Origin of the sequence: Deinococcus aerius (assembly GCF_002897375.1) — a bacterium.
GTDB classification, from domain to species: domain Bacteria; phylum Deinococcota; class Deinococci; order Deinococcales; family Deinococcaceae; genus Deinococcus; species Deinococcus aerius.
The window spans coordinates 1-57,420 of sequence record NZ_BFAG01000021.1; the positions used below are offsets into that span (position 1 = coordinate 1).

The window sequence follows — 57,420 nt, forward strand, 5'->3', positions numbered from 1 at the left end:
CTCCCAGTCGATCTCGAAGGCGGACACGTCATACCCGCCCGTCCGCGCCTGCCAACTTGGGTTGCGCCGCGTCGGCCCAATGACTTCCACCCCATGCCGAGCTTTGGCCCGGATCATCAGGTCCCCGCTCACGTATCCGCCGTCCATCAGATGCTCGCCCGGCAGCACTTCCCGCGCTGCCAGGGCATGGTGGATATCATCAATGGCCTCGTAGTCGGTTAAAGCTGCCTCGGTCGTCGTGACGTTCGTGATGATATGGGGTGCATCCACATCGCACACCTCGGTCAGATGCACCCGGTAGCCGTACCAGCCCATCCCGCCTTTCGCCGCATATAGCGCCTCCGGGTCGTAGGGGGAGTTGAAGCGGTCCCGCACGTTCTCCGTCCGTCCGGCCTGCAAGCGCACCCCGGACTCGTCCCGCACGAACTGCAACGTCCACATGCGCCGCAACACCTCCACGGCAGGCAAGCTCCGGACCTCCTCGGGTCCGGCGGTGTCCAGGCGCTCCAGCAGCAGAAAGCCGTCCTGTCCCACCTCGCTCGCATAGGCACGTCCCTCCTCCTGCCCCTTGGGCATCCGTGCCATTTCCACGCGCGGTCCGTACCGGGAAAACCACCCTTCTGGACACCACGACAACCACTCAGGTGCCACGGTGGCGATGGCGTTCAGGGCGGCCCGCAACGTTTCCCCGACGGACTCCAGACGGCTGAGTTTGCGCGCACAGGACAGCACGTGCGTACTGTCCGTGCGCTGACGACCTCGCAACTTGAGCAGCCCCTGCTCGCGGAAGCAGGTCAACAAGCGGTCGAGCAACAGTTGTTCCTGGCCTCCGGCGATGAGGCGGGCACGAAACTCACACAGCACGCTGAAATTGAAGCCGGGATCGTCCAGCTCCAGGCTCAGCGCGTACTTCCAGTCGATCCGTCCCCGGACCTGCTCGGCCGCCTGGCGGTCGCTGAGGTGTTCCAGAAATTGAAAGACGGTGACAAGCGCCAGGCGCCACGGGGGCACCCCGGGGTGCCCCGTGTTCGGGTACAGGCCCGCGAAGTCCTCGTCACGGTACAGCGCGTCAAACGTATCCCGAAGGCGCATGCAAAGGGTGCCCTTGGGAAAGGCCGCCCGCGCGACGCGGGCGGTGGCATCAGGAATAACCGGGATGGGCATGGGGCGCAGCATGGTTTAGCGCACTGCGCCTGGGGATGGGTTGGATGATGGGCGGTCAGTCCCCCACGAGACGCAGCATCTGTTGGGAGTCAGCCCTGGAGGTTGCGCCATGCCGTCCATTGGGTCAGGCTTGCCCAACGATGAGCCTTCCCGTTCGCTGTGGGCGGGCAAGTGGTGTCTACCCTGTTTCAACGTGCTTCATGGAGCGTGCCGTCCAAGCCACGGCCATACATGCCACGTCGCCTGGTCACCTCCAGCGTTCCGAACCATCCACTCCAGCCCCACCCATCCCCAGAACTTAGACGAGTACATACTTGTACTCATCTAAGTTCTGAGGTAGAGTCGCTCCGTGGAAGGGAAACCCACCAGCGGGCGACGTGAGCGCAAGAAGCTCGACACCTGGCGCACCATCCGCCAGACCGCGCTGCGCCTCATTTCCGAACGCGGCTACCACAACGTCAGCCTGGAGGACATCGCTGCCGCCGCCGACGTTTCCCGCGCCACGCTCTTTAACTACTTCCGGTCCAAAGAAGCTATGCTCTTCGACCCCGATCCGGAAGAACAGACCCACTGGGAAACCTTTCTGGCCCAGCGCCCCACCGACGAGGTGCCCTGGGCGTCCCTGGAGGCGTTCTTCCTCGACTACACTGCCGGGTACGAGACCAAACTCCGCCTCCAGAAGGAGCTGCAACAGGGCGGCACCGTGCTGAGCCAGGCCAAGCAGGACGGGAGCGTGCGCGTGCACGCTTTCCTGTCCACCTGGTTGCGCCCCCGCCTCCTGGCGCAGGGGCAGGACCCCGACGAGAGCGACTTTCTCCTGAGCATTGCCTTCACGGCCATGTCCACCGCCTTCGCCCGCTGGGACCCCAAGCAGGACTTCGGGGTCTTCCAGCACCTGATCCGCCAGGCATTTGGGCGTGTCGGACGAGGCCTGCTCACGCCCCCCTAAATCAGCCCATTCCACGACTGCCCCAACAGGCCGTGTTCCCCGAACACCGGCTCCCGCCCCTCACGTCCCCTACCGGGGAGAAGGAAGGTCCATCATGTCGAAAGTTTGGTTCATCACAGGAGCTTCTCGCGGCTTCGGAGAAGCCTTTGCCCGCGCCGCCCTGGAGCGCGGCGACCGCGTGGCCGGGACCGCCCGCCGCCTGGAGACCCTGGACGGGCTGCGCGCTTTTGGTGAGGCGTTCCTGCCCCTGCAACTCGACGTGACCGACCGCGCGGCGGACTTTGCCGCTGTGCGGCAGGCCAGGGAGCACTTCGGGCAACTGGACGTGGTGGTGAACAACGCCGGGTACGGGCACTTCGGGTTCTTCGAGGAGATTACCGAGGAGGAGGCACGCGCCCAGTTGGAAACGAACGTCTTCGGCGCGATGTGGGTCACGCAGGCGGCGCTGCCGATCCTGCGCGAACAGGGCCACGGGCACATCATTCAGATTTCGAGCATCGGTGGTGTGGCAGCGTTCCCCAGCCTGGGCATCTACCACGCCTCGAAGTGGGCGCTGGAAGGGATGAGTGAGGCGCTGGCGCAGGAAGTGGCCGGGCAGGGGATCAAGGTCACGCTGGTGGAACCGGGGAGTTACGGCACGGACTGGGCGGGCAGCTCAGCCCAGCGCTCCCAGCCGAACCCGGTGTACGACGGGTTCCGGCAGGCGATGGCGCAGCGGGCTGGGCAGTCCACCGCTGGCGATCCCCAGGCGGCGGCCCAGGCGCTGCTGAAGGTGGTGGACAGCGAGAACCCCCCACTGCGCATCCTCTTTGGGTCGCAGGCCTTCGACATCGCGCAGGGCCTCACCCAGCGCCGTGTACAGACCTGGAAGGAGTGGGAAACCGTCTCCCGCGAGGCGTAGCGTTTTCGCCAACGGAATCCCATGGTGGGGTTCTGCACCACTTCTGCACAGATCATGCTCCGTTCCTGAACACCGGCTACCCATCCTGACCCCAGGCCAGCGGAAGGACACCTTTCGCCCCGCCGGAAAGGAAAAGACACCATGCCCACCCCCAAGACCCTGAAGGCCCTGCTGCTCCCCGCCCTGCTGACCGCCGCCGTCACCCTCCCCGCCGCCTCCGCCGCCCCGGTCTACTTCGAGAACGGTTCCGGCGCGAGCGGCGTGGTGGACGTGTACGTGGACGGCGAGCTGGTCTTCAACGACGTGTTCGCCGACTCGGCCATGATGTTCCCGCGCGACATCGCCGCCGGCCCGCACCAGGTCGTCGTGACCCCCTTCTCCCTGGCCCCTGGGCAGGCGGACGTGCTCGACACGGCCGTGACCATTCCCGATGACGGCACCTCCACCCTCACCCTGGGTCCGGGCCAGGATGACCTGGGCCGGGACGTGCTCGCCCTGAGCCTGGAGGGCGGTCACGCACGGTAGGGCCGGGCCGGGGGGAACGGCCACGGAAACCGTCCCGCCCCGGGGGTAGGCTGGGCCCGTCCCCACCCGCCTGTCCCCGGGAGCGCGATGACCCAAGACCTTCCAGCACGACACCTGCGCCTGGTCCTCGACGACGACCTGCGGCTGGAGGCGGCCTCCGAGCGGGAATACCGGGCCTGGCGGGCCGCCCTGGGGAGTGCCCCGGAAGAGCCCGCGCCGCGCGTCCTGATCGCCGCGCACGGGGGCCTGATCTCGCGGGCGGCGGGCGAGATATTTGCCGGGCACGTTCGGGAACTGTACGCGGAGCACTGGACCGTCACCTTCATCACCCGCACCGGGCTGGAGGAGGCCCTGGACCGGATGACGAACACGCACCTGTTCAGCGGGCTGGTCGCGGCGGTGAGCCGGCTGGCAGCGCTGTACCGCCGCGCGGACCCCGGCGCCTTTTTTCCGGGGGAATGGGCAGCCCGGGAGGCTGTCACCCCGGCCCGGTCCCCCACCCTCAACCGCCGCACCCGGACCCAGGAGGGGCGCATCCTCGCCCACCTCGGGACACTCGCCCGGCCGGAATTCGCCGGGGAGAGCGCCGAGGTGCAGGCCCTGGTGAGGGGCTGGCAGGCGAATCCGGTGGAACTGAGTGCGGCGGTGCGGAGTGCCGCGCGGCAGGCGGGTGCCCGTCTGGGGGCGCGAACCTGGCAATCGGTGCGGCCCCAGGTCGAGCGCCTGCTTCCCCGCCCGCCCGGCCCGCGGGTCTCGCTGACTCCCCCGGAGTTGCAGGCGGCCCTGGCGAACGCGGCGGCAGCGGCGGCTGACCCGAACGCCTGGCAGGCCTACGTGGTCGAGGAACTCATCCGCACGGTGTTCCCCCCGCCGCGCACGCTGTGGGAGGGGATGAAGGACCGGATGGCGGCGCTGATGGGTCCCGGGGCGGTGGGCACTGGGCTCCTGGAGTTCCTGAACGGGCGCTCCCCGCACGTCTCGCTGCTGGGCCACAGCCTGGGCGGCATCCTGCTCGACCACCTGGCGCGGCGGGCGGTGGCCCTCTCGCCATTGCGGGAGCGGGTGGCCCGCGCCGTCTACCTGGCCCCGGCGAACACGCTGGACTTCGCCCGCCAGACCCCCCGGCTCCCCCGCGCCGAGTACGCGCTGATGGGCCTGACCGACGCCGAGGAACGCAACGAGGTGGGGCAGATTGACCCGCTGCTCAGCGGCCTGTACCCCCGCACCGTCCTGTACCTGGTCAGCAACGCCCTGGAGGACGAGCGGGGTACGCCCATCCTGGGCATGCAGCGCTTCCTGCCGGGCGACCCCTTCCACCGCCGGTTCAGGACGGTCACCTGGGTGCCCACCCCCCAGCTTCCGCAGTTCACCCACCACGGCTTCCTGGAGACGCCCGCCGTCCGCGCCTGGGTCAGGGAACGGCTGGGGGTGGGCTGAGCCGAAAGGGGGGAGAAGGCTGGGGGCGACGCGATTTCGCCCCCAGCTCATGCCGGATGGAAGAGCGCGGCCTTACTGGGCCCCGACCCGGACCCCGGCGTCGCCCAGCTTCTGCTGCCAGCGGACGAGTTCGGCGGCCTCGCTCGCGGGCGTGACCTTGCCCAGCGACACGTTGTTCGCGCAGGTCGTGCCCCGGTAGCCGCAGTGGGGCAGCCACATCGGGTTGGTGCTGGTCTTGCCGTCCGCGCCCACTTTCGTCCAGCCGCTCACGTTGTCGCGCAGCGAGTTGCCCGCAAAGGTCGCCGGGGCCAGGTTGCCCGCCCCATATATGTCCCACACGTAGATGCCCACGTTCTGCGCGGGAAGCCGGCTGCCATCGGGAAGCCGCCCGCTCCCCACCACCCGGTTACGGTACGCCTCAATCCCCACGCCCCCGGCAATCGCCAGGCCGTAGTTCGTCGTGCCCACAATCTGGTTGTCGTAGGCCCGCACGTACCCGTTCCCCCGGGGATCGGTGACCTTGGCGTCCCCCAACATGATGCCGCCGCCCGAGTACACCTTGCTCGTGGGGTCGGCGGGGTAGGCCCCCTGGATGTAGTTGTCGTGGATCAGGATGGGCTTGTCCGGCGTGCCGGAGGAGGCGTACAGGTTGATGTTGTCCTCTACGGCCGACTGCCCGGGCTCGTTGATGACCTGGTTCCAGGCGATTTCCGCATTCGCAATCCCCTGCACGGCGTTGAACTGGATCGCCTGCATGATGTTCGTCTGGCCGTTGTACCCGCCCCGGCCATCGCTCTGGCGCCCGTCGATATTCCTGAAGGTGTTGCGCAGGATGCGGATGCCCTGATCCCCGGTCCCCTTAAAGCTGCGGACATAGATGCCGCCGCCCGAGAAGGTGGAGTTCTCCACCCGCAGGTTGCGAATGTTCTCGCCCGCCACCACCCGCGTCGCGCTTCTCCCGGCTTGGCCAGGTGTCCGGGCCTCGCCCCGCACGTTCCGCACGGTGAGGTCGTAGTCCCAGCCGGTGATGAGCCGGCCCCCGCCCCGCAGGCGGCTGTTCTCGATGATCACGGGCTCGGAGGTCTGGATCGTGATCACCGGAGTCGTGTCCAGGCTCTCCCAATTGCCGGAGTAGGTGCCGCCCTTCGTGATCACCAGGGGGCCGGAGAAGACGGGCTCGCCGCCCGCCGGGGCGCTGACGGGCGCCGCGCTCGGGGCCGCCGCGCAGCCCAGCAGGCTGGGACTCGCCCAGTCGGCGTGGTCCGAACTGACCCCGTCACCTGCGTCCGTCACGACGAGCCGCAGTTCCCTCCTGCCGCTCACGTTCACGCTCAGCGCCCGCGCGCCGTCGCTGCCGCGCAGCACGCCGGAGTCGTACAGCTTCACGCCGTCGGCGTAGACCTGGAACACCACGCTGCCCCTGGAACTCACCTCGTCGTCCACCCCCACCGCCGAGGTGAAGGTGGAGCAGCGCCCACCCAGATCGAAGGTCAGGCTGGACGAGGCGTGGACCCCGAGGCCCCGGGCGTACGTCCGGCCACCGATGGTGAGGGCGCGGCCGTCCCCGGCGGCCTTCTCGCCGTTGCTGAGGTTGCGCTCCACCGGCCCCCAGCCGTTGGTCACGCTGACAAAGGGCTCCAGGCTCAGGTCGCTGCCCGCGCCGAGTTGCAGGGCCTCCAGCTCGGCGTCGTCGGGGGCTGCCGCGTCCGCGCTCGTTACGGGCTGCTCGGCGGCCACCTCGGGCGCGGGGCTCTGACTTCCGCAGGCGGCCAGCCCCAGCGTCAGGGCCAGCAGAGCGCCCACCATCCCGGCGCGACGGCGTTTTGTAAGAACCTGAACCATATGCTCCTCCCACCCCGCCTGCCTCCTGGGCAGCGAGTTATTGACAGATCTTAAGAAGACGTGTGAGCCGTGTGATGGCGGCTTTAAGCCCGCCTCATCCTTCCTTTAATCTAGGGAAGGTGCCTGAATTGGGCTGTGTGGTTTGCCGCACGGTGGGGGTGGGGGGTGCGACTTGCAAATTTGTCACTCTGCCACACAGAAAACCCGTCCGCGGCGGGAGTCGGGTCCTCAGGGGGCCTCCTGGCAGAACGGGGGTTAGCGGCGGGCCACAGCGCAGGCGGCCCCGGCACAACGGCCGGACCTTCATGAGATTTAACTAAATGTAAAAAATCTCACATAGAGTCAAGATGAGCTGGACCCACTCTCCCTGCTCCGCCCTTTCAGGACAGTTCCTCGCCGTGGGTCCGGGAGGACCGATGAAGAACCATTCGGCAGGCGACTTCTTGCTCTCCAGCAGCGTTTTCCTTCTGTTGACCGCCTGCAGCCAGTCCAGCCCGCCCGCGGCGTCTGACCCCTATGCGAATGGCGCCAGCTACTCCTGGGCGTACACGGCCCCGGCTGGTCGGCTCTCCGCGCTCAGCCTCACCCCCGGCGAGAACAACCTCTACTTCGAGCCCATCCTCGCCGCCCGGAACGGTTGGGGTCCCATCGAGATCGACCGCTCCAACGGTGAGCAGGCCCCCGGGGATGGCCGCCCCCTCACCCTGAACGGCAAGACTTACGCCCGGGGCTTCGGCACCCACGCGGGCAGCGAGTTGCGCTACAGCCTCAGGGGGACAGGAGCGGTCTGCACCCGCTTCACCGCCGACATCGGGGTGGACGACGAGGTGGGCAACCGGGGCAGTGTGGTGTTTCAGGTGTATCTGGACGGCGTCAAGGCCTACGACTCGGGGACGATAACGGGGGCAAGTGCGACGAGGCAGGTGAACCTGGACATTCGCAACCGGCAGGAGTTGCGCCTGGTGGTGACGGACGCGGGCAATGGCAAGAGCAGTGACCACGCCGACTGGGCCGTTCCGAAAGTCTTCTGCGAGCGTCCCGCCTCCGGGAGGCTCGACACCACCTTCGGCAGCAGCGGGCGCGCCGACGTGGGCGGCAGCGACGCGGTGCTGGAGCCGGGCGGCGCCGTGCTGATCTCGGACACGGCGGGGGGCGACTTCGTCCTGAAGCGCCTGGCGGCGGACGGCACGGTGCGGCAGGTGACCACCGACTTCGGCGGGCCGGACGCGGCGTACGCCATCGCGCGGCAACCCGACGGCAAGGTCGTGGTGGTCGGGCAGAGCGGCAACAACTTCGCCGCCGCCCGCTACAACCCCGACCTGACGCTGGACACGGGCTTCGGAACGGGCGGCAAGGTCATCACCGACCTGGGCAGCCTGGGACTGGAGGCCGCCTACGCGGTGGCGGTCCAGGGGGACGGGAGGATCGTGGCGGCGGGAACGACGGTTCAGCCCGTGCCGGAGGGCACGCCTTCCTCCAACGACCTGGCCGTGGTGCGGTACAACGCGAACGGCACGCTCGACTCGACCTTCGGCACGGGCGGCGTGGTGGTCCAGCGCTTCGATCCGCCCTCCGACTACAGCGTGGACGAGGCGCGCGCGGTGGCCGTGCAGCCGGACGGCAGGATTGTGATCGCGGGCAAGGCGGACGCCTCGGGCGGGGGGCGAAGCCGACTCCTCATGCGCCTGAACGCGAACGGGGCCCCGGACACCACCTTCGCCGGGAGCGGACTTATCCGGGGCGACATCTACTCCATCTTCAACGACGTGGCGCTGGAACCGGACGGCGACATCGTCGTTGTGGGGTACGAGGGGCGCTACTTCGGGAACGGCGTGGTGCAGCGTTATGGCCCTGGCGGCGCGCTCCAGGACGAGACGCAGCTTCAGTTCACCGCCGACCTGTTCGGCAACCAGAATGTGCTGAGTGACGTGCTGGTCCAGCCGGACGGCAAGATTCTGGTCGGCGGCGCCGCGTACACCCCCCCGGCCAATGGCGGGACGGGGCTGAACGAGTACGCGTTCGCGCGGCTGAATTCCAGCCTGAGCCTGGACACGAGCTTCGGGACCGGCGGCAAAGTCCTCACCGGTCTGGGCGTGGCCCTCCTGCCGAGCGGGGGCGAGGAGACGCCGCTGGGCGCCCTCCTCCGGCAATCCGACGGCAAAATCGTGGTGGTCGCCACGCAAAGCGCGCGGTACTGGCCCTAATCCAGATCGAACAGCTCATACGAGTTCCGGTTGAACAGTTTCAAAACCGGTCCAACCCGAGCGGAACGAGCAGGAACGTTGAGGGTGGCCGGGACAGGAGTGATCGAAGCGGCACCGTCCCAATTCGAGAACGGATGGGACGGCAACCGTACCAGGGGCAGGGAAGGGCGAACGAGGTCGCCCCTGTTCGCCTTCTTCCTGTGAAGGAGTGGCCCTGTCCCGGGAAAGACTGTGAGGACCCGGGCACAGCATCCAGACCGGGCGCGGGGATGTGGGGAGACCAAAGTTTTCCACTGGATTGAGCTTGGGGACGTGTGAGCAGTATCACTGTGCGGACAGCAGCCTGGGGCTGGACGACGAGCCCGTCCGCCATCCGAGGCTCCCGCCGCACGCCAGGAGGAACGATGCCAAGAAGGGGAAGTTCAGGACCATCCACCCCCACCCGCAGGTTGCCAGAGTGGCCGACGTGAGGACGCCTATCAGCCCGCGCGTCTCGGTGCTGATGCCCACGTTCCGGCAGGCCCCGTTCCTGCCCCGCGCCGCCCAGAGCCTGCTCGCCCAGTCCCTGACGGAATGGGAGCTGATCGTGGTGGACGACGGCTCGCCCGACGAGACGGCCAAGGCCGTGGAGCCGTACCTCGCCGACCCCCGCATCACCCTCCACCGCCTGGAGCGCAACGTTGGGCTGGGCGCGGCCCTCAACCACGCCCTCTCCCACGCCCGGGCGCCACTGGTGGCCTATCTGCCCTCGGACGACGTGTACTACCGCGACCATCTGGAGGACTTGGCGGCGGCTCTGGGGGCGCATCCCGGGGCAACACTGGCGTACTCGGGTGTGCGGCACCACTACAACCGGACGGCGGCGGGGCGGGTGGACGGCGAGCCCCTGCAACTCGTGCAGGTCATGCACCGCCGCACGGGGGAGCGCTGGCTGGAGCGGGATGAGCTGACCACCGACGACCTGGACCGGATGTACTGGGGACGGCTCGCGGCGCACGGAACGGCGGTGAGCACCGGGCGGGTGACCTGCGAGTGGGTAAACCACCCCCATCAGCGGCACAAGATCATGCGGGAACCGGAGGGCGGGATCAACACCTACCGGGCGTACTACGGGGCGCGAGAGCCGTTGCGCTTTCAATCCACCGTGGGGCACCTCACCGACGAGCCCCTGCGCTTTCGCCCGTACCGCGAGCGCCCGCCCACGCCGCCCGCCCCGGACGGCCTGAAAATCCTCCTCGTGGGCGAACTCGCCTACAACCCGGAGCGGGTGCTGGCGTTGACCGAGCGCGGGCACCGGCTGTACGGCCTGTGGATGGACCGGCCCCACTGGTACAACTGGGTGGGTCCCCTCCCCTTCGGGCACGTGCAGGACATCCCCCGCGAGAATTGGCGGGCGGCGGTGCGGGAGATCAAGCCGGACGTAATCTACGGCCTGCTGAACTGGCAGGCGGTGCCCTTCGCGCACCATGTCCTGACTGAGAATCCGGGCGTGCCCTTCGTGTGGCACTTCAAGGAGGGTCCCTTCATCTGCCTGGAGAGGGGCACCTGGCGGGAACTCGTCGAGCTGTACGCGCGGGCCGACGGGCGCATCTATTGCAGCCCGGAGATGCGCGACTGGTTCGGCACGCTGGCCCCGGAACTCGCCACGGGCCGTCCCACCCTGGTCCTCGACGGGGACCTCCCCAAGCGCGAGAGCGTGCGGGGCGAGCGCTCCCCGAAGCTCTCGGACCGGGACGGTGAGCTTCACACGGTCGTGCCGGGCCGCCCCATCGGGCTGCACTCGGAGACGGTGGCGGACCTCGCCGCGCAGGGCATTCACCTGCACTTCTACGGCGAGTACACGCACGGGCAGTGGCGGGAGTGGATCGAGCGGACGCGGTCGCTCGCGGGTCGTTTCCTGCACCTGCACCCCAACGTCAGCCAGGAGGACTGGGTGCGTGAGTTCTCGCGGTACGACGCGGGCTGGCTGCACTTCTTCCGCAGCGGGAACGGCGGTGAACTGCGGCGCTCGAACTGGGACGACCTGAACATCCCGGCCCGGATGGCGACCCTCGCGGCGGCGGGCCTGCCCATGCTCCAGGGAGACAACACCGGGCACGCCGTTGCCACGCAGACCCTCGCGCGGGAGCTGGACCTGGGCTACTTCTTCCGGGACATGGGGGACCTGGGCGCCCAGCTCCAGGACCGCGAAAGGCTCCACCGCCTGGGTGAGCACGTCTGGGCGATCCGGGACGAGTTCACCTTCGACCACCACGTAGGCCGCCTGATCGCCTTCTTCCGCGAGGTGATCGGGCAACGGCCGACCCGGGCGGAGGCGACGCTGCACCTGCCCGGCTGACCTCTCCCCTCCCCTCTTCAAGGAGTTTCCATGACGACGATCCTCACCATGAACGTAATGAGCTATGCCGAGAAGCACGGGGCGTGGTCCGAGCGGCAAAAACTGATTGAACGCGCGATCAACGATGCCCAACCCGATATCGTGGCCCTGCAAGCCGTATCGCTGGACCCGGGGCGGCACCCCAGCGACCAGGCCACGCAACTCGCCGCCAACCTGGAGGGTTACCAGGCCGTCTTCGTGCCCGCCACCACGTACCCAGACGGGCGGCAGGACGGGCTCGCGTTCCTGTCGAGGGGCCGCCTGCCCGACGTCCAGCCCTTTCCCCTCAGCCTGCGCCCCGGTTTACAGGACACGGGCCGCCGAATCCTCCTGCATGGCCGTTTCGAGACGCCCCAGGGACCGCTGGATGTCTTTAACGCCCACTTCTCCTGGGTAGCCGAGCAGCAGGAGGACAACGTGCAGGAGGCGCTGTCGGTGCTGGAGGGGAACGCGGGCAACGCCGCCGTCCTGGTGGGCGACTTCAACATGCAGCCGGGCAACCCGTACCTGGGGCGGCTGCGCGAGGCGGAATGGGTGGACGCCTGGACCCTGCTGCACCCCGGCGAGGAGGGCTTCACCTTCGTGGAGGCCAGCGAGCCCAGCATCCGCATCGACTACATCTGGACACGCGGCGTGCGGGCACGGGAGATCAGCGTCGTGCTGGCGGGGAACGACGGACCGCTGCGCGCCTCCGACCACGCGGGCCTGCTGGCGACGGTGGAGCGCGTCTAAGGTGGACTTCGGCTTCATCTTCGACATGGACGGCGTGATCGCCGACACCGTGGAACCGCACTACCGCTCGTGGGAGCGGCTGGCGCGGGAGGAAGGCCACCCCTTCTCGCGGGAGGCGAACGAGGCGCTGCTGGGCCGCACCCGCGAGGAGGCCCTTGACCTGTGGCTGGCGGGTCGCCCCTGCCCCTCAGAACGGCGCGCGGACCTGTTGCGGCGCAAGAACGCCTATTTCCTGGAGGCGCTCGCCGGGCTGGGGCCGGACGATCTGCTGCCCGGTGTGGGCGAGCTGCTGCACGAGGCGCGGGTACGCGGCGTCCGCCTGGGCCTCGCCTCGTCCAGCCGCAATGCGCGGCGGGTGTGCGATGGGCTCGGCGTGACGGCCCTCTTTGGCGCCTTCGCGGACGGGACCAGCGTGGTGAATCCCAAACCCGCGCCGGACGTGTTCCTGTGGGTGGCCGGGCGCCTGGGCCTCCACCCCGCCCGCTGCATCGTCTTTGAGGACGCGGAGGCGGGTGTGCGCGCGGCGCGGGCGGGGGGCTTCCGGGTCGTGGGCCTGGGCGGCCCCGCGAGGGTGGGGGCGGCGCACCGGGTGCGGCCTGATTTGCGGGGGGCCACCGTGGACGAGTTCAAAGACTTGCTGGAGCCCCTCCCCGCCCTGTCCTAAGCTCTGTCTGGAGGTGAACCCTTGCCCGCCACCGACCTGCGCTACGAGCGCGTCACGCAACTGGTGAGTGCCCGCACCGCCGAACTGCTCGCGGCCCCGACCCTGGTGGTGAACCCCGAGGGCCGGGTGGTGGCCTCCAGCCGGGCCGAGTGGCAGGGCCTTCCCCTCTCGGCGCTGGAGCCGCTGGACGGGGCGCTGCCCATCCCCTTCCGCTTCGGGGGGCAGGAGAGCCGGGTGCTGATCCTGCCCGACGGGGGGGAACCGCTCTCGCCGCGGCTGGCGCGCGGGGTGGTCGACCTCGTGCTGGGGCAGGCGCTCGTGGTGGACCGGCTGCCGGGGCAGCAGGAGCTGAAAAACACCTTCATCCACGACCTGCTGCGCGGCCTCGTGCTCGACGAGGAGACGCTGCTGCGCCAGGCCCGCATCCTGGGGATGGACCTGGGGCCGCCGCGCGCCGTCATCCTGATTGATGCCTCGGCGTACCTGCTGGGGCCGGGGCAGGACCCCGACCGTATCCAGCAGCGGGCGCAACTCGTGGTGGGCAGCGTGGTCAACTTCTTCCGGCTGCCCAACGACACGATCTGCGCCTATATCGGCGAGGGCGAGGTGGCGGTCCTGAAGGCCAGCGACACCAAGAACCTCAGCCTGTGGGCCGAGGACGGGGGCGGGGAGGCGCCCGCCAGTTCCTCCTGGGCGAACCTCGCGGCGCTCAAGCGGGCGGGGAACGCGCTGCTCGCTCACCTCCAGACCGACCTGGGCACGGCGCTGGAGATGGGCATCGGGCGGTATCACCGCGGCCCGGACGGGCTCTCGCGCTCCTACCAGGACGCCCGCGCGGCCCTCTCGCTGGGCAGCCGCCTGAGCGGGGAACGCCGGGCGCACACCCTCGACGTGCTGGGTGTGGCGGCCTTCGTGGGCCTGGCGGACGAGCCCACCAAGCTGGGATTGGCCCTGCACCTCCTCAGCCCCCTCGACCGCGAGCCGGAGTTGCTCGACACCCTCGAGGCCTTTTTCACCGAGGACTGCCATCCCCTGGCCGCCGCCCGCCGCCTGGGCCTGCACCGCAACACGCTGAACTACCGCCTGGACAAAATCACGTCGTTGACCGGGCTGAACCCCCGCACCTTCGACCAAGCGGTGCAAGTCCGGCTCGCCCTGCTGATTCGGCGGCTCCACAGTTGACAGGGAGCCCAGGGAATTTGTTTGTCCTCCTACAAAGGAGTCCAGTCCCTAACGCATCAAAGCCGCGCTATTAAAGAAAGCCTTAAAAGTTGATTTAACGACTCACATTTTCCTTCTGGCTGTAGAGAACGCACTTTCTGGCGTAACCCGTTTGACCTCTAGGGCAGATGCACAAATCCGTGGAACTCTCATGCTCCTCGTTGTGCATCTGCACCATGCATTGCCTAGGGCTCGTCCTTACGATGCGGTTCAGAGAGCAGTAGGGCTCACCCGACCCTGTTGGCGACCAAGGCCACTTGGAAAAGGGCGATGAAAGCCTCCTCTCTCCCCCACCGAATTTCGTTCAACCTTTCGCACATCCGCTTGATCCGCCCCCGGGCGGTGTCCTTCCCCTTTTCCCTTTCAGGGCAGCTTCCCCGCGGGCTGTCCACTGGAGACCTTTTGCCCGTGGCCGAACAATCCCGAAAACGAGTGGTCGTCTTCCGCGCCCTGCCGGGGCTGGGCGACCTGCTGTGCGTTGTCCCAGCGTTACGGGCCTTACGGGCGGGTGAGCCGGACGCGGAGATCACGCTGCTGGGCCTGCCGCAGGCCGCCGCCTTCGTGGCCCGCTTCCCGCACCTGATCGACCGGCTGCTGCCGTTTCCCGGCTTTCCGGGCTTGCCGGAGCAACCCGTGCGGAACCCGGAACTGCTCGCCTTCCTGGCCGGGGTGCAGGGGCAGTACGACCTCGCGCTGCAACTGCACGGCAACGGCCCGATCAGCAACATGGCCGTGGCCCTGCTGGGCGCCCGGCAGATGGCGGGGCGGTTCCTGCCCGGGCAGTGGTGCCCGGACCCCGGGTACTTCCTGCCCTCCGAGGACAACGCGCCGGAACCCCTGGTGTGGCTGCGGCTGATGGAGTTCCTGGGCTACCCCTCGCAGGGGGAGGCGCTGGAGTTTCCCATCCACGAGGAGGACCGGGCCGCGCTGCGTGCCCTGCCCGGTGCCGAGGTCCTGACCCCCGGGAGTTACGCCGTCCTTCACCCCGGGGCCAGCCGCGCCGAGCACCGCTGGATGCCGCAGCGCTTCGCCGCGGTGGGCGAGCGGCTGGCGGAGCGGCACCTGCGGGTGGTCCTCACCGGCACGGCGCAGGAGGCGGAGGTAACGGGGGCCGTGGGCGAGTTGCTCCGGGGACTGGGTGTGCCAGAAGTTCTCGACCTGACGGGGCAGACGAATCTGGGCACGCTGGCCGCCCTGCTCGCAGGGGCACGGCTGCTCGTGTGCAATGACACGGGTGTGTCCCACCTCGCGGCGGCCACCCGCACCCCCAGCGTGGTCGTGTTCCTCGGCGCCGACCCGGCCCGCTGGGCACCGCTGGACCGGGACCGCCACCGGATCGTGGTGGGCGACGACCTGGGCGCCGTGCTGGCCGAGATGGACGCCCAACTGGAACGGGAGCCGCACCTTGTCCGTTGAGGGGCGCTTCGGGGCGGGCCAGCGGGTGCTGCTCGCCTGCACGGGGAGCCTCGCCACCCTGCGCCCGGCACTGGAGGACTGCCGGGCCGCCTGGCCGGACGCGGGCCTGACCCTGCTCGTTCCGGCTGGCGAGCGGGAGAACGTGCCCACCTGGGCAGCGGACCTCCTGGCCCCCGAAACCCCCTGGACGCCGGACCTGATCGCGCGGCTCAGTGGATTTGACGCCGCCGTCATCCTGACCGCCCCCGGCGACTCGCCGCACGGGCTGGGCTACCTGTGCGCCCTGGCCGGAATTCCGCTGCGGGCCGGAGTGTCGGGGGAATTCGGCGGGCAGGCCCTCACCGACTGGGTGAAGCCGCGCGGCTCCCATCCGGCTGCGGACCTCCTCGCCCACCTGCTCTCCCCCCTTGAAAGGAGCTGAGATGCGACCCCTCCGAATCCTGACCTGGCACATTCACGGCAGCTACCTGTACTACCTCACCCAGGCGCCGCACGAGTTCTACCTCCCGGTCAAGCCGGGGCGGCCCGAGGGCTACGGCGGGCGCGCGGGCGACTTCCGCTGGGGCGACAACGTGCATGACGTTCCGGCACAGGAGGTGAGGAACCTCCAGTTCGACGCGGTGCTGTTCCAGTCGCGCCGCAACTACCTGGAAGACCAGTTCGAAATCCTCTCACCCGAGCAGCGGAGGCTCCCCCGCCTCTACCTGGAACACGACCCGCCGCGCGAGACGCCGACGGACACCCGGCACCCGGTGGACGACCCGGAGATGCTGCTGGTTCACGTGACGCCCTTTAACGACCTGATGTGGGACAGCGGGCGCACGCCGACGAGGGTGATCGAGCATGGCGTGACCGACCCGGGTATCCCGTGGACAGGTGAGAAGGCGCGGGGGCTGACGGTGGTGAACGGCCTGAAGTCGCGCGGTCGCCGCCTCGGCGCGGACGTGTTCGGGCGGGTGCGGGCGGAGGTGCCCCTCGATCTGGTGGGGATGCAGTCGGAGGAGATGGGCGGTCTGGGCGCCGTGCCGCTCGCGGACCTCCCCGCTTTCTCCGCTCCGTACCGCTTCTTCTTCAACCCGATCCGCTACACCAGCCTGGGCCTGGCCGTCTGCGAGGCGATGATGCTGGGGATGCCGGTCCTCGGCCTGGCGACGACCGAGATGGCGACCGCCGTGCAAAACGGCGTGAACGGGTACGTGGACACCGACGTGCGGCGGCTGACTGAGCGGATGCAGGGCTTGTTGGAGGACCCCGACGAGGCCCGGCGACTGAGCGTGGGCGCGCGGGAGGTGGCGCGCGAGCGCTTCTCCATCGAACGTTTCGCCCGCGACTGGGACGCGGCTTTCCGGGAAGTGGCGGGGCGGGGCGTCCTGGTGGGAGGCCGGGCATGAGGCGGGTCGCGCTGATCAGCGAACACGCCTCCCCGCTCGCCACCCTGGGGGGCACCGACGCGGGCGGGCAGAACGTCTATGTCGCTCAGGTCGCCCGGCACCTCGCCCGGCTGGGGTATGCGGTGGATGTCTTCACCCGCCGCGACGCCCCCCACCTTCCCGAGGTGCTGGAGTGGGTGCCCGGCGTGCGCGTGGTCCACGTCCCCGCGGGACCGGCGACCGTGCTGCCCAAGGAAGACCTGCTGCCCCTGATGGCGGATTTCACCCGTTTCATGGCGGACTTCATGACCCGGCACGGGCGGTACGACCTGCTGCACGCCAACTTCTGGATGTCGGGCCTGGTCGCCGCCGACCTCAAGCGGAGGCTGGGCGTGCCCTTCGTGATCACCTTCCACGCGCTGGGCAAGGTGCGGCGGCTCCACCAGGGCGAGGCGGACGGCTTCCCCGACCGGCGCTTCGCCATCGAGGAGCGCCTGGTGCGCGAGGCCGACCGGATCATCGCGGAATGCCCGCGCGACGAGGCGGACCTGTGTGGGTTGTACGCCGCCGATCCCGCCCGGATCGTGACCGTGCCCTGCGGCTTCGACCCCGCCGAGTTCAGCCCTGGGGATCGCCGCGAGGCCCGGGAGCGCCTGGGCCTGGACCCGGACGAGGCGCTGGTCCTGCAACTGGGCCGCATGGTGCCCCGCAAGGGCGTGGACGACGCCATCCGGGGCTTCGCGCGGGCGATCCGGCGGCTCGACATCCCCGCCCGCCTGCTCGTGGTGGGCGGCAACAGCCCGGACCCCGACCCGGCCCTGACTCCCGAGCTGGGCCGCCTGCGGGCGGTGGCGCGCGAGGAGGGCGTGGGGGACCGGGTGACCTTCACCGGCAGCCGCGGGCGCCGGGTCCTGCGCGACTACTACCGCGCGGCGGACGTGTTCGTCAGCACGCCCTGGTACGAGCCCTTCGGGATCACCCCGCTGGAGGCGATGGCCTGCGGCACGCCCGTGCTGGGCGCGCGGGTGGGAGGCATCCAGTCCACGGTGGTGGATGGCGTGACGGGCCTCCTCGTGCCGCCGCGCGACCCGGAGGCCCTGGGGGGGCGGCTGGCCGACCTGCTCGCGGACGCGCCGCTCAGGGAGCGCCTGGGCCAGGCAGCGCTGGAACGGGTCCGCACCCACTACACCTGGGAGGGCGTAACCTGGCAACTCGCGCAGGTCTACGGCGAGGTGGGCCGGGAGGTGGAGGCCGCGCCCGCCACCCTGCCCCGGACGGACTCCTCCGTCGACCGCGCCTTCCAGAACCTGATGAGCACCCTGGCCCGCTCACGGGCGGCGCTCGGGTCGCAGATCGAGGCGGCGGCGGAGGCGATCACGGCCTGCTTCGAGCGGGGGGGCAAGGTCCTCGTCTGCGGAAACGGGGGCAGCGCGGCCGACGCCCAGCACTTCGCCGCCGAACTCGTGGGGCGCTTCCTGATCGACGGGCGCCGGGGGCTGCCGGTGCTGGCCCTCACCGCCGACACGGCCATGCTCACCGCCTGGTCGAACGACGTGGGCTTTGGCGACGTGTTCGCCCGCCAGGTGCAGGCCTTCGGGCGCGAGGGGGACCTGCTGCTCGCCCTCAGCACGAGTGGCCGCTCGCCGAACGTCCTCGCCGCCCTTCAGGCTGCCCGCGAGCAGGGCCTCACCACCGTCGCCCTGCTGGGTGGCCGGGGTGGGGACGCGCTCGCCCTGACGGACCTGCCCCTGGTCGTGCCCAGCACCGACACGCCCCGTATTCAGGAGGTCCACATCCTCGCGCTGCACCTGATCTGCGAACTCGTCGAGGAGCGGGTTTCGGCGGCCCTTGCGGCTCCCGTTCGCCTCGGCCCTTCCACCACCCCGACCCCCCTCTCCGCCTCGCAAGGAGTGAACCTATGACTCCGTCCATCCCCCAGCCCCAGCCCCAGTCCGCCTTCAGCAATGCCCTCGCCGGTCAGGTCGCCCTCGTCACGGGGGGCGGCAGCGGGCTGGGCGCCGCGATCTGCCGCGTCCTCGCCGAGTCGGGTGCCCAGGTGATTGCCGCCGACATCCAACTCCCGCAGGCCGAGCGCCTGGCGAGTGAGCTGACCCAGGAGGGACACCAGGTGCGTGCGGTCAGCCTCGACGTGCGCGACGAACACGCGCTGGAAGCCATCGTCCGGCAACTGGAGGAGGAATACGGTCACCTCGACATCCTGATCAACAACGCGGGCACCGACGTGACGGTCGCCATCGAGGAGCTGAGCGTGGCGGACATCGACCGGGTCCTCGACGTGAACCTGCGCGGGCCGTTCCTGCTCTCCCGCGCCGTGCTGCCGCACATGGCGCGGCGGGGCCACGGCGCCATCGTGAACATCACCTCCACCGCCGCCAAGCGGGCCTGGGCGAACGCGACCGCCTACCATGCGAGCAAGTGGGGCCTGCTGGGCCTGAGCCACGCGCTGCACGTGGAGGCGCGGCCCCGGGGCGTGCGCGTGACCGCGATGGTCGTGGGCGGGATGCAGACGCCCTTCATCCTCGACCGCTTCCCCGGCACGCCGCTGGAGAACCTGCAAGACCCGCGCAATGTGGCCGAGGCCGTGCGCTACGTGCTCCTCCAGCCCGAGGGCACCGTGGTCCCCGAGATGACCGTCATCCCCATGCGCGAGACCTCCTGGCCGTGAGGGGCGCGATTTTCCTCGACAAGGACGGCACGCTGATCGAGGACGTGCCCTACAACGTGGACCCGGCGCTGATCCGGCTGATGCCGGGTGTGGGCGAGGTACTCAGGAGCTTGCAGGAGGCCGGATTCGCCCTCGTCGTCGTCACGAACCAGTCGGGGGTGGCGCGCGGCCTCTTCCCCGAGTCGGCGCTGGGAGGGGTGGAGGCGCGGCTGCGGGAGTTGCTGGCCGAGGATGGAGTGACCCTTGCGGGCTTCTACGCCTGTCCCCACCACCCGGAAGGCACGGTCGCCGGGTACGCCCAGGACTGCGACTGCCGTAAACCGGGGCCGGGCCTGCTGCGCCGCGCCGCCGGGGAGTTGAACCTCGACCTGGACGCCTCGTGGATGGTGGGCGACATCCTCAACGACATTGAGGCCGGGCGCCGGGCGGGGTGCCGGGCGGTGCTGCTCAATCTCGGCGGCGAGACCGAGTGGGTGCCGGGGCCGTACCGCACGCCGCACCACACGGTTCGAAGCTGGCCGGAGGTGGCGGCGGCGATCCTGACCGCCACACGGGAAGGGAGGGCCGATGCTCTCAGAACACCTTGACGAGTTCCGCGGGTTGCGGGTGGCCGTGATCGGCGAGGCGATGCTCGACAGCTACCTGTACGGCAGTGCCGACCGCCTCTGCCGCGAGGCCCCGGTCCCCATCGTGTCGCTGCACGGGCGGCACGATGTGCCGGGCGGGGGGGCGAACGCCGCGATGAACGTGCGCGCCCTGGGTGCCTCCGTCGAATTCCTGTCCGTGGTTGGCCTCGACGCCGAGGGGGACCGGCTGCTGCGCGGTCTGGAGGAGGCGGGCGTGGACACCTCCGGCGTGGTGCGGTCACCCACACGGGAAACGTTGGTCAAGCGCCGGGTGATGGCCGCCTCGCAGCTTCTGCTGCGGCTGGACCAGGGCACCGAGAGCGACCTGGCCGGGCCGGACGAGGACGCGCTGCTGGACCGTCTGCGCGCCGCCTTTCGCCGCGCGGACGCCGTCATCGTCTCCGACTACGGGTACGGCATCCTCACGCCGCGCGTGATCGCCGCCCTCGCCGGGGAGCAGGCCCGCTCGCCCCGCGTCCTGGTGTTGGACGCCAAGCGGCCCGAGCGTTACCGCGAGGTGGGCGTCACGGCGGTGAAACCCAACTACGGCGAGGCCCTGGCGATGCTGCGCGAGACCCCGCGCCACACCCGCGAGGACCGGCTGGCCCAGGTCGCCGCCTGGGAGGACGCCGTGCTGGAGAGGACCGGCGCCCGCATCGTGGCCGTCACCCTGGATGTGGAGGGCGCGCTGGTGTTCGAGCGGGGCCAGCCTCCCTACCGCACCTTCACGAGACCGAACTCGGGCGCGAACGCGACCGGGGCCGGGGACACCTTCGTGAGCGCGCTGGCCCTGGCGCTCGCTGCCGGAGCGGACACGCCCGCCGCCGCCGACCTCGCCTCTGCCGCCGCGACCATCGCGGTGGGGCGGGACGGCACCACCACCTGCACCGCCGCCGAGTTGCGCGACTTCCTGACGGCGGAGCGCAAGGTGCTGGACCGGGATGGACTCGTCACCCGGATCGCCGCACTCCGGGAAGGAGGCCGCCGGGTGGTCTTCACCAACGGCTGCTTCGACCTGCTGCACCGGGGGCACATCACCTACCTCAATCAGGCCAAGGCGCTGGGCGACGTACTCGTGGTCGGCCTGAACAGCGACGACAGCGTGCGCCGCCTCAAGGGTCCCAGCCGCCCCATCAACCCGACCGAGGACCGCGCGCAGGTCCTGGCCGCCCTGAGCTGCGTGGACCTGATCGTGCCCTTCGCCGAGGACACGCCCATCCGGCTGATCGAGGCCCTGCGCCCCGACGTGTACGTGAAGGGCGGCGACTACACCCGCGAGACCCTGCCGGAAGCGCCCCTGGTGGAGGCCCTGGGCGGCGAGGTGCGGCTCCTCCCCTACCTGGAGGACCGCTCCACCACCGGCATCATCGAGCGGGTCCGGCGGGCCTACGCGACGGGGACCTGAGATGACGAACTGGAGTTCGGCCCACAATATCCTCGCCGTCCGCCTGGACACCCTGGGCGACGTGCTGATGACGACCCCGGCCCTGCGGGCGCTGAAGGAGGGGCGCCCGGAGCGCCGCGTGACCCTCCTCACCTCGCCCCCCAGGGCCGCCGTCGCCCGACTCGTGCCCGAGATCGACGAGGTGATCGTCTACGAGGCGCCCTGGCTCAAGGCGACACCGCCGCGAGCGAGCAGCGCACCCGATTTCGAGCTCATCGGGTTGCTGCGCGAGAAGGACTTCGACGCCGCCGTCATCTTCACCGTCTACAGCCAGAATCCCCTTCCCTCGGCCCTGCTGTGTTTCCTGGCCGACATTCCGCTGCGGCTGGCCCACTGCCGGGAGAACCCCTACGGGCTCCTGACCGACTGGGTGCGCGAGCCCGAGCCGGAAGGAGGCATCCGCCACGAGGTGCGGCGGCAACTCGATCTGGTGGCAGGGGTGGGGGCGGTGACCTCCGACGAGCGGCTGTCGTTGAGCTTTTCACCGGAAGCGGCGGGGCGGGTGGACGAATGGCTGTCTGGGTTGGGATTGGACACCTCCCGCTCCTGGGCCGTCATCCACCCCGGCGCGACTGCCCCTTCCCGCCGTTATCCGCCCGAACAGTTCGCGCAGGTGGCCCGGCTCCTCTCCGCGCAGGGCCTCACCCTGCTGTTCACGGGGAGTGGCGGGGAAAAGGCCCTGCTGGAGGACATCCGGCAGATGGCGGGCGGTGTGGGACACCTGATGTCCCAGGACCTGGAACTGGAGGAACTGGCCGCCCTGATCGCCCGCGCGCCGCTTCTGATCTCGAACAACACGGGTCCGGCCCATATGGCGGCGGCCCTGGGCACTCCCGTGGTGGACCTCTACGCCCTCACCAACCCGCAGCACACCCCGTGGGCGGTGCCCTCGCGCGTCCTCTCCCACGACGTGCCGTGCCGCTGGTGCTACAGCTCGGTCTGCCGGGAGGGGCACCACCTCTGCCTGCGGGGTGTGGCGCCGGAAGAAGTCGTCGCGGCGGCCCTCGAACTGCTGGCCCCCGTCCCGCTGGAGTGTGCCCTGTGACAGCCCTCGACATCCTGATTCCGACCTATGGCCGTCCCGGCGCCCTTCCGGTGACGCTGACCAGCCTGGCCGCGCAGACGGCCCAGCCGTTCCGGGTGGTGATCTCCGACCAGGGGGAACAGCCCGTCACCGAGCGGGCGGAGGTCCGCACCGCCATCCGCGTTCTGGAGCTGCACGGCTGCGAGGTGGAAGTCCACCGTCACCTGCCCCGGCGCGGCATGGCCGAGCAGCGGCAGTTCCTGCTGGACCAGGGCCGCGCCCCGCTCGTGCTGTTCCTGGACGACGACCTGATCCTGGAACCGTGGGCCGTGGCGCAGATGGTCGGCGTGATCGAGCGGGAACGCTGCGGCTTTGTCGGCAGCGCCGTGCTGGGCCTGAGCTACCGGGAGGACGTGCGGCCGTGGCAGCAGGCGGTCGAGTTCTGGGAGGGGCCGGTAACCCCGGAGGTCGTGCGGCCCGGCACGGCGGCCTGGGAGCGGTACATGCTGCACAACGCGGCCAACCTCCTCCACGTGCAGCGCCAGTTCGCCCCCACCCCCGAGCAGACCCGCGTGTACAAGGTGGCCTGGGTGGGGGGCTGCGTCCTGTACGACCGGGCCTGTCTGGAGGCGGTGGGCGGCTTCGGCTTCTGGCCCGAACTGCCGGATGAGCACGCGGGCGAGGACGTGCTGGCCCAGCAGCGGGTGATGGCCCGCTTCGGCGGCTGCGCGGTGATGCCCTCCGGCGTGTACCACCTCGAACTGCCCACGACGATCCCCAACCGCGAGGTGGACGCGCCCAGGGTGCTGGACCTGTGAACGGCGACTGGGCGAACGTCCGAAACCTCCTCGTGATGCGCCTGGACAACATCGGCGACGTGGTGATGACGGGACCGGCGTTGCGGGCGCTGAAGGAGGCTCTGCCCGGCGTCCGCCTGACCCTGATGGTGAGCCCGGCGGGGGCCAACGCCGCGCCGCTCCTCCCCTGGGTGGACGACGTGATCGTGTGGCGGGCGATGTGGCAGCAACTGGGGGGCGGAACGTTCGACCCGGCGCGGGAGGCGGAACTGATCGGACTGCTGCGGGAGCGGAACTTCGACGCCGCCGTTCTGCTCACCTCCTTCAGCCAGACGCCGCACCCCGCCGCCCTCGCCTGCCTGCTCGCCGGAATTCCCCTGCGTCTGGGCGAGTCGAAGGAACGTGCCCCCGGCCTCCTCACGCATGAACCCCTCTCCCCCACCCCGGAGGCCGAACACCAGGTCGAGCGCAACCTGCGTCTGCTGGAGGCGGTAGGGCTTCCGGTGCGGGACCGGGCGCTGGAGGTTTACGTTTCGGATCAAGCCCGGCAACAGGCGGCGGCTCTCGTCCCCTACCCGTACCTGCTCCTCAACCCCTTCGCCAGTTGCTCCGCACGGACCTACCCCCCCGAGCGGGCCGCCCGTGCCGCCCGGCTCATCGCGGAACAGACGGGGCTGAGGGTGGCCGTGACGGGGGTGGAGAAGGACCGCGAACGCAGCCGGGACCTGCTGGCCGAACTCGGTCCGGTGGGCGTGGACCTGCTGGGCCGAACGGACCTCCCCACCTTCGCCGCCCTGATCGACGGGGCGCGGCTGGTGCTGACGAACAACACCTCTGCCCTGCACCTCGGCGACGCGGTGCGGACGCCGCTGCTCGTCACGTACTCGGGCACGGAGTACGAGTCGCAGTGGCGGCCCCGGAGCACGTCCGCCCTCCTGCTGCGCCGCCCCACGCCCTGCCATCCCTGCTACGCCTTCCAGTGCCCCTTCAACCTGGAGTGCCTAGATATTTCCCCCGAGGAGGTGGCGCGGGCGGGGCTGGAGTTGCTGGGCAGGGTTGGGACCAGTCATGAGGCAGTGGCCGTGAGCGGGTGAGGGAGCCCACGAAGATTCAAGGGGCATTCTCTTCGGGAAGGTGGCGAACGTCGTGTCGGCCTCCCCCACTCGGGCGATAGGCTGCGGGAGAGGCGCCCCCGCCCGGGCGCAGGAGGACCGATGAAGCTGCGTACCCTGATCCACCTCGCCACCCGCCCCGACCCGTCCGAACCGGAGGATGACCGTCCCCGGGGTGTTCGCGCCGCCGCCCGCCGCGCTGCCGAAACCGTGCTGCAAGCGCCCCAGGTTCAGGACCGGGCGGCCAGCCTGAAGGAACGCGCCCAGGAGTTGCGTGCCGCCGCCCGCAGCCGCGCCGACCAGCACCTGGAAGGGCTGATCGAGAGCGCGGCTGCCCGGCGCGGCGAGTCCACCCCCTCCGAGGTGGCCGCCCTCCTCGCGCGGCGGCGGCGCGAGCGGGAAGAGCAGGCGGCGCGGCTGCGGGCCAGGCAGGCTCTCCTCGCCCTCGCCGAGGGGCCGGAGCAGCGCCGGGTGCTGACCCTGGTGGCGCAGTCCACTCCCTGGGCGGGCGGCACCGAGCCCGAGGTGCGGTACACGGCGCTGCTCGACCGCCTGGCCCCCTCCGGCAGCGCCGAGGCGGAGATGGGCATTCACCGCGCCCTCTGGACCCTGGCCGAACGCCGCGTGCTGGCCGTGTCGCCCCACGGGGTGGTCACCGCCTGCCCACTAACCGAGCAGGCGAACTGATTCGTGGCAAGTCCAGCCCCACAACTTCCCCTGCCGGGGCTGGACTTGCGTTGAAAGCAGAGGAAGGCGGCTGGTCAGCCTCCTCTCCCCTACCAACGCTTCGACGGCGGTTCGCACGGAACGGAGCTGAGCCCGGGGGCAACCACATCCTTGCCCCGCTCAAGGCAACTTGGGGCGACGAACATCAGGGCAAGGTGGCGAGGAACTCTGCAAGCAGCGCGCGGAACGCCACCGGGTCCTCCTGCGGGAAGCCGTGCCCGCGCCCCTCCAGCACCGTGGCCCTGGTGCCCAGCAGTTCGGCCTGGGCCTGCACCATATCGGGCGTGATGAGGGTGTCGAGGGCTCCACTCATGACCAGGACAGGCACCCCAGCGAGGCGCGCGGCGTCCACCCCCCATCCGGCGAGGGCGCGGGCGTTGCCGCTGTAGTGCGTGTCCGACATCCGCCCGGCATCCTCCACCAAACGGGAGAAGTTCGCCGGTCGGGCGGAGGGGAACAGCGCGCCCAGACTCATCTCGCGCAGCCCCTGATTGCCGCGCAGCAGTTCCAGGACCGGGTAATTTTCTTCTGGTGTGATCAAGCCTGAAAGGGGCGCACTTGCCGCCAAGATCAGCCCGGAGACTCGCCCTGGGTCCCGGGCGACGAATTCCAACGCCACCGCTCCGCCCAGGCTGTGGCCGAGGAGCGCGGGCCGCGTAACGCCCTGCTCGTCCAGCCATTGCCCGAGCCAATCCGCATAGGCGGCGATGCTCACCTCTCCGTCGTGCGGCGTGCCTGCGAACCCGGGGAGGTCGGGGGCCAGGACACGCCAGCCCGTCGGCGGATCGGCGAGGAGGTCAGCCCACCAAGCGCTCGACGCGAAGTTGCCGTGCAGGGCGACCAGGGTGCGCTCAGGCATGAGTCGCCTCCCCGCTCAGGAGGGGATCGGGCGGAGGGGGCACGGCGGGCAGCGTGTCGTCCAGCAGGGCACGCAACGTTCCCGCGAAGGGCGCCGTGTGGGTCACACAGGCGAGGTGCCCCTGTTCGGAGTGGAACTCCAGGTGCGTGTGCGCCACGCCCGCCGCCCGGCTGGCCCCGGCGAAGGCGCGCATCTCGGCCGACGGAAAGAACTGATCCCCGCGGATATTCACGGTGAGCAGGCGCAGCCCCGCGTCCCGCCAGCGGGCGAACAGCTCGGCGCGCGGAGCCACGGCGGAGAGGTCGTGCGTCTCCACCACCCGCGCGAGGTCGAGGATGTGGGCCAGGCTGGCCGTCGCCGCGCGGGAGCGCAGATAGCCCTCGAAATCCGCGTCACGGAAGGTCCGCTCCAGCCCGTCCGCGCCCATCCCGAAAAAGGAGATCAGGCGCAGCGCCCCTTCGAGTCCCCCGGTCGGCGCCACGCCCCGCAACAGGGAACCGAATGCCCCGCGCAGCACCGGCCCCGCGCAGGGACTCGTGGCGACCGCCGCCACGCGCGGTGCCAGCTCGGGCGTTCTGGCCGCCCACTGGAGGGCCTGCATTCCCCCCAGGCTGGGGCCGATCACGGCGTGCCACCTCTGCGCCCCCAGGTGCCGCAGCAGCGCGAGTTGCAGCGCGTGCAGGTCGGCGAAGTCCCAGGCGGGAAAGCGGCCTCCCCACGGCTGGCCGTCCGGGTGCGGGGTGTCCGGCCCGGTCGTGACCACCCCTGGATCACGGGCCTGCACGTTCGACAGCGTGTTCATCGCCACCACGAGAAAGCGGTCCGTGTCCACCGCCCGTCCAGGGCCGATCAGGGCGGCCCACCAGCCCGGCGTGCCGTCCGCCCCTACGCCCGCCGCCTGGGCCGTGCCGGTGTAGTAGTGGCACACGAGCACGGCGTTGTCCCGCGCCTCGCTCAGCCGTCCCCAGGTTCGGACGCCCAGCCGGACCGGCACCGGCACCCCGGCCAGCGTGACGTTCACCTCCAACGTGAAGGCGTCCGGCGGCCCCCCGCCCGCTTCTTTGGTCTGTCGCATCCTCCCGAGGGTAGGCGGCGGGCGTTACGGGGTGGTCACAGATGGGCCGCTGCTTCCCGCTGTAACGCGCCTGTGACGCCCCTGCCCTACACTCTCCTCGAACATGAAAAAGATGCTTCTGACGGGCGTTCTGCTCGCGCTTTCCGGCGCGGGCGCGGTGAAGGTGGGCGTGCTGCTTCCCCTCTCGGGGCCGAGCAGCGTCTCCGGGCAGGCGGCCAGGAACGGCTACCTGCTCGCGCTGGACGAGATCAACAAGGCGGGCGGCGTGCTGGGCAAGCCTCTGGAACTGGAGATCGCCGACGACGGTTCCGCCCCGGCCAAGGCCGTCCCCGAGTTCGTCAAGCTCGTGACCGTGGACAAGGTGGACTTCATGGCGGGCGGCGTGAGCAGCGCCACCTCCATCGCCATCAGCGGTCCGGCCAAGCAGTACAACACCTTCATGGCGTGGATCGGCGCGGCGGCCGTGCCCGTCGAGGACGCCTTCGCGGACCACAAGTATTTCTTCCACTACCACCCCTGGTCGTACTACAACTTCGAGGCGATCCTGAGCTACTTCAAGACGCTCAAGACCCAGCGCAAGGCGAAGAACATCGCCATCGCCTACGAGGACGGTCCCTTCGGGAGCGCGGGCATCAACGACACCATTGCGGCCTTCAAGAAGGCGGGCTTCAACGTCGTCATGAGCGAGAAGTTCAAGACGGGCAGCGGCAACTTCGGCCCCATCATCAGCAAGGCCAAGGCCGCCAAGCCCGACATCTTCTACTGGGTGGGCTACGACACCGACGCCCTGCCTCTCGCCACCGAGATCAAGCAGCAGAACCTGAAGGTCGGTCTGGTGTACGGCACGCCGCCCTCCTGGCCGGTGGGCTTCGAGAAAAACCCGCTGTCCGAGAATATGGCGGGCCTGAGCCTGTGGCTGCCTTCCAGCCCGCAGGCCGAGAGCCGCAAGTTCGTCGCCGCCTACCGGAAGAAGTTCGGCAACGTGACCGAGGAATACTTCGCGCCGCTGGCGTACGTGAACCTCAAGACGCTCGCCGCCGCGATCAACAAGGCCGGAAGCACCGACAAGGACAAGGTGGCCGCCGCGCTGGCCGAGACGAACACGCCCACACCCTTCGGCCCGCTGACCTTCTCCAGGAGCAACAAGACGCAGTACCAGGGCTTCAAGGCCGGGAACTGGCTGCACTTCCAGTTCCAGGGCGACAGCCGCGTGCCGGTGTACCCCATCAAGTTCGCGCAGAAGCCGATGGTGTGGAACAAGTGAGCGGTCAGCGGGCAGATGGAGAGGACTCAGGCGAACGCTTCCCCTCCCCGCGTTTGTTCTGACGGCTGAAAGCTGACTGCTCTCCCCGGGCCGCCGACTCCCCACCAGGCGGCTCGTCTCCTCTTCAACGGAGCCTCCCCTATGGACCTCTTTTTCCAGACCCTCCTGAACGGCCTGCTGCAAAGCGGCATCTATGCGCTCGTCGCGTCAGGGCTCGCGCTGGCGGTGGGCGTGGTCGGGATCGTGAACTTCGCGCACGGCGAGTTCCTGATGATCGGCGCGTTCCTCGCCTGGGGCCTGAGCAGCTACCTGGGCGTCGATCCCCTCCTCTCGCTGCCGCTGGCCGCCGTCGCGGTGTTTGCGGTCGGGGCGCTGACGTACCGGGTGAGCATCCGGCACGTGCTGCTCGCGCCCGAACTCAACCAGATGCTCCTGACCTTCGGGCTGGGCATCCTGCTGCAAAACCTCGCGCTGATGCTGCTGGGCGGCAACACGCGCACCGTCACCACGAGTTACCAGGGGAGCAGCCTCAGCCTGGGAGAACTCTCCGTAGGCGGGCCTAAAGCCGTTGCCTTCGGCCTCGCGGTGGCGATCCTGGCCGGGCTGTACGGGGTGCTGTACCGCACCAACCTGGGGCGCCAGATGCGCGCGGTCGCGCAGAATCGCCGGGGCTCGCAGCTTATCGGCATCAATGTGGACCGGGTGTACCTCATCGCCTTCGGGGTGGCGTGTGCGCTGGCGGCGGTGGCGGGCGTGCTCGTCGCCGTGCTGCTCTTCGCGTCGCCCACCGTGGGGCTGGTGTTCGCCCTCAAGGCATTCGCCATCATCGTCATGGCGGGGCTGGGGAATCTCACGGGCGTCCTGTGGGCATCGGTAGTCCTCGGCGTGTCGGAGGCGCTGGTGCAGACCTACGTGCCGGGCGGCGGCGGGTGGAGCGACGCGGTGTTCTTCCTGCTGATCTTCGCCACGCTGGTCTTCCGCTCGTTCCGGGGGGCCAGGTGAGCCGCGTGATCGAGGCTGCCCGTCCCATCCGCCGCCGACCGGACTTCACGGGCCGCGCGCTCGTGCCGCTGGGCCTCTTCTTCCTGCTGGCGCTGGTTTTTCCCTTCCTGCCGTTTGGGGCAAGGGCCGAATACCTCCTTCAGATCGGCTTTTTCACGGTCGTGGCGGGCATCCTGGCCCTGTCGTGGGACATCCTGGCTCGCAGCGGGCAGGTCTCGCTCGCGCACGCGGCCTTCTACGGGCTGGGGGCCTACGGCTTCGCGCTGCTCGGCAAGGCGCTCCCCTGGTTCCTGGCGATGCCCCTCTCGGCCCTGCTCGCGGGCCTGGTCAGCCTGATCCTGGGCGCCGTGACCATGCGTCTGAGCGGGATGTACTTCGCCATCGCCACGCTCGCCTTCACCGAGGTCGTGCGGACGATCATCCAGAATCTGCCGGAGTCGGTGGCGGGAGGCGCGAACGGCCTCCTTGTCCCAGCATTGCTGGGCGGGAACGCCCGCGCGCAGTATTTCCTGGCGCTCGCCGTCCTGCTCCTCACCGCGCTGGTCAGCCTCGCCGTGCGTTTTACCCGGCTGCATCACGCTTTCGCCGCCATCCGGCAGGGCGAGGAGACAGCCCGCGTCCTCGGCGTCAGCATCGTGCGGTACAAGCTGCTGGCCTTCTTCATCTCCTCGTTCCTGGCGGCGCTGGGCGGGGTGCTGTTCGCCGGAAAGACCTTTTTCATCAATCCGCTGGACACCTTCAGCCTCGCCAACTCCATCGCGCCGCTGACCACCTCCATCTTCGGCGGGCTGTACACGACGCTCGGCCCGGTCCTGGGTGCGACGGTGCTGCGGGTGGCGGAGGAAGTCCTGCACAACTCGGTCAAGAACGGCTACCTCGTCGTGTACGGCCTGGTCCTGATGCTCTCGATCCTGTGGCTCCCGCGCGGGCTGATGGGGCTGTTCAAGCGGGGCAAGCACGGGGGGGACGTATGACGGCGCTCAGGGATCAGCCGTCAGCGGTCGGCCAGAAGGAGGTCGTGCTGCGGGCCGAGGGGTTGAGCAAGCGCTTCGGGGGCCTGCTCGCCGTGCAGAACGTGAGTTTCACCCAGTACGGCGGGGAAATCCTCGCGGTGATCGGGCCGAACGGGGCGGGCAAGACGACGCTGCTGAACCTGCTGTCGGGCGTGTACCGGCCCTCCTCGGGGCGGCTGCACCTCCTGGGCCGCGACGTGACGAACGACAGCATGGAGGCCCGCTGCCACGCCGGATTGGGCCGCGCCTTCCAGATCGTGCGGCCCTTTCCCGAGATGACGGTCCACGAGAACGTGACCGTCGGCGCCCTCTTCGGCAAACGGGGAATGCGGCTCCCCGAGGCGCGCGAGCGGGCCTACGACCTGCTGGAGCGCACGGGGCTCGCCGCGCACGCCGACAAGGCCGCGCACGAACTCACGCTCCTTCAGGACAAGCGGCTGGAGGTCGCCCGGGCGCTCGCCACCCAGCCCCGCGTCCTGCTGCTCGACGAGGTGATGGCCGGGCTGCGGCCCGCCGAGGCACAGGAGGCCGTCTCACTTGTCCGCAACGTGCGGGTCAGCGGCATCAGCGTCCTCTTTATCGAACACATCATGCCCGTGGTGCGCGACCTGGCCGACCGGGTGGTCGTGATGGACCAGGGCCAGGTGCTGGCCGAGGGCACCTACCGCGAGGTGACGGCGAACCCGCAGGTGGTCGCCGCGTACCTGGGGACCGAGGAAGGACTGCACGCATGACGCTGACTCAGACGAACCCAGTCTCCACCCGCACCCAGGGCCAGGAACTCGTGATCGAAAACCTCGCCGCCGGGTACGGCAAGGTGCAGGTGCTGTGGGGCGTGAGCCTGCGGGTCGCCCCCGGCGAGTTCGTCGCCGTGATCGGGGCGAACGGGGCGGGCAAGACGACCACCCTGCGCGCGGTGAGCGGGGTCGTGAGGCCGAGCGCGGGCCGCATCCTCCTGGGCGGACAGGACATCACCCGCGCCACGCCGAGCGGCATCGTCGGCCTGGGGCTGGGGCACGTCCCCGAGGGCCGCGAACTCTTCCCGCGCATGACCGTGCGCGAGAACCTGGAACTCGGGGCGGCGATGCGTCCTGAGGCGCGGGCCATGCAAGCGCAGACGCTCGAACACGTCTACGCGCTGTTTCCCCGCTTGAGTGAACGGCAGGGGCAGCTCGCGGGCACCCTCTCCGGCGGCGAGCAGCAGATGGTCGCGGTGGGCCGCGCGCTGATGGCCCGCCCCAGCGTCCTCGTGGTGGACGAGCCCTCGCTGGGCCTCTCGCCGCTGATGACCCAGACGGTGTTCGAGGCCCTGAAGGCCGTCAATCAGGAAGGCGTGAGCGTCCTGCTGGTCGAGCAGAACGTGGGCCTGAGCCTGAGGCTGGCCCACCGCGCCTACGTGCTCGAAAACGGGCAGGTGGTGAACGAGGGGACCGGGGCGGCGCTGCTGGCGGACCCGAAGGTCCGGGAGGCGTACCTGGCGCTGTAGGTTGTGGCTTTCTCAGGTACGAGCAAGAACACCAGTCCTCCCACCCGTGGGGAGGAGACGGCCGAAGAGCAGTGTAAGGAGCGCCCATGCGCCAGGTGATCGTGACCGAGTTCCTGACCCTCGACGGTGTGTACGAGGAGCCCACCCCGTGGCAGCGGGGCTACCAGAGCCCGGAAATAGGCCCGTTCAAGCGGGACGAACTCTTCGAGAGCAGCGCCCTCCTGCTGGGCCGCGTGACCTACCAGGACTTCGCCCGGTACTGGCCGACCGCCACCGGCACCGGGGAGTTCGGGGCACGGATGAACAGCCTGCCGAAGTTCGTCGCCACCACCACCCTGAGGTCCCTGGAGTGGAACGCCACCGTGCTTGAAGGGGATGTGGTCGCCGCGGTCCAGAAGCTGAAGCGGCAGGAGGGGGGAAAGCTCCTCGTCTACGGCAGCGGGGCCTTCGTCCAGACGCTCCTGCGGCATGGCCTGGTGGATGAACTGCGCCTGATGGTCCACCCGCTCGTCCTGGGAAGCGGCAAGCGCCTGTTCTCTGGGGGGGACCGGCTGCCGATGAACCTCGCGGCCTCGAAGAACCTGGGCGCGGGCGTGATGCTGTTGACCTACCAGCCCACGCCGGACACCTCACCTACCCCGGGTTGATCGCCGCCGGACGGAGAGGAATGCCTGGAGCCTCCCGTCGGCCTCTCGACGTTCCGCCCGCTTCCCCCCGCTCCTCACCGCGCCGTCCACCCCAGGTCGAGGTCGAGGACTGCCCCAGTCATGCCCCAGGCGGCGGGGCTGACCACATAGCTGGCGAGGGCGGCCACGTCCCCCGGGTCCAGGAGCCGCTTGATGGCGGCGGGTTCGAGCATCACCTTCTGCTCGACCTCCTGCTCGCTCAGGCCGCGGGTGCGCGCCTGGTCGGCGATCTGGTTTTCGACCAGGGGCGTTCGGACGTAACCGGGACAGATCGCATTCACCGTCAGGCCCTGCTCGCCCGCCTCCAGCGCGGCGGTGCGCGTCAGGCCGATCAGGCCATGCTTGGCGCTGATGTAGGCGCTCTTGAAGGGGCTGGCGACGTGCCCGTGGATGGAGGCGATGTTCACCACCCGGCCCTGCCCCGAGCGGGTGAGGTGCACCCAGGCGTACTTCGTGAGCAGGAAGGGCGCGGTCAGCATCACGTGGAGCATGGCGTCCCAGGTGTCCTCGGGGAAATCCTTGACCGGGTCGATGTGCTGGAAGCCCGCGTTGTTCACGAGCACGTCCAGCCCGCCCAGCGCGGCGACGGTCTCCCCCACCGCCCGCGGGCAGTCGGCGCGGCGGGACAGGTCGGCGGGGATAAAGGTCAGGCCGTGCGCGGAGGCGACCTCGCGCGCCTGGGGCCGGTCGAGGTCGAGGACGGCGACCCGCAGGCCGTCCCGCACAAGGCGCAGCGCGATGGCGAGGCCGATGCCGCTCGTGCCACCCGTCACGAGGGCGGCGCGGGTTTCGTTGGAGGTCATGGGGCAAGTCTAGGGTCGGGGCGTCACGGGGCCGTTGCAGGCGGGAGCCCGGGGCCGCTCAGCGGGCCGCCCCCCGCACCTCCCGCGCGATGATGTGCCGGTGACTGGGGTGGTTCTCGACCTTCCCGGTCATCACCGCGACCAGGTCGAGGTCCGGGAAGACCGCCAGGTACTGCCCGCCGTACCCGGTGGCGTACCACGCCTCGGCGCCCCCCTCGCGCGTCACCCACCACAGCAGGCCGTAGTCGGGGATGCCCTCCATCCACTCGTAGCCCCGCACATGTGGCCGCGTCGCCTCCTCCACCCAGGAGCGGGGCACGAGCGGCTGGCCCTCCCACCGCCCCCGTTGCAGGACGAGTTGCCCCAGCAGCAGCAGGGCTCGCGGCGTGAGGCGCAGGCCGCCGCTCGCCAGGGGTCTCCCCCGCGGGTCACGCGGCCACTCGGGCACGGGGATGCCCAGCGGGGTCAGCAGCGCCTCCTGCGCGAACTGCGCCAAATCACGGCCCACCGCGCCCGCCAGGGCGGCGCCCAGGACGTGAACCCCCGCGTTGGAATAGTGAAAGGTCATGCCCGGCTCGCAGACCAGGGGCTGGGCGAGGGCGAAGCGGACGGGATCGGGGCTCGCCATCCAGGCATCGTCGTAGGCGGAGTCAGTGAGTTCGGAGGGCAGGCCCGAGGTCATGGTGAGCAGGTGGCGCAGGGTCACCCGGGACCAGCGCGGGTCCTGAGCCGCGGCTTCACCCAGCAGGGGCAGGACGGGTTGTTCCGGGCCCTCCAGGAACCCGCGCGCCAGCGCGATCCCGGTCAGGAGGGAAACGAGGCTCTTGGCCACCGACTGCGTGTCCTGCGGCTCGCCCGCCTCTATGCCGTAATACCGCTCGAAGGCCAGGTGACCCCGCCGGGCCACGAGCAGGCTGGTGACGTGGGGCAGGTCCCGGGCGATCCGCCGGTGAGCGGCGTGCAGCCTGGCTGGGTCGAGGCCGACCGCCTCAGGAGCAGCGACGGGGAAGCTGGAGCGCACCCGGTCATCCTGCCAGAGCGTCCCAGGTGTCGCCGTGCGTGCTTTGGCCTATCCACAACCCCGTGGCAGGCAAACTCCGCTGATGCACGGGCGGCCCATTCACCACTCCTGGCCCGCCAGCGCCCGGTGCAGCGTCTCCGTCTCGGGCAGCGGGGTCAGCCCCAGCTCGGCCAGGGCGGCCCGCAGGGAGGCGTAGGTGCGGGCGGCGGCGGCGGGGTTGGCCCGGGCGTGGTGGGCGCGCATCAGCGCCCGGGCGGCGGGCTCGTGGGCGGGGTCGAGGGTCAGTGCCCGGTCTGCCAGCCGGGCGGCAAGGTCGGGCCGGGCGGCGTGCAGGGCGTGGTCGGCCTCCGACGCCAGGGCCTCGGGGAGGAGGGCGGCGTAACGTTGCGCCTCGCTCCGCACGGCCTCCAGGTCGCTGTCGGCCAACCCCGCGGGCAGGGCGAGCAGGGCCTCGGCGCGGCCCGGGGTGCCGGGAGGAGCCGACAGGTGGGCGCGCGCCCCGAACAGGTCGATCCCCAGGTCCGGCCCGGGCCGCAGGCGCAGCCAGTCGCCGCGTTCCAGGAAGGTGCCGCTCGTCACGCCCTCCTCCAGCACCTGCCCCAGCGCGTGCAGGGTCACCCGGAAGTTGCGCTCGCCCACCTGCGGGTCGGCATTCGGGAAGAGGGCCTCCTGGGCGGCCTCGCGCGCCAGCCCCCCCTCGTGGACGGCGAGCAGCGCGAGGAGGTCGCGGGCCCGGGCCCGGCCCCACTCGCGCGCCGCCTGCCCGCCGCGCGTCACGCTCACCCGGCCCAGCACCTGGACGCGCACGTCCACGCCGGGCACCTCGCCGGGGGTGGGCAGGCGCCCGTAGCCGAGGGCACGGGCGACCGGCAGCCACCCCGCCGCCGCGTCCGGCGTGTGAGCGGCCAGACGGGCGAGGAGTGCGGCCCGCGCGGCGCGTTCGGGAGCGGGGGAGAGCAGCGAGCGGCGGGCGAGGAGAAAGGGGAAGGCGCTCAGCGCCCGCGCGGCCCCGGGCGCGTCCTCCTCCTGCCCGGTCGCCGCGTAGAGGGCGAGGGCCGCCGCCGCCGTTCCGAAGGCGTCCCCGCAGGTGCCGAAGACTTCATGGGCCGCGCGCAGGCCGGGCAATGCCCCCGCCGGGTCGCCCCCGTGCAGCCGCCCCAGGGCCGCCGTAAGCCGGGTCAGCCCCATCACGTAGCGGTCGCCGCCCGCGCGGGCAAGGGCGCGGGCCTCCTGCCCGGCGGCGTCACCGGGCAGACCGGCCCGGGCGTCGAGGTACGCCAGCCCCAATCTGGGCTCGACCTGGAGCCGGGGCACCACGTCCTGCGCGAGGGCGAGCGACGCCTCGTAGGCCGCCCGGGCCTCGTCCCCGCGCCCGGCGGTCACCTCCGCGTGGCCCAGCCGGGCCAGGGCCAGCGAGCGCACGAAGCGGCTCTCCAGCCGTTCGCCCTCCGCGAGGCCCTCGCGGGCGCGGCGGGCCGCCTCTCCCGGCTGGCCGAGAACGGCGTGCAGGAAGCTGGCGAGGAGCAGGCCCTCCCGGTGGTTCTGCGCGGCCCGCGCTCCCCCCGCCTCGCCCCGGGCGGCGTCCAGGGAGAGTGCCAGCGCGTCCTGAAGCCGCCCCGAGCGCAGCGCGTAGCGTGCGCCCAGCGCCAGGTCAGGGTGCAGGGCGAGCGCCCGGGCGGGATCGCCCGCGTTGAGATAATTTTCCGCCCGCATTCGCTGGACTCTGGCCGCCTGGGCACCAGTCGCCAGGACCTCCGCCGTATCCAAGGGTTCCCAGGCCAGGTCCGGCTGAACCGTGTCGAGGGCCACCTGCGCCTCACCCAGGGCGCGGGCGAGGGGGCCCGCCCGCCCGTAGGCTTCCAGGGCCTCCGCGTACCGGGACGAGAGCCGCAGGGCGTCGCCCGCCAGGGCGTGCAGGGCGGGCGTCCAATCCCGCTCCGGCAGCGGGGCCAGGCTGCGCTCCACGAGCGTCACCCGGCCCTGATCGAGCCAGCGGCCCCCGTATTCCGCGAGGAGTTCGGCCGCCCGACCCGTGTTTCCCGCCTGAAGGTGGGCGGCGAGCGCCCGCCGGGGCCGCCCCGTCCGCTCGAAGTAGGCCGCGCCGCGGGCCGCGATTCCCCGCCCCTCGCCCGGCGCGAGCAGGCCGCGCAGGTGGGCGCGCAGCAGGGGGTGGGCGCGGTAGGTGTCCCCCGTGCGGGTCAGGAAGGTTCCGCCACTCGCCAGGGCGCCCAGGAGCGTCCCCGCCCGGGCCTCGTCCAGCACGCCCTCCAGCAGCTCGGGCGTGAGTTCCTCGAACACGCTGCTGCGCGTGAGCAGGGCCCGGAGGCCGGGGTCGAGTGGCCCCAGCACCTCCTGCGCGAGGTAGGCGAACAGCGTGCCGAGTTGCGGCTCCCCGCCGTCGAGGTTCCCCAGGGCCGCGAGCCGCACCCGGCCCTGCGCCGCCGCCTGGGCCAGGAAGCGCGCCGCGATGGGCCAGCCCTCCGTGACCGCGTGCGCGAGCCGCACCTCCGCGTCCCCCGCCGTCACCCCGTGCGCGGCGAGCAGCTCGGCGAACTCGTCCCGGGTAAAGGCGAGGTCGGGGGCGGAGACCCGCACGTAGTCCCCGGTCAGCTCCAGCCGGGTCAGCTCGGGGCTGGTCAGCGGCGTGCGCGAGAGCAGCGCCACCCGGCCGCCCAGCAGCTCATGCAGCACCCCGCCGGTCAGCGGTCCCGAGAGCTGCTGCGCCTCGTCGAGGACGAGCAGGGCCCCCGCCGCGTCAAGCACGTCCGCCACTCGCGCGGCCACCCGCCGGGGCGAGGCGCCCGCGTCCAGGAGCGCCCCGGGCGCCTCCCCGCCGGGCAGCCCGGCCACCGCCACCGCCAGCCCCGCCACGAACACCTGCGGATCGGCGTCGTCCGCGTCGAGGGTCAGCCAGCACGCCCGCCCGAGTTCCGGCAGGTGGGCCGCCAGCGCGGTCGTCTTGCCGTATCCCGCGGGCGCCACCACCCCCACCACGCGGGCCGAGCGCAGCAGCGCCAGCAGCCGGGGCCGGGCCACCGCCCCCCGCACTTGGGGAGGCCGCGCCCGCCGCAGGGGGGCGTGTTCACGCCAGTCCGAGGTCACGGCCGCCATGCTAGGGCATCGCGGCGCGGGGCTGGCCCTGTCGCGGACTCCCGCCCCAGAATGGGCCGGGCCGACGGCTTCCCGATGCCCCCGCCCGACAGGAGAAGAGTGCACCCAGACAGACTCAGCACGCAGGCCGCCAGGCTCCAGAGGGCCTTGGGGGAACAGGGCGTAGCCCCAGTCGGCGGCACCGCCCTGGAAACCATTCTCGCCGGGTGGAGGACCCCCGACCAGCCGCTCCTCGCCCTGGACGCGGCCCTGCGTCACGAAGGCGTCGCCCTGGAGCCGCCCGCCCTCGCGGAGGTCGCCTGGGCCCTGCTGGGCGTGCAGGGCCGCGCCCGCCTGCAACTGGGGGAGGCCCGCTGGACGAGGCTGACCCACCTGGCGGAACTCCACGACGTGACCCTCCCCTCCCAGGCGCGGACCCTGGCCCGGCAACTCGCCGGGGAAGCCTTCCTGGTCCCCGACCTGCTGCGCGCCCGGCCCTGGTTGCGCGAACCGGGCCGGGAGGGGGCCGAGAACGTGCTGGCCGCCATCCTTCACACCGAGTGGAGCGGCTTCCTGGCCCTGCTGGGCGAGTTCGGCCCCTGGGTCTATGTCCCCACCGTCGCCGACCTGCAAGCCCTGTCCCGCCCCTACGCCCGCCTGGTCCACCAGGCCGCCGAATCTCAGGACGCCGAGCTACTCTCCGCCGCCCTGCAGATTGATCCCCCTGAGGAGTCCCTCCTCGTTCGCCTGGAGGTGACGGATTACCGGCAGTCGGGGAGGAGGGAGGCGCTGTCCCTCCGGGTGGGCCGGAACGCGGCCCAACTCGCCGAACTGGAACAGAGCTTCTGGGACGACGCCGAGCGCCTGGCCCAGCGGAGGCGGGCCGAGTGGGCGGCGCGTCGGGGAGGCCCCTCAGCCTGAGGCTTCCCATCCGACTAAGTCCCCCGAACCGACTGGTCCCCTCACAGCGTGCATTGGGGCCAGCCAGCGTTCCAGACGCAAAAATCCTGTCACGGAAGAGGCCTGGGACATCAGGTGTCCCACAACGGCGAATGACTCAAGAAAGAGGGCCGGTCCTTCCGCTGGCGCTTGACTACCCCTTCAACCCCGGGTTGGGACACCCGGTGTCCCACCGCCCGGTGGAGCATTCCCACCAAACCCCAGCGTGCCCATTTCCCTTGTCAGGGGCGGCCAGGTTCTTTACAGTCAGGGGATGACCAAGCCGGAACAGCCGTTCGGCTCGCCGGGGGAACGCCGTGGCTGACCCCGGCCCCGGCGCCCGAGCAGGAGGACCTATGAAAACTCACCGCATCGTCATCACCAACGTGTCCGGGGGGGAGGGGAAGACGACGCTGGCGCGGGAGCTCGCCTACGCGCTCGCGGGGCGGGGCTTTCGGGTGGGCCTCCTCGACCTCGACCCCCAGGCCTCGCTGTCCAAAAGCCTCGGCCTGCACGACGAGGAGGACTCGCCCGGGTGGCAGCCCCAGTCCACGGTCGTCGGCGTCTTCCAGCAGGACCATGCCCCGCCGCTTCCCCTGCCCATCCCCGTCCGTGGGGTGGACGTGTGGCCCGCCAACGACGGGCTGAGCCAGGCCGAGGCGATCCTGAGTGCCGACTTCGCCCGGGTCGCCAACCTGCGGGAGGCGCTCGACGAGCTGACGAGCCGGGAAACCTACGACTTCCTGATTCTCGACACCAAGCCGCAGCGGACGAACTTCCTGGCGGCGAGCGTGGCGGCGGCGGATCACATCGTCGTGCCCGTCTCCGGGATCAAGGGCCTGGAGAACCTCGACATGCTCTACAAGCTGGTGAAGATGGTGCGGGGGCACGCGCCGGAGATCGGGGTGCGCCTCTTCGTGCCCAACCGTATCCGGGCGCAGGTTAACCATCACAAGAAGATCCTGGGCCACATGGAGGAGGAACTCTCCACCCTCGCCACGGTCGCGCCCCCGATCCGCGACAGCCTCTCGGTGATGGGCGGGGCGGCCGAGGTGCGCGAGGCGGTCATCCAGTACCGCCCCGGCTCGGACATCGCGCAGGACTTTCAGGCGGTGACGGACACGCTGCTCGACATCCTGGGCGTCTCGCGGCCCGCCCCGGTGGCGCCGTGAAGGGCCGCGCCCTGCCCGGGCTCAAGAGCGCGGCGGCCCTCGCCGAGAGCCTGGGGGAGGCCACCTTCCGGCGGGTGCCCCTCAGCCAGATCTCGGCGACGCCCGGCTTCAACCCCCGGGGCCAGTACGACCCGGACGCCTTCAGCGGGGAGCGGCTCCAGGGGCTGGCCGCCAGCCTGCGCGCCGAGGGGATGCTCAACCCCCTGTGGCTGAGAACCACTCCCCAGGGCCTGGCGCTGATCGCCGGGGAGCGCCGCTTCCGCGCGGCCGGGCTCGCGGGCCTCACGGTGGTCCCCGCCCTGGTCTTCGGCGAGGTGGACGACGCCCAGGCCCTGCGCCTCGCCATCATCGAGAACGGCCAGCGCGAGGACCTGTCCATCGTGGACGAGACCTTTGCCGGGTTCACCCTGCTGCGCCAGGTCACGCGGCTCGCCCAGGAGGACCTCGTCGCCCATCTCAACCGGGTCCGCAAGGGGAGGGAAGAGGACCGCTTCGGGCTGGAGGCCCTGCTGCGCGAGCTGTACGGCACGGGCGTGAGCGTCTGGTCCCAGCAGCGCGCCCGCATCCTGGCCTTCACCCCCGCCGAGCTGGAGGCCGTCCGCACCCGCCAACTCGATGTCAAGGTCGCCTACGAGCTGGTGGGCGTGAAGGACCCGGCGATCCGCGAACAGGTGCTGCGCGAGGCCGTGCAAGGGGGCTGGAACGCGGCGCGGGTCAGGGCCCGGGTGCAGGAACTCAGGACACCCGAACAGGCTGGAGGGGTGAAACAGGCGGTCAGGAGCTTGCGGGCCGACCTTCCCCGGCTGGCCCGTCTCAAGGGCAAGAAGGCGCAGGAAGGGGAGAGGCTGATCCAGAAACTGCGGGCATTGCTGGACGACGCCGCCTCTTCTGGATAGCGCCCAGTTAGGCTCAGCAAGCGTCGGCGCCCGGCTCCTTCTTGGCCGGGCGCTTCCCCTTGCCCTGCCGTCCAGGTCTCCTGCCCCCGCCCTCCAATGAGGGGGTCGCGGACGGAGCAAACGGCTTGCATAAGGTTCCTTTCCGGCTCGTGGGAGCACTACCGATTTACTCGGCATCTTTTCCGGGCAGTCCAGGGCGAAAAACCAGAATCCTCTCTCCTGGTCGGCATCAGCCGTGAGGGGGCCACATGCCGAGTAAATCGGGCTTTTACCCCCTCCATCTACCGATTTACTCGGCAAGAAGTACCGATTTACTCGGCATGTCGGTTGGAAGATGCCGAGTAAATCGGTAGAACAACTTCCCCACCCCTACCGATTTACTCGGCAAGAAGTACCGATTTACTCGGCATGTCCCCCAAAGTTATCCACAGGCAAGACCCGATTTACTCGGCATGTTTCGGCCTCCAACTACCGATTTACTCGGCAGAAACTACCGATTTACTCGGCAAGAAGTACCGATTTACTCGGCAGAAACTACCGATTTACTCGGCATGTTGAAAAGTGAGAATGCGTCTGGGACGTAATTTTTCCCGACGCCGCCCCCGCTCCTTGATGATGATCATCAATCTTTTAAAAGAAAAAACAACAACTAAAAACATCAACATCAAGGGGGCGGCCCCGGCGGCGAAGTCCGGTATAGTGCCCGGTGGAGGCTCCCCCGGTGTCACGTGTTTCCAAGAAACGCAAGGTCACTCCCGCCGCTCCCGCCGACATCGACCGCTTCGATGAGGCCAACTCCGCGCGTCTGGGCCTGATCTGCGTTCAGGAACGCATCCCCAGCGACTACACCCGCTGGGACGTGCAGTTCGTGATTGACGACCGCAACGCCCGGCTGACCTGCATCTCGCCCAGCGAGTACGGGGGCGTGCCGCACGGCCTGGACGGTGACTTCGCCACGATCCTCAACGTGATGTACCTGGAGCAGGGCGCCCCGGAGGACGGCTCGGTGCACACGACGGCGTACCAGATGTTGCAGCGGGCGGGTTTTGCCGATTCCGGCCAGTACTACGCCGCCTTGCAGGAGAGCCTCGACCGCCTCAAGGGCGCGACCTACACGGCGAGCGAGTCGTGGCGCGACCACAAGCGGCAACGCTGGACGACGGTGAAGTTCAACATCATCGAGCAGATCATCGCCGACACGCAGGGGGACACCTCGTTCGGGAGCGGGACCAGCCTCAAGATCCAGCTTGCCCGCCCGGTCGTGCAGAGCATCCGCGAGCGGTATCTCAAGCCGCTGGACATGACCTTCGTGCTCAGCCTCAAGCGGTCCTTGACACGCAGCCTGTACCGGGTGCTGGACGCGCACCGCTACGATCCCCACAATCCCCAGGAACCGGCGGCGACCTTCCGCATCCAGCTTCAGCAGTGGGCGCGCGAGTGCAAGCTGCGCGAGACGGTGCCCGCCCGCATCAAGCGCAACCTGGAGAGTGCCCACACCGAACTCGTGGAGCGCGGCTACCTGCGGTCGGTGACGTATGAGGGAACCCGGGCCGAGACGGTGATCGTCTACGAGTTCGGCGACCTGCCCGCCACGCCGCCCGCCCCGGAGCCGGTGATCGAGGTGATTCCCGACGCGCCGGTGATCGACGCGCTGCGCCGCTACGGGGTGGCCCCCTCGGTGGCGCGCAAGCTGGTGAAGGACAAGGGCGAGCAGCACGTGACCACCCGCCTGGAGAAGTTCGAGGCGATGATCCGTGACGGCTACCAGGCCCGCAGCCGGAGTGCCCTCCTCGTGGACGTGATCCGCGACGAGGAGGGGAAGTACCCGGAACCCGAGAGCCTGGCCCCGCCGCCCCAGCCCGAACGCCCCCCGGCCAGGACGCGCACCGAACTCGCCCGCCGCGAGCAGGAGGAGACCGAGCGTCTGACCACGGCGGTCGAGCGCGAGTTCCTGGCCCTGCCCCCCGATGAGCAGGCGGTGCGCGCCGTGACCCAGGTGCGCCTCTTCGTCGGGCGGGAGCTGAAGGAAGAACACCTGCGGCGGCTCCTGATCGCCATGCAGGCGGGCGAGGTCGTGCCCTACACGATGTACCGCGAGGTGACCCGCGCCGCCTCCGAACTGCGCCTCCCCGAGTTCGCCGAGGAGATTCGGAACATCTACGGGCGGTGAGTTCCGGTGGGGTGGGGCAGGGGAGAGGCGGAACGCCTCAGGGCTGCGTGATTCCCCCCACATCCGCCAGCAGGGCCCGGGCCTCCTGAAGCACCTGCCCCGGCGTCACGTCGTCCACGAAGGAGGAGCGGTGGTCGCAGCGGCCCTCCATACAGTTCAGGCCGCACTCGGGGCAGTTCAGGCGCCAGGAGAGGACCGGGCGGTGCCGGGTGCGGCCCAGCGTTCCGGCGTTGATGGCGTTGCCGCACCAGTAGATGCCCACCGTCCGCGCGCCCACCGCCGCCCCCAGGTGGAGCGGGCCGGAGTCGTTGGACACGACCAGGGCGCAGCGCGAGAGCAGGCCCGCCAGCCCTCCGATGCTGAGCCGCCCACAGGTATCCACGGCGGGGGAACGCATGGCGGCCAGCACGCCCTCCACCAGATGCGCCTCGTCCCCGGCCCCCGTGACGACGATGCGGGCTCCCGCGTCACTCAGCGCGTCCGCGACCTGGGCGAAATGTGCCGGACTCCAGCGGCGCCGGGGGTCGCCCGCGCCGGGGTGGAGGGCCACCAGGGGCGCCGCGTCCTCCGGCACCACGACCCGGGCCTCGGCCAGATCGCTCTCCGTCACGGTTAGGCGCGGTTCGAGCGTGACGGCGGCGGCTCCAGCAAGCGCGACGACCTCCAAGTTCCGCGCGATCTCGTTCTGCCAGTACACGTAGGGCACCATCCGGTCGAGCGGGGCGGCGTCCGGGGTACGCGAGCCCACCGTCACCCGGGCACCCAGCCGCCGCACGAAGGGGTTGGAATACCGCCCGCCCCCGTGGAGCTGCACGGCCAGGTCGAAGCGTTCGTCCCCCATCCGGCGGAAGAATTCGTCCATCTCGGCGGAGTCCTCGTCCGCGTGGCCGTCGCGCCCGACGTACACGCCCCGGCTGGGGGGCACCGCCACCACCCGGTCGAGGGGGCCGGGGCGACCCTGGAGAAACCGGGCGTGCCAGGGCTGGCCCAGCAGCACGATCTCGGCGTCCGGGTACGCCGCCCGCAGGGCCTCCAGCGCGGGGAGGGAGAACATGTAATCCCCCAGCGCGTTGGCCCGCAGCACGGCGATCTTCCGCACGTCTTCGAGGCGATGGTCGGGCTTCAAGCGGCGACTTCCCGGTGGGTGGCGAGGATTGGGCTCATGGCGGCCCACATGCTGCCACGGGGCGGAACGGACGGGGGGTTCCCTTCGGACTCGCTCAAGGGGGCTGCGGCGGGGAAGACGGGGACTTGGGAGGAACCTGGTTCGTCCTGGCAATCCCGATGGGCTCTCCTGGGCTCTCTTTGGACCCTAGAACGGCCAGCAAACTCCTTCTTCGACTCCTAACCCATGAACGGCGTCATCGGCCCCTTCACGGCCCTCTCAGCGCCTCGCGGGCTGGGCGGATGAGATGACCTCATCGGTCGGTGCGTAACCCCTGGCCTGCAACTCGTACAGGGCGGCGTACCGGCCCCCCTGAGCGAGGAGGGCGGCGTGACTCCCCGACTCCACGATCTTGCCGCCCTCCAGCACGATGATCTGGTCAGCGAGGCGCACGGTGGAGAAGCGGTGGGAGATCAGCAGGGTGATGCGGTCGCGGGCCTGCGCCCGCAGCGCCTCCATCGTCTCGAACTCGGCGCGGGCGTCGAGGGCCGCCGTGGGCTCGTCGAACACGAGGACGGAGGCGTCCCGGAAGTACAACCGGGCGAGGGCGAGGCGCTGCCACTGCCCGCCCGAGAGCTGGCGCCCCCCCTGGAAGAGGCGGCCCAGCGGCGTCTCCAGGCCCTCCGGCAACGTCTCCACGAAGGCCGCGCCCGCCCGGTCCACGGCGCCCTGCACGCCCGGCGCGTCCTCCAGCCGGCTGACCTCCGAGAGCGCCACGTTCTCCCGCGCGCTCATCTGGTACTGCCCGAAGTCCTGAAAGATGATGCTCATCTCGCGCTGGACGGAACGGGGGCTGAAGCGGGTGGCGTCCTGGCCGTTGAGGAGGATCTGCCCGCTCGTGGGCTCGAACAGCCGGGTCAGGAGCTTGACGAGCGTGGTCTTGCCCGCCCCGTTCTCCCCCACGATGGCGAGGGCTTCCCCCCGGCGGACGGTGAAGTTCACTCCCCGCAGCACGTCGCGGTCGGTGAGCGGGTAGCGGAAGCCCACCTCGCGGAACTCGATGGTCTCGATGGGGCCGCGCCACTCCTCGCCCGCGCCCAGGTCCCGGTCGGGGAGTTCGAGGAAGTCGAAGAGGTTGCGCATGTACAGCAGGTTCTGGTAGATGCCGCTCACGCCGTTGAGCAGCCCCGCGACGGTCCCCTGCACCTGCGCGATGCCCAGGACGAACACGCTGAAATCGCCTACCGTGATCTGCCCGTTCGCCGCTCGGCGCAGGATGAGCGCGCTCGCCAGGCCGATGAGCAGGGCGGAGGCCAGGGACGCCGCGAAGCCCCACGCCGAGCGGCGACGGATGATGTCCTCAAGCTGGCGCCGGAAGCCCAGGTAGTAGTCCCGCCAGCGCCGCAGCAGGTAGGGCTCGAAGCCGAAGAGCCGGACTTCCTTCACGAGCTGGTCCGAGGTGATCAGGCTGCCGAGGTAGTTCTGCACCCGCGCGTCGTGCGTCTGCCAGCGCAGCATCCGGTAGTTCTCCACCCCGAATTTGTTGCTGACCCACACGCCCGGCAGGCTCGCCAGCAGCACCAGGGGCAGCACCCAGAAGCCCAGCCGGGCCATGAGGGCGCCGACCGAGATGAGGGTGACGGCGGCGCCCGCGAGGCTCACGAGTTGCGTCGCCACCCCCAGCGGCCGGGTGCCCACCTCGCGGTAAGCCTGCTGGAGCTTGTCGTAGGTCTCGGCGTTCTCGAAGGACTCCACGCTGAGCCCCGAGGCCTTGTCCAGGATGCGGCGCGTGACGGAGTGCTGGAGGCTGTCGCCCAGGAGTTGCTGCGAGGCGTTCTGCACGGTGGAGAGCAGGGTGCCCAGCACGCCCAGCGCGACCTGGATTCCCAGGAGGGCGAGCAGGGCGCTGTAGGTCGCCCCGCCCTGAACCGCCCGCGCCACCTCGTCGAGCAGGAGTTTGCCGATGTAGAGGTTGGCGGCGGGGAGGCCGCTACTCAGCAGGCTGGTCAGCGCGTACAGGAGGCTGTGCCGGGGACTCGCCGCCCAGACGAGCCGCAGGGTCTGGAGGAGGTCCGCCGACCGCTTCCCGAGCGAGGCGCTTTCGCCGGGCGGCGGGGGCCGGAGGGGACGGGGGGGAGAGCTGATCATTGGGCCCAGTGTTGCGCGGCGGGGGAGGGGGCACGGTGGGATGCTCCTCACTTGCCCTCATGGGGGCTGCTGTCAGTCGGCGGGCGACCGCGACCAATACTGCGCCTCCGCGCCCGAGAACGTGCCGTCCCGCTCATGCACGAAGCCCAGTTTGGTCAGGACGCGCTGCGAGGCCGCGTTGTGGGGCCGCACGATGGCGACGATCCGCTCCAGCCCCAGCGGCCCGAACCCATGCCGGAGCGCGGCTTCCCCCAGTTCAGTCGCAAACCCGCGCCCCCAGGCGGGCCGACCCAGGTAGTAGGACAGTTGCACCTCCTGAGTTTCTTCGAGAGGTTCGAGTCCGCCGTGCCCCAGAAACGCCCCCGTGGCCTTCTCGATGACGGCGTAGGGTCCGAACCCGTGCTTGGGCCAGAGCCCAGCCTTGCCCGAGACGTAGGCCCGGCTCTCCTCGGGAGTTCGCGCCACGCCCAACCACGTCACGTTCGGGTCGCTGTCAATGACCGCGTAGTGCGCGTCGAGGTCGCTGACGAGCAGGGGACGCAGCAGCAACCGTGGCGTTTCGAGATTCATGGTTCACGGTAACGCCGGGGTGGAATGAGGGGGCGAGTGCCGCCCTTCCCATGCCGATGAGTGGAAAGCACCGCGTCAAGGAAGGGGTTTCTCATGCCCGCCGACGGCCGGGACGCGAAGCTGAGCCGTTCAGAAGGGAGACTTTCTCATGACTGCGGACACCCAGCACCCCGACAAGACCGCGAGCGACTCGGCCAACCGCCCCTTTGCCACCGTCAACCCCTACACGGGTGAGACGGTGCGCGAGTTCCTCTTCCTCGACAGTTCGGAGGTCGTCCCGACCGTCGAGCGGGCGCACCAGGCGTACCTGTCCTGGCGGGAGCCCCCCGCCTCCGAGCGGGCGGAGGTCGTGCGCCGCGCCGGGGAACTCATGCTCGAACGCACCGACGAGCTCGCCGCCCTGGTCACGCTGGAGATGGGCAAGCTGATCCGGGAGGCGAGGGGCGAGGTGGCGCTGGCGGCCTCCATCCTGCGCTATTACGGCGAGCAGGGGCCGGAGTTCCTGAAGCCCGAGCCCTTGAAGGTGGACCGGGGCGAGGCCGCCATCGTGAACGCGCCCCTGGGCGTCATCCTCGGCATCGAGCCCTGGAACTTCCCGCTGTATCAGGTTGTGCGCTTCGCCGCCCCGAACCTTGTCGTGGGGAATACCGTGCTGGTCAAGCACGCCGAGATCTGCCCGCAGTCGGCGCTCGCGCTGGAGCGGCTCTTCCGGGATGCGGGGGCGCCGGAGGGCGTCTACACGAACGTGTTCCTCCGCATCCCCGACATAGAGACCGTCATTGCCCACCCCGCTGTACAGGGCGTGGCACTCACGGGCAGCGAGCGGGCCGGGGCGAGCGTGGCCGAGATCGCGGGCCGCCACCTCAAGAAGTGCGTTCTGGAACTTGGGGGCAGCGATCCCTTCATCGTGTTGGACGACGTGGACCTCGACAAGGCGGTGAAGGCGGCGGTGGCGGGGCGGCTGGGGAACACCGGGCAGAGCTGCGTGGCGGCCAAGCGGCTGATGGTCGTGGAGGGGCTGTACGACGAGTTCGTGGGGAAGCTGGGGCAGGCCTTTGCCTCGCTCCAGCCGGGCGATCCCGCCGACCCCTCCACCCGCCTGGGGCCCCTCTCGTCGGAACGGGCCGCGCGGGACCTGCTCGCCCAGGTGCAGGACGCGGTGGAAAAGGGCGCGACCGTCGTGACGGGGGGCGGACGGCCCGACCTGCCCGGCGCGTTTGTCGAGCCCACGGTGCTGACGGGCGTGCGGCCCGGAATGCGCGCCTACTCCGAGGAACTGTTCGGCCCCGTCGCCGTCGTGTACCGGGTGGCGAGCGAGGACGAGGCCGTCGAACTCGCCAACTCGTCGCCCTACGGGCTGGGCGGGGCGGTGTTCTCAAACGACCTGGAGCGGGCGCGGCGGGTGGCCGACCGCCTGGAGAGCGGCATGGTGTGGATCAACCACCCCACCTCGTCGCAGGCGGACCTGCCTTTCGGTGGTGTCAAACGCTCCGGCTACGGCCGCGAACTCTCGCCGCTGGGCCTGTTCGAGTTCACCAACCGCAAGCTCGTCCGCACCCTGCCCGCCGAGTCGGGGGTGGGCCGGGTGGCGGGCTGACCCGCGGGGCTTTCGGGTGGAATCGGGTGGGTGCGTTCCCCACCCTATGCCGACCCGAAAGCCCGATTTACACGGCATGTTCCGGGTCTGCCGCAACGTCTGATACGGTGGCCGTCCCATCCGTTCTCGAAGCGGCGCTGTCCCGCTTCGATCACTCCTGTCCCGGCAACCCTCAACGTTCCTGCTTGCTCCGCTCAGGTTGAACCGTTCTAAAACCTGTTCAACCGGAACTCATCCGAGAGGGCTGGCTGCGGACGACCCCTCGGTCCGCCTCGCGGACAGCTCCCCTCGAGGGGAGCCCGGTGAGGTGGCGCGCAGGGCCGGACTCGCAGGGCTGCTTGCAGAGGAGGTGCTGTGTCCACCTTGCACCGTGGGTGGCCCCGCGTCCCCTCCGGCAGTGTACGCTGGGGTGCGGGTCATCATGGATGAAGAGGTCCTCCTGATGGGGCGGGTGGCGCAGGGAGACGGTGAGGCGCTGGCGGAGCTGCACCGCCGCATTGGCCGCCACGTCTATGCCGTGGCCTACCACCTGCTGCGTCACCGCGAGGAGGCCGAGGAGATCGTGCAGGACACCTTTGCGCGGGTGGCGCGGGGGGCGGGGTCATACCACCCCGAGCTGGGCTCGCCCCGCGCGTTCATCTACACGGTCGCGCGGAACGCGGCCCTCTCGCAGTTGCGCGCCCGGGGAGCCCGGCCCGTCACGGTGGACCCCGGGGAGCTGCCCCCCGACCACCTGGAGGCGCCCGCCACCGACCTGGAGACGCGGGTGGCCGTGCAGTCGGCGGTGGAACACCTGAAGGGTGGCGATCAGACGCTCATCCTCGATGCCTTCTTCGACGGGCTGAGCCACCCCGAGATCGCGGCCAAGCGGCACCTGCCCCTGGGAACCGTCAAGTCGCGGCTGCGGCGCGCGCTCCAGGCGATGCGGGAACGGCTGGAGGGCACATGAACGCCAGAGAACCCGCCGCCCACCCGGACGAGGCCACCCTGCGCGCCTATGCCCTGGGTCACCTCGACCCCGCCCGGGAGGAGGAGGCCGAACGGCACGCGCTGACCTGTGCCCGCTGCGCCGCCCGGGTCAGTGCCTGGCGGGACGACCTCGTGGCCGCCGTCGAGGCGCTCCCCGCCCCGGCCCGCCTGCCCCCGCTGAGGATGGAGGCCAGCCGGCCCCCCCGCCGCTGGGCGCCGCCGCATCTGGCCTGGGCCGCCGCCCTCGCCGGGTTGCTCGCGCTGGCGGGGACGGGCTGGGGCGGCTACCAGACCTCACGGCTGGCAGAACTTCGGGCCGAGCAGGCCCAGGTGACCCGCTGGCTCGCGCGGCCCGACCTGCGCGTTCTCACGCTGCGGAACACGCGGCGGGAACCGAGCGGGCGGGCGCTCACCCTGCCGGGCGGGCGGACGCTGTTCGTGTTGCCCGACGCCCCTCCCGGACAGGTGTACGTCGCGTGGGTGGCGCGGGACTGGCACCTGGGCGACCCCATGCAGCCCGCCGGGACGAGCCGCCGCGGGGTCTTCGAGGTGAACCTCGGCCCCAACGATTACCTGTGCCTGAGCCTGGAAGCAGACGAGACCCTTCCCACCGGCCCCACCCGGGTGCTGGGCTGGGCCTTCCTCTGACCGGAGGGCTGTGGTCCCGGTGTTGATGTTTTGCCGCGCTAACCAGGCGTTTGCGCTCCCCTTCTCTCGTAGAGGAAGGGGATTTTTTCTGTCTAGAGGGCCCTTTCCACCGGCTTGACCGCCCGGCACGTGAACAACTGCCCGCACCTTCTCGCCCCCCGGCTTCTGGCGAGTCGCCCGGCCGGGAGCCCATCCGGCCTCGCCCAGCGGCCATGCATCCATTTGCCCCCGCCGCGCGTTTCATGGGGTGGAGGCCACCATGTCACGAATCCGCCTGACCGCCGCGCTGCTCACCCTCTCCTGCCTGGGCCTGGCCCGCGCCGCCGACCTGGGGGTGCGCCAGGACCCGAAACTGGGCACCATCCTGCAAGACAGCCGGGGCATGACGCTGTACCTGTACACCAAGGACACTCCGGGGGTGACCAACTGTTACGACCAGTGCGCCGCCGCGTGGCCGCCCCTGCTGGCGACCGAGTTGCCGGGGCTGCCCGCCGGGATGCCCGGCAAGCTGAGCCTGGTCACGCGCAAGGACGGCAGCAAGCAGGTGGCGTACAACGGCTGGCCGCTCTACTTCTGGGTGCGGGACACCAAGCCGGGCCAGACGACCGGCCAGGGCGTCGGCAAGGTCTGGTACGCGGTGAACCCGGGACCGGCGGTGCAGGTCGCCACCCTGGGCACGCTCGGGAAGGGGCTCGTCGCCGCGAACGGGATGACCCTGTACCTCTACACCAAGGACACCAAGAACGTGAGCAACTGCTACGACCAGTGCGCCGTCGCCTGGCCGCCGCTGCTGACGGCGTACCAGCCCACGGGCTCCGCCGAGGTGCAGAAGCACCTGGGGACCACCACCCGCAAGGACGGCTCCATGCAGGTTACCTACGACGGCAAGCCGCTGTACTTCTGGGTGCGGGACCAGAAGCCCGGCGACACGACCGGCCAGAACGTCGGCGGGGTGTGGTTCATCGTCCAGCCCTGAGCGGGGGCGGTGAGGCCCGGGCCGCTACGATGGGGGCGTGAACCCGCTCAGATCGGCCCGGAGGCACGAGTGAACCCGCTGCGACTGGAACCGCGGCTGGCGGCCCGGGTGTGGGGCGGCACCCGCCTGGGGCGCGGCGAGGACGGCCAGCCCATCGGCGAGGCGTGGGTGCTGCACGAGGACAGCCGGGTGCGGGGCGGGCCGCACGATGGGCGCACCCTGGGCGACCTCGCCGCCGAGTTCCCCGCCGAGCTGCTGGGCACCCGCGCCCGGGGAGAGCGCTTTCCGCTGCTCATCAAGCTGCTCGACTGCGCCGAGTGGCTCAGCGTGCAGGTCCACCCCGACGACGAGCAGGCCGCGCGTCTGGTCGGGCCGGGCGAGCTGGGCAAGACCGAGGCGTGGTACATCCTGGAGGCGCGGCCCGGGGCGCAGCTCATCGCGGGGGTGCGGGAGGGCACCTCGCCGGGGGAGTTGCGGTCGGCGATCCTGGAGGGCCGGGTGATGGAGCACGCGGCCTACCAGCCGGTGGGGGAGGGCGACACGGTGTTCGTCCCCGCCGGAACGCTGCACGCGCTCGGGCCGGGCCTCTTCCTGTACGAGGTGCAGCAGACCTCGGACACGACCTACCGCGTCTACGACTGGGACCGCCCGGCGAGCGCGGGGCGCGCCCTGCACCTGAAGGAGAGCGCCGAAGTCACGACGACGCGGCCACCCCAGTGGCGCCCGGCCCAGCCGCTCGAACCCGGGGAGAGCCGCGAGTTGCTCCGCAGCGACTACTTCGTGCTGGAGGGGCTGCGCTGCGGTCCCGAGCCCCTGGAACGGGACACCCGGGGCGAGAGCTTCCATGCCCTGACGGTGATTCAGGGGCACGGCACGTTGCACGCTGCCGGAGAGACGCTGCCCCTGGCGCCGCTCGACACGGTGTTGCTGCCCGCCGGGGTGGGGGAGTACCGCCTGGAGGGCGAGTCGGTTCAGGCCCTCGTCTCGCGCCTGCCCTGAAGAGCGTTGGGAGAGGCTTGGGAACAGGCTTCCTGAGCCTCGAGCATCCACCAGCGGATCGGCCGGCCCATGCGCTCTTTCAGGTGGCCTGCGCCGCCCCTTCGGCGCAAGCTCGGGGAGCGGCAGGGGGAGGATGAGAGCCCCGGCAAAGGCCTTTCATGGGATAGGGGGGCGGGGTGGGCAGAGGGTGAGCGGGCTCTCCTGGAGCCTTCACCCCGCGCGGCAGCCTCCAGCCGAGCATGAGGGTGGAACCGTTTCGACATCCCCCTCAGGAGGGCTCATGAACCGCAACCCTGTTCCCCGTTGGAAGCCTCTTGTCCTGGGCCTTGGCGCCGCGTTGGCCCTGGGAACGGTCACGCTCGCCCAGCAGGGCGGACCGACCTCCACCGGAACCCCGCCCAGTTCGGGTACCGCGCCCGCCCCGACGGTTCCGTCCACGACCACTTCGGAAACTTCCGGCAGCGCTGTGGCAGCCTCCCCGGCGGTGCTGTGCGGACTGACCGGGCAGGAAGCGGGCAGGGGCGCGGCGGGGGGCACGGCCACAGGCTCCGGGGGAACTGGCGGCACGTCAGGCAGCACGGGAGCGGCTGGCGCGGGGCCGGGCACGGGGAACGGTTCTGCGGGCGCGGCCACGGGCAGCAATACCAGCGGGGCGCGGCTGAGTGGGGTGGACACCTGCTTCGCCCAGCAGGCGGCCCTGAGCGACCTGTTCGAGTTGCAGTCGTCGCAACTCGCGGCGGCTCAGGGGGGCAACACCAGGGTCAAGGCCTTTGCCCGGCAGATGATCCAGGACCACACCCGCACCAGCCAGCAGCTCGCGTCGCTGGCCCCCCGTCTGGGTCTGCGGCTGCCCACCGCGCTGGAGGGACCCAAGCTGGCGGAAGTGGCCGCGCTGCGGGGCCAGCAGGGAGCCGGGTTCGACCGCGCCTACATGGTCGCCCAGGTGAACGCGCACGAGCAGGCGGTCAACCTCTTCAGCGCCTACAGCAAGCTGGGCGGGGCCAATGCCCAACTGAGGGCCCACGCCACCCGGTCGTTGCCCGCCCTGCAAAAGCACCTTCAGGCGGCCCGCGAGCTGCTTCGGGCCGTCGTTCAGTAGTCAGGGCACGGGCAGGGGCACTCTTCCCCAGGTGGGCCAAACCCTGGCCGAACGGGTTTTGCCCTGTTCAGCCGGGATTTCGCCCGTCTGCCGTGTTGCGGCGTCCCGTTGGCTGCGTCTGGCGGCAGCCGTGGGGGCGCGCACCAGCAACACCGGAACCCTGACCCTGCGGAGGACGGCGCCCGCCACGCTGCCCAACAAGAAGTGCGCCAGGCCGCTGCGGCCATGGGTACTCATGACCACCAGGTCCACGCCCGCGCGCTCGGCCTCGTCCGCAATGACCTCCTCAGTGGGCCGCCCGCCGGACTCCAGGCACACCGCCCTCGCCCCGGGGAAGGCGAGTTCCCGGACCCCGCCCACGAGTTGCTCGCTGTCCTCCAGGAGCCGCCTGCGCTCCTCCTCTTAGTCGAAAGCGTAGGCCGCGCCCTCCGCGAGGACGCCCGTGGGGGGCGGCGGCACGACATATACCAGCTTTAGCGAGCTGCCGTACCGGCGCGCCAGGTCCGCGGCGTAGGGCAGGGCGAGATGGCCGAGGGGGCTGCCGTCGGTGGTGACGAGGATGTGCTGGAACATGCCTTCCTCCCTCACCCCAGCCTGAGCGCCGTCGGTGACAGGCCCATAACCGGCGGCTGGGGAGGGGCGGGGGCAGTCACGGGAGACCGGGCGGGAAGGAGCGTCTTTTCTGTCTGCGCGAGGACGAGCGGCGCCCGTCACCCCGCTCCAGCCCTCCGCAAGCTGCTCTGGGAGGCTCCCGCAAGGGGAGGGGCAACAGTGAGCCTGCCAGGGAGGGCATTTCTGCTGTTTCCAGGGCGTCAAAAAGGTGGGGCGGGGGATGTGGGACACCGGGTGTCCCAGCCGGTCCAGGGTTGCCCGCCCGTGTTCAACACTTCACGAAGAGTTGAGGAATGCCCCGGGCTAAGTAACCTTCATGCAGTTGAGAGGCAGTCGGGAGCGCGACCCCTCAGACTTTCTGGCGTTGGTGGGCCAGGTTGCCGGGGCTTCACGCGCCTGTGCCCAAACCCCACGAAGGAGGACAGACATGAGCAGCATTCAAGAAACGATAGAGGACGTGAAGGGGGCCGCCCAGCGCATGGGAGGCCGCATGGAGGGCATGGCGGCCCTGCGGGAGCTGACCAGGGAGATGTCCAAGCAGCACGCCACCTCCACCGCCCTGCTCGCCAAGCAGCACAAGGAGTTGCAGCAGGTGCGGCACGAATTGGAGGCCTTGCGCAAACAGCGGTCCTCCGGGGGCGGCTTTCCCTGGGGCTTGCTGCTGCTCGCCGGGGGGGGCTACGCCCTGTACCGCTCGAATCCCTCCTTCCGCGAGCAGGTTCAGGGCCTCCTGAAGCGGATCAACCCCGGTCCCGAGGGCAACCTGGCCCGGGCGGGGGACGCGGCGGGGGACGCCGTTTCCGACCTTGCCGAGGGCCGGAGTCCGGGCGCGGCCCTGCACGATGCGGGCGGCGAGTTGAAGCGCGGGGCGGAAAAGGCCGTCGACAACGCGAAGGACAACCTGCAAGGTTCCAGGTAACGTTCGGGCAAACGTGGGGGACCTGAAGTTCTCGCCTGGGGTCCCCACTCCTTTTGTTCGCCCGCAGGGTGACGGCGCGGCCCTCAGCCCGGGAGCAGCCCCGCGAGCGGGTCACGGCCATCCCACGAGCCGCCTGCCGCCAGAATGGCAAATCGCGCGAAGAGTTCCTCCCGGTACCACCCCTCGCGCCGGGTGCGGGCGATGACCTCGCGGTGGCCCGCCTGGCCGTAGGCGTAGGCCCGCATGCTCGCCGTGTCGCGCCAGAGGCTGAAGGTCGCCTGGTGCAGCAGCGGGAACTCACCCAGCCCCAGCGAGGCCAGCAGGCCGGGCTGCCCGTGGAGCCCCTGCTGCGAGGTCGGCACCGCTCCCCAAAAGGCGGTCAGCCGCGCCGGGCGCAGGGTGGCCCGGGTGAGGACGGCGAGCGGTCCCCCGGTGTCCTCCCCCCCGGCCGGCGCTGGGCCGAAGGGTTCCACTCCGCCCCAGCGCCCATGCCAGCGGACGGGGCGCAGCACCAGCGTGTAGCTCTCGTCCACCAGCCGCGCCTCCCACCGCCGCCACGGGCTCGCCTCGAAGCGCTCCAGTGCCGCGCGCGACGACCACACCGCCAGCCTCGCCCAGCGCCGCAGGTCGGCCCCCAGCGTGAGGTCCGCGCCGCGGCCAGTCCCCAGCAGCCGGTAGAACGTCAGCCCGGGCACTCCCCGCAGGTGCAGGTGATCGGTGCCCATCTTGCCGAAACCGCGCCACACCGAGCGCCCGCCGTAGCGGTGGAGGGTGAGGCTGACGACCGGATCGGGGGGAGCGGGCCGCACCCGTCCAGTGTAGGTCGGCGCCCGGCTCCCGGGGGGCAGGAGCACGGGCGCGCCAGGGGTCCCGAAGTGTCACGTCACACCGCCCTCCGCCCGGTGGAGGGTGTCTCCACCTACGGGGTGCCCGACGCGGACGAACTGGCGTGCAGCAGCCCAGGCGCGGCACGCTGGGGCAGCGCGCGGCGGTGGCGGAACTCCCCACCGGGTTGGCCCGCCACCACCAGTGCTGCACCTCATACGGATTCGGGTTGAACCGTTTTTAGAACGGTTCAACCCGAGCGGAGCGAGCAGGGCTGTCCCGCTTCGATCACGGATGGGACGGCAACCGTACCACCTGCCATCCCTCCAGCGCCGATCCACTGAGGGCTAACGCAATGTGGCGCGTGCGTCGTTCAGACCCATGTACTCTTGCAGATCGGCTGAGTCTGCCCCATTTTAAGGCGCTGGGTCACGGCGGTGGTGGTCGCGGCTGGCCGGGCCTGGGCAAGGCGAAGCATGGGCGTCACCCTCAGGGGTGCGTGCGGAAAGAGCGCCAGCCGCTGGGGACTGGCGCTCCTTGCGGGGTTAACCGATGGTCTTGACTGAGTTGCCCCGCTTGATCTCGACCTTGCGCGTTCGGGCCTCCGCCGCCTTGGGGATGGACAGGTGCAGCAGGCCGGACTCCAGGTTGGCGTCCACCTGATCGGTCTCCACCTTCACGGGCAGGGTCAGGCTGTACTGGAACTCCCCGCTGGGCAGGGTCTTCACCCAGTAGCGTGTGCCCGCCGCGTTGCCGGAGTTGTAGCGGCCGCGGATATACAGGGTGCGCCCCTCGACCTGGACATCGAGGTCCTCGGGCTTGATGCCCGGCACCGCGAGGTCCACGGCGACGTGGCTTTCCGTCTCATACATGTCGAGGGGGAAGCGCGTGCCCCCCAGCGCTGGCCCGGCGAGGTCACCGATAAAGCGGTCAAGAGCAGGCCAGAGAGAGCTGGGAGTCGGCATCACGTCCGGACTCCACTGGGTTACACCGGTGCTGGATGTAGGTACGAGTGCCATCATTCACCTCCAAGCCTTTCTAACGTGTGGGACGCTCTTTTTCTATTCCCGCCCCACACCTACGCATATAAAACATGCGCGCTAGTTTGTCAAGAGGGCTGAGCGGGGAGGGGCGGAGGTATCTCCCCGAGCCCCGCCTCACGGTCCTGCGGGGTGCGGGACGGCTCGACCCCTCCCCACGAGGAGGAGGGGTCCGGCTCCAATCGCTCCCTCTCTCCGGCCGGGGGTTCCCCCGCCTACTTCCCCACGAAGACGGCGGTGGTGAGGGCGGGCACGCTGACGGTGTTCCCGCTGGAGCGGCTGGTCTTCACGGTGGGGTCGGTGCTCGCCTGCAAGGCCGGGTGCAGCGTGAGGTTCAGCCCGGTCAGGCTGGGGTCACTCAGGTTGACCGTGTTCCCGCTCCCGTTGAACACCACGACGATGTTGCGGTAGGGGTTGGTCGCGCTGACCTGTCCGCTGAGCCTCATCCCGATTACGCCGGGCGTCTGGCTCGGGCCAGTGTTCAGGAACCGGAGAGCCTGCCCGACCTGCTGGGCCGTCTCCAGGCGGAAGAGGCTGGACGAGTAGCGGACGCGCAGCATCTCGCGGTAGTGGTCGAAGGCACGCTGCATCTCCGCGGTGTCCGGTCTCAGGGCCGTGTTCCCCAGCAGGGTGCGGTACAGCGGCCAGTTCGCCTCGTTCTTCTCGGCGGGCGGGAGGCCCCGGCCAAAGCCGTTGTCCCGCAGGGTGAAGTCCAGGTCGTTGAACCAGTCGCCGGAGTTGTAGGAGTCGGTGTCGAAGCTCTTGGAGCGCAGGATGTCGTCGCCCGCCTGGCTGAAGGGGAGGCCCTGCCCCAGCAGCACGACGCTGTTGGCGAGGTTCTGCATTCGCGTCCGCTCGGCGGGCGTGGCGTTCACGGGCGCCTTGAGCAGCACGGCGTCGTACAGCGTCTGGTTGTCGTGTGCGGAGACATAGGTGATTGCCTCGCGCGGGCTGGCCGTGTAGCCCGTGGGCGAGCCGTTGTAATCCACCTGCGAGCCCTTCACCGTCTGGCCCTGGGCATTCGTGAAGGTGTAGTCGCGCAGGTTGCCCGTCAGCCCCACGCGAACCTGATCGGCGAGGCGCAGCGCCTTGGCCTTGTCGGTATTCCCCGCCTGCCCGTTGGGCAGCACGAACAGGCCCGTGGCGAAGCCCTGCTCCTGAAGGCCGCCGAAGGGGTTCCCGCCCCGCACCGCGTCGCGCAAGCGGTCGTTGAAGGTGCC

50 protein-coding genes and 1 pseudogene (1 of these 51 only partly in view) are annotated in these 57,420 nt (G+C 70.4%); 37 read left to right on the forward strand and 14 right to left on the reverse strand.

Translation table 11 applies throughout. From position 1 onward, the window contains the following. Positions 1–1,164 (reverse strand): transposase (locus tag DAERI_RS20410; protein WP_165794310.1); only part of this gene is annotated, 1,164 nt, incomplete at its 3' end. 349 nt (positions 1,165–1,513) lie between these two features. Between DAERI_RS20410 and DAERI_RS20415 the strand changes: the two genes are divergently transcribed. The 4 genes from DAERI_RS20415 to DAERI_RS20430 all read left to right on the forward strand — a co-directional run bounded on the left by DAERI_RS20415 (position 1,514) and on the right by DAERI_RS20430 (position 4,976). Next, positions 1,514–2,113, forward strand: a complete 600-nt coding sequence (locus DAERI_RS20415; RefSeq protein WP_103131289.1) for a TetR/AcrR family transcriptional regulator — start codon at positions 1,514–1,516, stop codon at positions 2,111–2,113. A gap of 94 nt (positions 2,114–2,207) precedes the next feature. Continuing rightward, positions 2,208–3,014 carry an SDR family oxidoreductase gene (locus DAERI_RS20420; RefSeq protein ID WP_201262797.1) on the forward strand — a complete coding sequence of 269 codons (807 nt, stop codon included), beginning with the start codon at positions 2,208–2,210 and terminating at the stop codon, positions 3,012–3,014. Between the two features lie 141 nt (positions 3,015–3,155). After that, entirely contained in the window at positions 3,156–3,539 is a 384-nt protein-coding gene (locus DAERI_RS20425; protein WP_103131290.1) for a hypothetical protein, read from the forward strand. 87 nt (positions 3,540–3,626) lie between these two features. Next, a complete protein-coding gene (locus tag DAERI_RS20430) occupies positions 3,627–4,976 on the forward strand; it encodes a lipase family protein (RefSeq protein WP_103131291.1) in 1,350 nt (449 codons plus the stop codon). Positions 4,977–5,048: 72 nt separating this feature from the next. Here DAERI_RS20430 and DAERI_RS20435 read toward each other — a convergent pair whose 3' ends face one another. Next, complete coding sequence (locus DAERI_RS20435; protein WP_103131292.1) at positions 5,049–6,818, reverse strand: NPCBM/NEW2 domain-containing protein; 1,770 nt, start codon at positions 6,816–6,818, stop codon at positions 5,049–5,051. Positions 6,819–7,288: 470 nt separating this feature from the next. Here DAERI_RS20435 and DAERI_RS20440 point away from each other — a divergent pair, with 470 nt between their 5' ends. From DAERI_RS20440 to DAERI_RS20520, 16 genes are all read left to right on the forward strand, one after another. Further along, positions 7,289–9,022, forward strand: a complete 1,734-nt coding sequence (locus DAERI_RS20440; protein ID WP_235610489.1) for an NPCBM/NEW2 domain-containing protein — start codon at positions 7,289–7,291, stop codon at positions 9,020–9,022. A 466-nt stretch (positions 9,023–9,488) separates the two neighbouring features. After that, on the forward strand, positions 9,489–11,360 hold the full coding sequence (locus DAERI_RS20450; protein WP_201262798.1) for a glycosyltransferase: 1,872 nt from the start codon (positions 9,489–9,491) through the stop codon (positions 11,358–11,360). A gap of 30 nt (positions 11,361–11,390) precedes the next feature. After that, positions 11,391–12,131, forward strand: a complete 741-nt coding sequence (locus DAERI_RS20455; RefSeq protein ID WP_103131296.1) for an endonuclease/exonuclease/phosphatase family protein — start codon at positions 11,391–11,393, stop codon at positions 12,129–12,131. A 1-nt stretch (position 12,132) separates the two neighbouring features. Next, positions 12,133–12,795 carry a beta-phosphoglucomutase family hydrolase gene (locus DAERI_RS20460; protein ID WP_235610490.1) on the forward strand — a complete coding sequence of 221 codons (663 nt, stop codon included), beginning with the start codon at positions 12,133–12,135 and terminating at the stop codon, positions 12,793–12,795. Between the two features lie 21 nt (positions 12,796–12,816). Then, the gene (locus tag DAERI_RS22500) at positions 12,817–13,977 is read left to right on the forward strand and encodes a PucR family transcriptional regulator (RefSeq protein WP_201262799.1); all 1,161 of its coding nucleotides are present in this window, start codon (positions 12,817–12,819) and stop codon (positions 13,975–13,977) included. A gap of 447 nt (positions 13,978–14,424) precedes the next feature. Next, positions 14,425–15,432 (forward strand): glycosyltransferase family 9 protein, encoded by a 1,008-nt coding sequence (locus DAERI_RS20470; protein WP_201262800.1) that lies wholly within the window; start codon positions 14,425–14,427, stop codon positions 15,430–15,432. After that, positions 15,422–15,853, forward strand: coding sequence for a glycosyltransferase family 9 protein (locus tag DAERI_RS20475; RefSeq protein WP_103131298.1), 432 nt, complete (start codon positions 15,422–15,424; stop codon positions 15,851–15,853). Before DAERI_RS20470 ends, DAERI_RS20475 begins: the two co-directional genes overlap by 11 nt. A gap of 1 nt (position 15,854) precedes the next feature. Next, on the forward strand, positions 15,855–16,823 hold the full coding sequence (locus tag DAERI_RS20480; protein ID WP_103131299.1) for a glycosyltransferase: 969 nt from the start codon (positions 15,855–15,857) through the stop codon (positions 16,821–16,823). Further along, complete coding sequence (locus DAERI_RS20485) at positions 16,820–18,724, forward strand: glycosyltransferase (RefSeq protein WP_103131300.1); 1,905 nt, start codon at positions 16,820–16,822, stop codon at positions 18,722–18,724. The genes DAERI_RS20480 and DAERI_RS20485 overlap by 4 nt, the downstream gene beginning before the upstream one ends. Beyond that, positions 18,721–19,488, forward strand: coding sequence for an SDR family oxidoreductase (locus DAERI_RS20490; RefSeq protein ID WP_103131301.1), 768 nt, complete (start codon positions 18,721–18,723; stop codon positions 19,486–19,488). Before DAERI_RS20485 ends, DAERI_RS20490 begins: the two co-directional genes overlap by 4 nt. Further along, positions 19,485–20,075 (forward strand): D-glycero-alpha-D-manno-heptose-1,7-bisphosphate 7-phosphatase, encoded by a 591-nt coding sequence (locus DAERI_RS20495; RefSeq protein WP_103131302.1) that lies wholly within the window; start codon positions 19,485–19,487, stop codon positions 20,073–20,075. Before DAERI_RS20490 ends, DAERI_RS20495 begins: the two co-directional genes overlap by 4 nt. Then, positions 20,056–21,519 (forward strand): D-glycero-beta-D-manno-heptose 1-phosphate adenylyltransferase, encoded by a 1,464-nt coding sequence (gene rfaE2 / locus DAERI_RS20500; protein WP_103131303.1) that lies wholly within the window; start codon positions 20,056–20,058, stop codon positions 21,517–21,519. Before DAERI_RS20495 ends, rfaE2 begins: the two co-directional genes overlap by 20 nt. A 1-nt stretch (position 21,520) precedes the next feature. Continuing rightward, a complete protein-coding gene (gene waaF / locus DAERI_RS20505; protein WP_103131304.1) occupies positions 21,521–22,603 on the forward strand; it encodes a lipopolysaccharide heptosyltransferase II in 1,083 nt (360 codons plus the stop codon). Next, entirely contained in the window at positions 22,600–23,400 is an 801-nt protein-coding gene (locus tag DAERI_RS20510; protein WP_103131305.1) for a glycosyltransferase family A protein, read from the forward strand. The genes waaF and DAERI_RS20510 overlap by 4 nt, the downstream gene beginning before the upstream one ends. After that, a complete protein-coding gene (locus tag DAERI_RS20515; protein WP_201262801.1) occupies positions 23,397–24,473 on the forward strand; it encodes a glycosyltransferase family 9 protein in 1,077 nt (358 codons plus the stop codon). Before DAERI_RS20510 ends, DAERI_RS20515 begins: the two co-directional genes overlap by 4 nt. Positions 24,474–24,593: 120 nt before the next feature. Then, positions 24,594–25,178, forward strand: a complete 585-nt coding sequence (locus DAERI_RS20520) for a hypothetical protein (protein ID WP_103131306.1) — start codon at positions 24,594–24,596, stop codon at positions 25,176–25,178. A 184-nt stretch (positions 25,179–25,362) separates the two neighbouring features. On the opposite strand, the gene DAERI_RS20525 is transcribed toward DAERI_RS20520, so the two are convergent. Together DAERI_RS20525 and DAERI_RS20530 are read right to left on the reverse strand one after the other, a co-directional pair. Then, positions 25,363–26,076 carry an alpha/beta fold hydrolase gene (locus tag DAERI_RS20525; RefSeq protein WP_103131307.1) on the reverse strand — a complete coding sequence of 238 codons (714 nt, stop codon included), beginning with the start codon at positions 26,074–26,076 and terminating at the stop codon, positions 25,363–25,365. Continuing rightward, positions 26,069–27,151: an alpha/beta fold hydrolase gene (locus DAERI_RS20530; protein ID WP_103131308.1), complete on the reverse strand. Its 1,083-nt coding sequence runs from the start codon at positions 27,149–27,151 to the stop codon at positions 26,069–26,071. Before DAERI_RS20530 ends, DAERI_RS20525 begins: the two co-directional genes overlap by 8 nt. A gap of 103 nt (positions 27,152–27,254) precedes the next feature. On the opposite strand from DAERI_RS20530, the gene DAERI_RS20535 reads away from it, so the two are divergent. The 6 genes from DAERI_RS20535 (at position 27,255) to DAERI_RS20560 (ending at position 32,563) form a co-directional block, all read left to right on the forward strand. Further along, on the forward strand, positions 27,255–28,415 hold the full coding sequence (locus DAERI_RS20535; protein WP_103131309.1) for an amino acid ABC transporter substrate-binding protein: 1,161 nt from the start codon (positions 27,255–27,257) through the stop codon (positions 28,413–28,415). 141 nt (positions 28,416–28,556) lie between these two features. Then, a complete protein-coding gene (locus DAERI_RS20540; protein ID WP_103131310.1) occupies positions 28,557–29,417 on the forward strand; it encodes a branched-chain amino acid ABC transporter permease in 861 nt (286 codons plus the stop codon). A 5-nt stretch (positions 29,418–29,422) separates the two neighbouring features. Further along, positions 29,423–30,391 carry a branched-chain amino acid ABC transporter permease gene (locus tag DAERI_RS20545; protein WP_235610491.1) on the forward strand — a complete coding sequence of 323 codons (969 nt, stop codon included), beginning with the start codon at positions 29,423–29,425 and terminating at the stop codon, positions 30,389–30,391. Further along, positions 30,388–31,164 (forward strand): ABC transporter ATP-binding protein, encoded by a 777-nt coding sequence (locus DAERI_RS20550; RefSeq protein ID WP_201262802.1) that lies wholly within the window; start codon positions 30,388–30,390, stop codon positions 31,162–31,164. Before DAERI_RS20545 ends, DAERI_RS20550 begins: the two co-directional genes overlap by 4 nt. Continuing rightward, positions 31,161–31,916: an ABC transporter ATP-binding protein gene (locus tag DAERI_RS20555; RefSeq protein WP_103131313.1), complete on the forward strand. Its 756-nt coding sequence runs from the start codon at positions 31,161–31,163 to the stop codon at positions 31,914–31,916. Before DAERI_RS20550 ends, DAERI_RS20555 begins: the two co-directional genes overlap by 4 nt. 86 nt (positions 31,917–32,002) lie before the next feature. Continuing rightward, entirely contained in the window at positions 32,003–32,563 is a 561-nt protein-coding gene (locus DAERI_RS20560) for a dihydrofolate reductase family protein (RefSeq protein ID WP_103131314.1), read from the forward strand. A gap of 74 nt (positions 32,564–32,637) precedes the next feature. Here the strand turns inward: DAERI_RS20560 and DAERI_RS20565 are convergent, their stop codons facing one another. From DAERI_RS20565 to DAERI_RS23195, 3 genes are all read right to left on the reverse strand, one after another. Next, the gene (locus DAERI_RS20565) at positions 32,638–33,405 is read right to left on the reverse strand and encodes a 3-hydroxybutyrate dehydrogenase (protein ID WP_103131315.1); all 768 of its coding nucleotides are present in this window, start codon (positions 33,403–33,405) and stop codon (positions 32,638–32,640) included. Positions 33,406–33,463: 58 nt separating this feature from the next. Next, complete coding sequence (locus DAERI_RS20570; protein ID WP_103131316.1) at positions 33,464–34,426, reverse strand: serine hydrolase domain-containing protein; 963 nt, start codon at positions 34,424–34,426, stop codon at positions 33,464–33,466. A 99-nt stretch (positions 34,427–34,525) separates the two neighbouring features. Next, positions 34,526–37,537 carry an AfsR/SARP family transcriptional regulator gene (locus DAERI_RS23195; RefSeq protein WP_103131317.1) on the reverse strand — a complete coding sequence of 1,004 codons (3,012 nt, stop codon included), beginning with the start codon at positions 37,535–37,537 and terminating at the stop codon, positions 34,526–34,528. A 99-nt stretch (positions 37,538–37,636) separates the two neighbouring features. Between DAERI_RS23195 and DAERI_RS20580 the strand changes: the two genes are divergently transcribed. From DAERI_RS20580 to DAERI_RS20595, 4 genes are all read left to right on the forward strand, one after another. Next, positions 37,637–38,437 carry a hypothetical protein gene (locus DAERI_RS20580; protein ID WP_235610492.1) on the forward strand — a complete coding sequence of 267 codons (801 nt, stop codon included), beginning with the start codon at positions 37,637–37,639 and terminating at the stop codon, positions 38,435–38,437. Positions 38,438–38,811: 374 nt separating this feature from the next. After that, on the forward strand, positions 38,812–39,627 hold the full coding sequence (locus DAERI_RS20585; protein ID WP_103131318.1) for a ParA family protein: 816 nt from the start codon (positions 38,812–38,814) through the stop codon (positions 39,625–39,627). Continuing rightward, complete coding sequence (locus tag DAERI_RS20590; RefSeq protein ID WP_103131319.1) at positions 39,624–40,523, forward strand: ParB/RepB/Spo0J family partition protein; 900 nt, start codon at positions 39,624–39,626, stop codon at positions 40,521–40,523. Before DAERI_RS20585 ends, DAERI_RS20590 begins: the two co-directional genes overlap by 4 nt. 721 nt (positions 40,524–41,244) lie before the next feature. Next, positions 41,245–42,693 carry a replication initiator protein A gene (locus tag DAERI_RS20595; RefSeq protein WP_235610493.1) on the forward strand — a complete coding sequence of 483 codons (1,449 nt, stop codon included), beginning with the start codon at positions 41,245–41,247 and terminating at the stop codon, positions 42,691–42,693. Between the two features lie 37 nt (positions 42,694–42,730). Here the strand turns inward: DAERI_RS20595 and DAERI_RS20600 are convergent, their stop codons facing one another. The 3 genes from DAERI_RS20600 to DAERI_RS20610 all read right to left on the reverse strand — a co-directional run bounded on the left by DAERI_RS20600 (position 42,731) and on the right by DAERI_RS20610 (position 46,516). Further along, positions 42,731–43,819 carry a glycosyltransferase family 9 protein gene (locus DAERI_RS20600; protein ID WP_201262803.1) on the reverse strand — a complete coding sequence of 363 codons (1,089 nt, stop codon included), beginning with the start codon at positions 43,817–43,819 and terminating at the stop codon, positions 42,731–42,733. 258 nt (positions 43,820–44,077) lie between these two features. Next, positions 44,078–45,412: an ABC transporter ATP-binding protein gene (locus DAERI_RS20605; protein WP_439952264.1), complete on the reverse strand. Its 1,335-nt coding sequence runs from the start codon at positions 45,410–45,412 to the stop codon at positions 44,078–44,080. A gap of 606 nt (positions 45,413–46,018) precedes the next feature. After that, positions 46,019–46,516, reverse strand: a complete 498-nt coding sequence (locus DAERI_RS20610) for a GNAT family N-acetyltransferase (protein ID WP_103131321.1) — start codon at positions 46,514–46,516, stop codon at positions 46,019–46,021. A 148-nt stretch (positions 46,517–46,664) separates the two neighbouring features. On the opposite strand from DAERI_RS20610, the gene DAERI_RS20615 reads away from it, so the two are divergent. The 6 genes from DAERI_RS20615 (at position 46,665) to DAERI_RS20645 (ending at position 52,804) form a co-directional block, all read left to right on the forward strand. Next, entirely contained in the window at positions 46,665–48,113 is a 1,449-nt protein-coding gene (locus tag DAERI_RS20615) for an NAD-dependent succinate-semialdehyde dehydrogenase (RefSeq protein ID WP_103131322.1), read from the forward strand. Between the two features lie 421 nt (positions 48,114–48,534). Next, complete coding sequence (locus tag DAERI_RS20620) at positions 48,535–49,062, forward strand: RNA polymerase sigma factor (protein ID WP_103131340.1); 528 nt, start codon at positions 48,535–48,537, stop codon at positions 49,060–49,062. Further along, complete coding sequence (locus tag DAERI_RS20625) at positions 49,059–49,730, forward strand: hypothetical protein (protein ID WP_103131323.1); 672 nt, start codon at positions 49,059–49,061, stop codon at positions 49,728–49,730. Before DAERI_RS20620 ends, DAERI_RS20625 begins: the two co-directional genes overlap by 4 nt. Positions 49,731–49,989: 259 nt before the next feature. Continuing rightward, positions 49,990–50,706, forward strand: coding sequence for a hypothetical protein (locus DAERI_RS20630; protein WP_103131324.1), 717 nt, complete (start codon positions 49,990–49,992; stop codon positions 50,704–50,706). A 69-nt stretch (positions 50,707–50,775) separates the two neighbouring features. After that, positions 50,776–51,705: a type I phosphomannose isomerase catalytic subunit gene (locus DAERI_RS20635; RefSeq protein ID WP_103131325.1), complete on the forward strand. Its 930-nt coding sequence runs from the start codon at positions 50,776–50,778 to the stop codon at positions 51,703–51,705. Positions 51,706–51,985: 280 nt separating this feature from the next. Next, on the forward strand, positions 51,986–52,804 hold the full coding sequence (locus DAERI_RS20645; RefSeq protein ID WP_165794311.1) for a DUF4142 domain-containing protein: 819 nt from the start codon (positions 51,986–51,988) through the stop codon (positions 52,802–52,804). Here the strand turns inward: DAERI_RS20645 and DAERI_RS22955 are convergent. Further along, a pseudogene (locus tag DAERI_RS22955) lies at positions 52,805–53,377 on the reverse strand (universal stress protein). A 466-nt stretch (positions 53,378–53,843) separates the two neighbouring features. Here DAERI_RS22955 and DAERI_RS20660 point away from each other — a divergent pair. Next, positions 53,844–54,335, forward strand: a complete 492-nt coding sequence (locus DAERI_RS20660; protein WP_103131330.1) for a hypothetical protein — start codon at positions 53,844–53,846, stop codon at positions 54,333–54,335. An 83-nt stretch (positions 54,336–54,418) separates the two neighbouring features. Here DAERI_RS20660 and DAERI_RS20665 read toward each other — a convergent pair whose 3' ends face one another. The 3 genes from DAERI_RS20665 to pulA all read right to left on the reverse strand — a co-directional run. Next, the gene (locus DAERI_RS20665; RefSeq protein ID WP_201262804.1) at positions 54,419–55,144 is read right to left on the reverse strand and encodes a hypothetical protein; all 726 of its coding nucleotides are present in this window, start codon (positions 55,142–55,144) and stop codon (positions 54,419–54,421) included. 561 nt (positions 55,145–55,705) lie between these two features. Then, positions 55,706–56,125 carry an Hsp20/alpha crystallin family protein gene (locus DAERI_RS20670; protein WP_235610496.1) on the reverse strand — a complete coding sequence of 140 codons (420 nt, stop codon included), beginning with the start codon at positions 56,123–56,125 and terminating at the stop codon, positions 55,706–55,708. A 290-nt stretch (positions 56,126–56,415) separates the two neighbouring features. Further along, on the reverse strand, positions 56,416–57,420 hold the 3' portion of the coding sequence (pulA, locus tag DAERI_RS20675) for a pullulanase-type alpha-1,6-glucosidase (RefSeq protein ID WP_103131332.1). It continues 2,442 nt past the right edge of the window; 1,005 of the gene's 3,447 nt are visible here — the last part of the coding sequence; its start codon lies beyond the right edge, outside the window — the gene reads right to left on this strand; it ends in the stop codon at positions 56,416–56,418.

Coding starts and splice junctions, on each gene's coding strand:
- DAERI_RS20620 (WP_103131340.1), top strand. CDS start 48,535: ATGGATGAAGAGGTCCTCCTGATGGGGCGGGTGGCGCAGGGAGACGGT.
- DAERI_RS20585 (WP_103131318.1), top strand. CDS start 38,812: ATGAAAACTCACCGCATCGTCATCACCAACGTGTCCGGGGGGGAGGGG.
- DAERI_RS20565 (WP_103131315.1), bottom strand. CDS start 33,405: ATGACCTCCAACGAAACCCGCGCCGCCCTCGTGACGGGTGGCACGAGC.
- DAERI_RS20425 (WP_103131290.1), top strand. CDS start 3,156: ATGCCCACCCCCAAGACCCTGAAGGCCCTGCTGCTCCCCGCCCTGCTG.
- DAERI_RS20540 (WP_103131310.1), top strand. CDS start 28,557: ATGGACCTCTTTTTCCAGACCCTCCTGAACGGCCTGCTGCAAAGCGGC.
- DAERI_RS20525 (WP_103131307.1), bottom strand. CDS start 26,076: ATGCCTGAGCGCACCCTGGTCGCCCTGCACGGCAACTTCGCGTCGAGC.
- DAERI_RS20615 (WP_103131322.1), top strand. CDS start 46,665: ATGACTGCGGACACCCAGCACCCCGACAAGACCGCGAGCGACTCGGCC.
- DAERI_RS20535 (WP_103131309.1), top strand. CDS start 27,255: ATGAAAAAGATGCTTCTGACGGGCGTTCTGCTCGCGCTTTCCGGCGCG.
- DAERI_RS20605 (WP_439952264.1), bottom strand. CDS start 45,412: ATGGCCCGGCTGGGCTTCTGGGTGCTGCCCCTGGTGCTGCTGGCGAGC.
- DAERI_RS20530 (WP_103131308.1), bottom strand. CDS start 27,151: ATGCGACAGACCAAAGAAGCGGGCGGGGGGCCGCCGGACGCCTTCACG.
- DAERI_RS20560 (WP_103131314.1), top strand. CDS start 32,003: ATGCGCCAGGTGATCGTGACCGAGTTCCTGACCCTCGACGGTGTGTAC.
- DAERI_RS23195 (WP_103131317.1), bottom strand. CDS start 37,537: ATGGCGGCCGTGACCTCGGACTGGCGTGAACACGCCCCCCTGCGGCGG.
- DAERI_RS20630 (WP_103131324.1), top strand. CDS start 49,990: ATGTCACGAATCCGCCTGACCGCCGCGCTGCTCACCCTCTCCTGCCTG.
- DAERI_RS20435 (WP_103131292.1), bottom strand. CDS start 6,818: ATGGTTCAGGTTCTTACAAAACGCCGTCGCGCCGGGATGGTGGGCGCT.
- DAERI_RS20420 (WP_201262797.1), top strand. CDS start 2,208: ATGTCGAAAGTTTGGTTCATCACAGGAGCTTCTCGCGGCTTCGGAGAA.
- DAERI_RS20490 (WP_103131301.1), top strand. CDS start 18,721: ATGACTCCGTCCATCCCCCAGCCCCAGCCCCAGTCCGCCTTCAGCAAT.
- DAERI_RS20430 (WP_103131291.1), top strand. CDS start 3,627: ATGACCCAAGACCTTCCAGCACGACACCTGCGCCTGGTCCTCGACGAC.
- DAERI_RS20520 (WP_103131306.1), top strand. CDS start 24,594: ATGAAGCTGCGTACCCTGATCCACCTCGCCACCCGCCCCGACCCGTCC.
- DAERI_RS20660 (WP_103131330.1), top strand. CDS start 53,844: ATGAGCAGCATTCAAGAAACGATAGAGGACGTGAAGGGGGCCGCCCAG.
- DAERI_RS20485 (WP_103131300.1), top strand. CDS start 16,820: ATGAGGCGGGTCGCGCTGATCAGCGAACACGCCTCCCCGCTCGCCACC.
- DAERI_RS20670 (WP_235610496.1), bottom strand. CDS start 56,125: ATGCCGACTCCCAGCTCTCTCTGGCCTGCTCTTGACCGCTTTATCGGT.
- DAERI_RS20455 (WP_103131296.1), top strand. CDS start 11,391: ATGACGACGATCCTCACCATGAACGTAATGAGCTATGCCGAGAAGCAC.
- DAERI_RS20555 (WP_103131313.1), top strand. CDS start 31,161: ATGACGCTGACTCAGACGAACCCAGTCTCCACCCGCACCCAGGGCCAG.
- DAERI_RS20645 (WP_165794311.1), top strand. CDS start 51,986: ATGAACCGCAACCCTGTTCCCCGTTGGAAGCCTCTTGTCCTGGGCCTT.
- rfaE2 (WP_103131303.1), top strand. CDS start 20,056: ATGCTCTCAGAACACCTTGACGAGTTCCGCGGGTTGCGGGTGGCCGTG.
- DAERI_RS20480 (WP_103131299.1), top strand. CDS start 15,855: ATGCGACCCCTCCGAATCCTGACCTGGCACATTCACGGCAGCTACCTG.
- DAERI_RS20625 (WP_103131323.1), top strand. CDS start 49,059: ATGAACGCCAGAGAACCCGCCGCCCACCCGGACGAGGCCACCCTGCGC.
- waaF (WP_103131304.1), top strand. CDS start 21,521: ATGACGAACTGGAGTTCGGCCCACAATATCCTCGCCGTCCGCCTGGAC.
- DAERI_RS20550 (WP_201262802.1), top strand. CDS start 30,388: ATGACGGCGCTCAGGGATCAGCCGTCAGCGGTCGGCCAGAAGGAGGTC.
- DAERI_RS20610 (WP_103131321.1), bottom strand. CDS start 46,516: ATGAATCTCGAAACGCCACGGTTGCTGCTGCGTCCCCTGCTCGTCAGC.